This window comes from Streptomyces piniterrae, from assembly GCF_005048155.1.
In the GTDB taxonomy this organism is placed as follows: domain Bacteria; phylum Actinomycetota; class Actinomycetes; order Streptomycetales; family Streptomycetaceae; genus Streptomyces; species Streptomyces piniterrae.
In genome coordinates this window covers 113,881-171,551 of record NZ_SUMB01000012.1, presented here as the reverse complement: position 1 = coordinate 171,551, position 57,671 = coordinate 113,881, and the positions used below count along the sequence as shown (strand labels likewise).

Below are 57,671 nucleotides of genomic sequence, written 5' to 3'. Positions count from 1 at the left end.
CGCGTCCCGTTCGTGCTGCCGCTGCGCACCTTGGCGCGCAAGAACGCCGACCTGCCCATGCCCGAGGACTTCCTGCGCTGGATCGGCTGCCCGCTGGTGGGCACCCAGCCCGAAGGGTGGGCGGCGCGGGTGCTGCAACACGGGCGCGGTGTGCTGCTGATCGACGGGGCCGACGAGATCCCGAAGGACGACCGGGTCCGCGCCCGGGCCTGGCTCAAGAAGCTGCTGGCCGTCTTCCCCGGCAATCTGTGGCTGCTCACCACCCGCCCCTCGGCCCTTGAGCGGGGCTGGCTGGGGCGCGAGGGCTTCCAGGAGTTCGCGCTCACCGCGATGCGGCCGGCCGACATGAAGCAGTTCATCCGGCGCTGGCACACGGCGGCCGGCGCCTCGGAAGAGCTCGGTGAGTCGCTGACGCTGTCCCTGCGCAGCAGCCCCGAGCTGAGCCGGCTCGCGACCAACCCGCTGATGTGCGGGCTGATCTGCGCCCTGCACCGGGAACGCCGCGGCTTTCTGCCGCAGGGCCGGGCCGCCCTCTACGAGGCCGCGCTCTCCATGCTCCTGGAACGCCGTGACCTGGAACGCGAGGTGTACGGCCGCGGCGGCAGGCCGGCGCTGGACGAGAAGGCGGCCACCGAGCCGCTGCAGAAACTCGCGTACTGGCTGATCCGCAACGAGCGGACGCAGCTGGACTGGCCGGACGCGGTGGACGTGGTGCGGCGGCTGCAGCCCTCGGTGCCCCGCCTCGAAGCGGTCGGGTCGCCGGAGGAGGCACTGCAGCACCTCCTGGAGCGCTCCGGTCTGCTGCGCGAACCCGCCACCGGGGCCGTGGACTTCATCCACCGCACCTTCCAGGACTTCCTGGGCGCCAAGGCCGTGCTGGAGGAGCGCGATATGGGCATGCTCGTGAACAACGCACACTTGGACCATTGGGAGGACGTGGTTCAGATGGCCGTCGCACAGGCCCGCCACCAAGAGCGCGCCGACCTGCTGACCCGGCTGCGGGAACGGGGGGACCGCGAGAAGGACGCCGCGGTGCAGGCGAGGCTGCGGCTCCTCGCGCTCGCCTCCCTCGAACAGGCCACCCGGCTGGAGCCGACGGTGCGCGAGGCCATCGAGGACCGGGCCGCGCGGATGGTCCCGCCGCGCAGTCTGCGCGAGGCCAGGTCGCTGGCGCGTACCGGCCCGCTGCTGCTCGGGCTGCTGCCGCGGGCGAAGGACCTGGCGGGCGACGAGGAGTTGGCCACCGTCCACGCGATCTGCCAGATCGGCGGGGACGCCGCGATTCCCAGGCTGCGGGAGTTCCTGCGGACCGGCCAGGCGGCCGTGCGCGCCCAGCTCCTCGACCACTGGGACCGCTTCGACACCGATGTGTACGCCGAGGAAATCGTGCGTCCGCTCCTCGAAGCCGCCCCCGACGAGACCGTCACGGTGCGCTCACGCGCCGAGCTGGACGCGCTGCGCACCATGTCGGGCTACCAACGCGTGGGCCTGCACGGCGACTTCAGCCCCGAGGAGATCCGCACCTCGCTCGATCCGCGCCGGCTGCGGGAGCTGCGGCTGCGCAACATCCTCCAGCTGGAGGATCTCGAACTGCTCTCCGCCTACCCCGAGCTCGAAACGCTCATCCTCCAGGGATGCCGGAACGTGAAGGACCCCACGCCGCTGACCCGGCTGCCGCGCCTGCAGCGACTGGCGCTGCGGGACCTCCCCCAGTTCGAGCCCCTGCTGAAGCTGGCGGACTGCCCGCGGCTCGAAGGGCTCCTCGTGGGCCCGGAGGTGCCCTGGCGCGGCCTGCCCGACCTCCCTCGCGCAGCCGAGCTGCGGCTGCTGTCGCTGCCGCCGGCCGCCGCCCAGCTCGCCGGCATCGTGGACTGCCGGGGGCTGGAGGAGCTGCGTCTGCAGGAAGCCAGCGAGCGTCTGACGCCGGACGAATGGGGTTCGCTCATCGCCCGGTTGCCGAATCTGCGCCGGCTGACCCTCTCCCCGCAGCAGCTGAGCATGCTGCTGTTCGCCCCGAGGACCGAGATTCCGCAGGTCACCCATCTCGCGGTGCCGGCCAGGGCCGGTTCCACGGTGCCGCTGCGGCGAATCGCCCGGCGCCTCCCGGGGCTTGAGGAGATCCATCTGTCGCAGGTCGCGGAGATCGATCTCGCCTCCCTCGCCGGACTGCGCCGGCTGCGCCGGGTTCGGCTCGCCTACCCCGGGGAGATCCGCGGAGCGGACTCGCTGCCCGAGAGCGTCGAACTCGACATCTACCCGCACCCCTGACGGCCGGCCCGCCAGCGTTCCCGCATCGCCGTACAGCCGCCTGCTCCCGACGGTCACAACCGGATGACGCAGTGTCGCATTCTCCTGGCGAGAGGTTTACGGGACGGGTAAGTTTTAGGCCTGTCCGATGGGTCACACGCCCTAGGACTCCAGGGCGTAGTGGGTACGGATGTCAGCGGCTGAGGTCTCGGGGGAACGGTGCCGCCCGCCTCCGAGGTTGTGGCTGCCGGGCGGCGACGGACGACGGAGGCGGGACTCAGCCAGATGCGCATATGGGAAGGGTCACCGCTCTACGGCCGGGACCCGCTGCTGCGCTCGCTCATCCCCAGGCTCACGGGCCTGGGGTACGACGAGCGGTCCCGGGTGCCCCGGGAGCACCAGGGCGACCTGCCCGTGGTGCTGGTGACGGGACACCACGGCATGGGGCGCAGCGCGCTCCTCGAGGAGCTGGCGGCGCGCTACGCGGACCGGCTGCCCCTCGCCCACGTCCGTGCCGTGGCGGCCGAGTCCGGGACGTTTCCGCTCGCCCCGGCCGACGGTGCGGCCGTCGCCTCGACGCTCGTCGAGATCCTGGCGGAGCTGGTGTGCGGACTCGCACCCGAACTCCGCCGGCGCTTTCCGGTGCTGGTGCCGGGCCTGTTCGCGGTCTCGGGCTGGCGCCGGGGCAATGGCGAGCTGCGGGACGCGGCCTGCCTGCGGTTCGCCCGGCTGCTGCTCGCCTGCCGCCTAGAAGACGGGGACGAGAACGCGCTGCGGCACGCCTGGGCGACCGCCGTCGACAGCCGTCTGGAGACCGTCGACGTGGCGCAGGAGGAGCGCGACGCGGTCACTGTCGCCGTGGTGGAGGAGTTCGCCGAGCGGTACCAGCCGGCCGCGGCTCTGCAGTGGTACCGGCGCCGCTTCCCGAAGGCCACGGAGGGCCAGGATCCGCTGGTGGTGCTCGGGGAGTGGTTCCAGCAGGGCGGCGACTACCGGCACGCCGCCGAGCAGCATCTGATGGCCGCGTTCCTGCACGATGTCGCGGCCTCCTACGGCAGGTTGCACCGGTGGAACCGTGAGCCCTGGCCGCTCGTCCTGCTCGATGACGCGCACTGCGCTGCGGGGCAGGACTTCCTCGGTCTGCTCCTCGAGCACCGCGCGATGCCGGTACGCCCCGACCGCGAGCAGCTTGTCGTCGTGGCCACCCGGCTCGGCGACTTACCGCAGGAGGACGCGCCCGCCGCGATCCGCCGCGGTCTGCCCGACCTGGTGAAGTCCGCCGGCTGGGAGCGCCGGGGCCTCGACCCGTCCGCCGGGCTGCTCACCGTTCCGCTCACCCCGCTGAGCAGGGACGACATTCTGCCGATGCTGGTGCCGGACCGGCCCGCCCGGCCGCTCCACCCGTATCTGGCGTCCGCCGTGCACTCCCTGACCGGCGGGCATCCCACGGCGACCACCATGCTGTGCGCGGCGGTGCTGGACGCCACGGGGAAGGGCGGCAGCGTGGGCCCGCGCGATCTTCTCGAACTGTCCGCGCAGGACGGCCGCCCGGTCACCGAGGTGCTCCTTGAGCGGCTGCTGCCGGACCGGCGCCAGCGCGACCGGCTGACGCTGCTCTCGCTCGCCCGTGACAGCACGGCGGCGGAGGCGCTGGCCGGTCATCTGCGCCTCCAGGGCCCCGATCAGCTGCCCGCCAACTCCGCCACCGACTACCTCGAAGAGCAGCAGTGGCAGCAACTCACCCGCCCGGACCGGCCGTTGGTCGGCGACGCGCTGCTCCAGACGCTGCTCGTCCACGAAGCGCGCCGCACCTCGCGGGGCGACGACGACGGCCGCGGCTGGCAGGAGATCCACCGCTTTCTGCGGATGCACCACGCCCAGCGCGGCGAGAGCGGGGAGGCGGACGCGCTGCGGCATACGCTCGCGGCCGGGAACGCCGAGACGGTGGTGGCCACGCTGGCGGAGGAGTTCCAGTCGGAGCAGGACGAACAGGCCGCCGCGCACTGGCTGCGGTGTCTGCAGTACGCCGCCACCGCGCCCACTCCGCCCACGCCGCCCGCGGGCGAGTGGACCGACGTACGGATGCAGGTCGCGCTGGGTGCGCACGACGGGCGGCACGCGGAACTGCACGAGGTCGAGCGCTGTGTGAACCGGCTGCTGCACGCCCTGTGGCATGTGTCCGAGCCGCACGCCGAGCCGGACCCCGACATGTGCAAGGCGGTCGGCGAAGAGCTGGCGTACCTCTCACCGCGGCACCCGTCCTGGCACGCCGTCCTCGGCCAGGCCGCCCGCAGCTGGCCTGCGGCGGCACGGAAGAAGCGCCCCTTCCCCATCCCCGGTGAGTGAGGAAGCATGCTGGTCCGTCTGTTCCGTCGTCATCCCCGCGAGTGGGGCCCGGTCGAGTGGCTGGCCGTCTTCGGACTCGGCGCTCTGACCGCCATCCTGATCATCTTCGTCGTCGGCGTCCTGCGGGGCCCCGGCAGGTGCGGTAACGATCTGCAGGAGATCGGCGGTGACTGCGTCGGTGTCACCGCGGGCGCCTTCGAGGCCGACCCGGGCATCCGGAGTCTCATCGAGGCGGTCGCGGACGAGAACGCCAAGGTACGGCGGGACTGGGAGTCCCCCGGCAACGGTCCCAGGATTCCGTATGTGCGTATCGCGCTCATGATGCCGTTCACCGCGGACGACCACAGCGCGATGACCACGGACATGATCCGCCGTGGACTCGCCGGTTCGCTGGCGGCGCAGCGGCAGGCCAACCGCTTCGGCGGGCCGCACTACCAGCTGCTGCTCGCCCCCGACGGCCGGAACCTCGACGCCTGGCGGCCGGTCGTCGAGCGGCTTGCCGAGCTGGCCGGGGAGACCCGGACTCCGCTGGTCGGCGTGACCGGCATCCCGAGCAGTACGCCGGAGACCCGGCAGACGATCGCCGCGCTCAGCAAGCACCGCATCCCGACCATCGGCCCGGTCATCACCGCGGCCAACATGAACTCCCCGTACTTCTTCAAGACCTCACCGAACAACGACCAGTTCGGCCGCGCTCTCAAGCTCTATCTGGACAAGCGTCCCGAGCAGCACAAGGGGTTCCTGGTCTGGGACAACCGCAAGGAGGACGTCTACTCGCAGAATCTGCGCAGCGTCTTCGAGAAGCACTTCGGCAAGGCCTACGACCTGCCCGGCCACAACTCGAACTTCACCGGCTCGTCCGGCACCGACAAGGGCATCCCGCAGCGGTTCACCGATGCCGTGACGAAGATCTGCAACGAGAAGTCCGACACCGCGTTCTTCGCCGGCCGCGACCAGGACCTGCCCGCCTTCATAGAGCGCCTGGCCCAGGAGGGCGACTGCGGGCGTCCCACGAAACTGCGCATCCTGAAGGTCGGTATCGGTCTGGAACCCACCCTCACCGCGGACGCGCCCACCCGGTGGCTGAACGAGGCGCGGGCCACCATCGTCGACGCGTCGTCCGTCGATCCGGCCTGGTGGAGCGGGCCCAGCAAGCCCGAGAAGGCGCTCGGGCGTTTCCTCGACCGTTTCGAGGAACTGCAGAAGCGCCACAAGCTGGGCACCAAGCCGCTCGACGACGGCTATGCCGTCATGTACCACGACGCCTTCGCGCTGCTCGCCGACGCCGTGGACCGCACCTTCACCGAAGTCAACGAGGGCGGCAAACAGACCCCGGAGGCCGTGCACATCCCCACGAAGGACGACGTCTACAACACCCTCGTCATTCCGACCATCGCCGGTGAGAACTGCAGCTCGTGCCTGGTCGGCGCGGGCGGAACCTACGGTTTCGAGGGTCCGGGAAAGAACGACCAGTGGGCGGTCTGCAAGCCCGTGCCGGTGGTCGAGTACCCGGCGGGCAGCCGTACGGGAAACCAGAGCCCGCTCCCCCTCTACCGGACCTACCGCGATGGCGCCAAGAACACCTGCCCGGTCTTCTGACGGCCTGTCAAGAATGGTGGACGACGGCCACCGCCGGACGGCGGACGAGGTGCCGGGCGTAGGCGTCGGGGGTGAAGAACGCCGGCAGCTCCCCCGACAGGGCGGTGCGTACGAAGATGTCGCGGGCCGCTGCCGTCAGTGCCCGCGGCTGCTCGTGCGCCAGTGCGGTGCTCTCCGCGTCGAGGAGACCGGCCACGCGGTCGCGGTCGATCATCCCGTGCCGTAGCCACTGCCAGACCTGGACGCGGGCGATCTCGGCGGTCGCCGCGTCCTCCATCAGGCCGTCGAGGGCGACCGCTCCGTGGCCGCGCAGCCAGGCGTCGAAGTAGCGCAGTGCGACGGCGATGTTGGCGCGGACTCCCTCTTCGGTGGGCGGGCCGCTGGTGCGGTGCACCGCCAGCAGGTCGGCGGCGGTGACGTGGACATCGTCCCGGGTGCGTTCGAGCTGGTGCGGGCGCTCGCCCAGCACACTGTCGAAGACCTCGCGGCAGAGCGGGACGAGGCCGGGGTGGGCGGCCCAGGAGCCGTCGAAGCCGTCCTCGGCCTCGCGCTCCTTGTCGAGTCGCACCTTGGCCAGCGCCGCCTGGTTGGCCGGTGCGTCGCGGCTGGGCAGGTGGGCGGCCATGCCGCCGATGGCATGGGCTCCCCGCTTGTGGCAGGTGCGGACCAGCAGTTCGCTGTAGGCGCGCATGAAGGGTGCGGTCATGGTGACCTTGGCCCGGTCGGGCAGGACGTAGTCCGGGCGGTGGGCGAAGGTCTTGATCAGGCTGAAGAGGTAGTCCCAGCGGCCCGCGTTGAGTCCCGCGCTGTGCTCGCGCAGTTCGTGGAGGATCTCCTCCATCTCGAACGCGGCGGTGATGGTCTCGATGAGGACCGTGGCGCGGACCGTGCCGCGAGGGATTCCGAGCAGGTCCTGGGCGAGGACGAACACCTCGTTCCACAGCCGGGCTTCGAGGTGGTTCTCCAGCTTGGGGAGGTAGAAGTACGGACCGGAGCCGGCGTCGATCTGCCGTTGGGCGCAGTGGAAGAAGTACAGGCCGAAGTCCACGAGGGAGGCGGGGACCGGGCGGCCGTCGACCAGCAGATGCTTTTCGGTCAGATGCCAGCCCCGGGGGCGTACCACGATCGTCGCGGTCCGGTCGCCCAGCCGGTACTCCTTGCCCCGCGCGGTGGTGAAGTCGATGCGCCGCTCGATCGCGTCCAGCAGGTTCAGCTGGCCGCCGATGATGTTGTCCCAGGTGGGCGAGGTGGCGTCCTCGAAGTCGGCCATCCACACCTGGGCGCCGGAGTTGAGGGCGTTGACGGTCATCCGCCGCTCGGGCGGGCCGGTGATCTCCACACGGCGGTCGAGGAGACCGGGCGCGGGCGGGGCGACCCGCCAGTCCGGGTCGTTGCGGACGGCGGAGGTGGCGGGCACGAAGTCGAGGGGGCCGCCGGCCGCGATGAGTTCCGCGCGGTGCCGGCGCTCGGCTAGCAGTTCCAGACGTCGTCCGGCGAAGGCCGCGTCCAGGCGGCCGATGAAGTCGAGAGCGGCCGGGGTGAGGATCTCGTCGTGACGGTCACCCGGTGCGCCGAGGACCTGGACACGGCTGGTGAGAGCGGTGGTGGACATACGGGCCTCCTCAGCGGAGCGATACGGTGCGGGCCGGACGCGGACGCCGGAGACGGTCGTCCGGCCCGCACCTGGTTACGGGGCGGCGGGCGCTTCTGCCGGCCGCTTCCTAGTGGAACTGCTCCTCTTCGGTGGAGCCGGTCAGCGCGGTGGTCGAGGACGACGGGTTGACGGCGGTGGAGACCAGGTCGAAGTAGCCGGTGCCGACCTCGCGCTGGTGCTTGACCGCGGTGAAGCCGTGCTGCTGGGCGGCGAACTCCTTCTCCTGGAGGTCGACGTAGGCGGTCATGCCCTGGTCGGCGTAGCCGCGTGCCAGGTCGAACATGGCGTGGTTGAGGGAGTGGAATCCGGCCAGCGTGATGAACTGGAAGCGGTATCCCATGGCTCCCAACTCGCGCTGGAACTTGGCGATCTGGTCGTCGTCCAGGGCGGCCCGCCAGTTGAAGGAGGGCGAGCAGTTGTAGGCGAGCATCTGGTCCGGGTACCGCGCGTGGATCGCCTCGGCGAATTCCCTGGCCTGGGCGAGGTCCGGGGTCCCGGTCTCCATCCACAGCAGATCGGCGTACGGGGCGTAGGCCAGGCCGCGGGCGATGACCGGGGCCATGCCGTTCTCGACCCGGTAGAAGCCCTCGGCGGTGCGCTCACCGGTGCAGAAGCGGGCGTCGCGCTCGTCGACGTCACTGGTGAGGAGGTTGGCGGCGAGCGCGTCCGTGCGGGCAACGATGACGGTCGGGACGTCGGCGATGTCGGCGGCGAGGCGGGCGGCGTTGAGGGTGCGGATGTGCTGGGCGGTGGGCACGAGAACCTTGCCGCCGAGGTGGCCGCACTTCTTCTCGGACGCCAACTGGTCCTCGTAGTGGATGCCCGCGGCACCCGCCTCGATCATCGCCTTGGTGAGCTCGAAGGCGTTGAGCGGGCCGCCGAATCCGGCCTCGGCGTCCGCGACGATCGGCGCCAGCCAGTCGGTGCCCTCCTCTGCAGAGCCCGTGCCGCCGCCTTCCGCGGTGGCGATCTGGTCGGCGCGGAGCAGGGCGTTGTTGATCCTGCGGACCACCTGCGGGACGGAGTTGGCGGGGTAGAGGCTCTGGTCGGGGTAGGTGTGCCCGGCCTGGTTGGCGTCCGCGGCCACCTGCCAGCCGGAGAGGTAGATCGCCTGGAGTCCGGCCTTGACCTGCTGCACGGCCTGACCGCCGGTCAGCGCGCCCAGCGCATGGATGTAGTCCTGCTCGTGCAGCTGCCGCCACAGCCGCTCGGCACCGCGCCGGGCCAGGGTGTGCTCCTCCCGGACGCTGCCCGACAGTCGCACCACCTCCTCGGCGCCGTATGTCCGCTCGACGCCCTTCCAGCGCGGGTCCGCCGCCCACCGCTGTGCCAGCTCCTCGGCCGCCGTCGTCCCTGCCTGCGCCATGGCCATCTCCCGAAGTCGCTTGAACTGTTCTGCCTCGTGAACTGCGCGAAGAGCGTGACACCGAGTGCCGCACCTTCTGCACCGCGGCCCGCAGAACCCTGACGAGAGCAAACGTGAGCAATGTTGCCGAGCTGCCGGGGCCCGGCGGGCCGCACTAAGACTCTGACAGTGGCACTGAGTGCCAACAAGCGTGGAAGCGCGCCAACTTCTGCGTATCTTTCGACGCCGTTTTGCCAATCTTGCGAATACCCGTCTTTCGGTCGCTGCGGTCAACCTCACGGCCGCTGCGCCGCCCCGGGCGAGTACGGTGTCGAGAAGATCGTCCGGGACCTGCGCGTCCACCGCTGCTGAAAGGAACCAGGGAGATCATGCGTCTGATCGTGGCCCGCGGGCTGACCGAGGTGGTCCGGTGACCGGGCACGAGAACTCCGTACTGCCGGAGGTATCCGTACTGCCGGAGGAATCCGTGCTGCTGGGCGTCGAGGGCCGCACCGGCCGCGTCACGCTGAACCGTCCCAGGGCGATCAATGCCCTCACCCACGAGATGGTGACCCGGATCTCCGGGGCCCTCGACGCATGGGAACAGGATCCGCGCATCACGGCTGTGGTGATCACGGGGGCCGGTGAGCGCGGCCTGTGTGCCGGTGGCGATATCCGCGCCATCCGTGAGGACGTGCGCACGGGCGGCGGCGACGCCTCGACCGCGTTCTGGCGCGACGAGTACCGGCTCAATGCCCGTATCGCCCGCTGCTCCAAGCCGTATGTGGCCCTCATGGACGGCATCGTGATGGGCGGCGGTGTCGGCGTCTCCGCACACGGCAGCGTCCGTATCGTCACCGAGCGGTCCCGGGTCGCGATGCCCGAGACCGGTATCGGCTTCGTCCCCGATGTGGGCGGTACGTATCTACTGGCCCTGGCTCCCGGGCAGTTGGGCACGCACCTTGCGCTGACCGGGGCGGCGGTCGGCCCGGCGGACGCGCTGCTGTGCGGGCTCGCGGACCACTTCGTTCCGGCGGACCGGCTGCCGGCGCTGCTCAGCGACCTCTCCCGAGCGGACGTTGCGGACGTGCTCCCGTCGTATGTGCGGGACGCACCGCCCGGCGAACTGGGCGCGAACCGGGAGTGGATCGACCACTGTTATGCCGCCGACACGGTCGAGGAGATCGTGGACCGGCTCCTCGACAGCGGTGTCACGGCGGCGAAGGAGACGGCCGGGACGCTCCTCGGCAAGTCGCCCACGGCGCTGAAGGTGACGCTGGCCGCGCTGCGGCGGGCCCGGCGGCTGGGCTCCCTGGAGGCGGTGCTGGCACAGGAGTACCGCGTCTCGTGTGCGGCCCTGCACCACCCGGACTTCGCGGAGGGCGTCCGCGCGCAGGTGATCGACAAGGACCGTGCTCCGCGCTGGACACCGGCCTCCCTCGGCGAGGTGACGGACGACGAGGTGGCCGGTTTCTTCGCCCCGCTCGGCGACCGGGAACTCTCGTGGCCCGTCGGTGACTCTGCCCGGGAGGCGCCCCGGTGAGGCGGGGTGTCGCCGCGGGCGCGAGCGCGGTCTCTCGGTGAACACCCGGCCGTACGGGCCGCTTTGCGGCTACCGGCTCTACGCGAACCGGCACACTCCCCCGATGCCCTGTTTCGGAGCGTGCGGCGTGTCCGTCGGCAGCGCGCGCACCTCCGCACCGGTGAGCAGCGCCGCCCGTACGGCGACATCGGCGAGACGTCCGCGTACGACGGCGCCGCCGTTCGGCTGGAGCACCCCCCGCCGGTCGGACACATCCGTCGGTGCCGGTCCCGACCAGGCCGTACGGCGGTCCTGCGGATCGTCCGTCACCGCGAGGGTGCGCAACCTGCCCCGGGCCAGGGCGTCCAGGGTGGCGTGTACGCCCTCCACGGCCCGGCCGCCCGGGGAGCGTTCCTCGGCCAGCAGCCGCAGCAGGGCCGCCGTCTCCTCCTGCCCCGCGCGGCGCGTCTCGGCCTCCACTTGGGCCATACGTTCCTGGACCGCCCCGTCGTGGCTGCGGCTGCCGCTCACCGACCTGATCGTCACCTCGCGACGGACCCACTCCGGCAGGTGCTTCATCAGGAACTGGCGAGCCCGTACGTCTCCCGCGAGCAGGAGGAGACGGGCGGAGTGCTGGGAGAGCGTCTCGCCGATGGCGTCCGCGACCTCGGCGGCGTTGTGGTCCCACGAGTCCTCGGCCCGGTGCTGGAAGCGCAGCTGAGCGCCGTTCCCCCGGATCTCGTCGTCGGGCCCCGTCACCGTCCGCCGCGCGGTGGCCTTCGTGGCGCCCGTCGGATACACCTCGAGGTCGGCGCCGATGCGGTCCACGATGGCGAGCACATGGGCGGGATGCTCCTGCTGCCACTCCAGCAGGGGGAGCAGATGCGGCAGGGGACCGTGCACCGCCATGTCCTCGTGATGGAAATCGGGCATCTCGACGACGAGCGGCACGTCCCCGCGTACGGCGAACGCCGCGAGCGCGCCGGATCCCGGCAGCGCCGGGAGAACGCGGTCCGTCAGCGCGGTGAGGGAGGCGGCGTCGGCCCCCTGGCGGGCGAGCCGGTCGGTGAGCTTGTGCCAGCGCAGGGTGGCGTTCTCCTCCTGCTGCGGGAGCGTTTCAAGGTTGAAGTAGACCGAGTCCACGGGGCCCGGCGTGCGGTGGAACTCTCGCAGGACATCCGTATCGATCTTGGTGCTACTGATCATGGAAGCTCCTCCTCGCTCGGGGCGAAGCTCGGCAAGTGGCGGAAGGTGACCACAGGTGTCCACACGTGCCCGCTGTGTCGCTGCACCTCGCGGCCACGCGAACGGGGCGCTGTGCCGACCATAAGTCCGCAGGGGCGTGCTCGCGAGGTGACCCGAATGGCCCTGCCGCCGCATCACGTAGCGTGATCGCAAGTCGCGGGGTCCGGCCGCCGCCCGCCGTTACCCGGTGGACGCCGTGGCCATCCTCTTCACGTCCTCGAACGCGCCCGACAAGGCGCTCATCCCCTGGACGATGTCGTCGAGGGACATGCTGAAGAGCTGCTCGCGTTCCGCGTTCGTCCGGTGCGGCTCGCCCTTGCCCGGCTCCATCGACTGGCGGCAGCCCCGGGCCCCGCGGCCGAGGCGGCTCAGCGCTCCCGACCATGTTCTCCCCAGGTCCCGGCCGGGGGCGGGGAAGTAGTCCTGGGCGGCGTCGACCCGCTTGCCCAAGGTGCCGCAGACGCGGCCGAACGTCTTCTCGTCCAGGGAGACCTGTCCGTCCTTGTTCCGCTTCTGGCCGGCGGCCTTCACGATCTGGGTGTTGAGCGCCTGCACGGCGTCGGTGATCCGCTGGCCATGCAGCGTTCCGCCCTTGTCGAGCCAGGACGAGGCCTGCCACTGACGGGTCTTGGGCCCGCGCGCCACCGGCGGGGGATCGATCGCCCCGGCCATGTCGCGCAGCCGCCCTGCGGGTGCGACATGCGAGGCGAAGTCCTCGTTGAACGTCAGGGCGGTCAGCAGCAGAGCGGGCAGCCCCAGCGCGAGGACCGTTCCCGTTTTCCATAGCCCTGGACGTCGACGGGCGGGCGCGGTCGGCACCGGTGTCTCTGGCGCCTTCGCCGCCGGCAGCCCGCGCGACCGGCGCACGGCCCATGCCGCGCCCGCGCCCACGAGGGCCGCGCACGCCGAGCCGAGGACGGCGTTGACGAGCGTGAGGCCGGTGACCACTCTGACGATTGTCAGGCCCTGCTCGGGCCGCCAGTCGCAGTCGCCGCCGATGATGTTCAGCGGGCCCAGGCAGCCGTCGGCCGAGGTGAGCCAGAACACCCCGACGTACGCCAGCAGTTGGACCAGCTGTGCGGCGATGAGCGCCCGCAGCAGCCAGTGCCGCCGGGAGAGGGCGGCGACGAGTGCGGCCGTGACCAGGCAGGCCGCCAGCACCGCCACGACCAGCCACCACACCTGGACCTGGAGCACCTGTAGGACGGCCGGACGCCCCTTCAGGGTGGGCGGCCGCAGCGTGTTCAGCGCGTACACCGCCACGGCCAGGCCCGCCCAGGACATCAGGCCACCCGCAAGGCCGGCGCAGAGCGTCCGGCGTATGCGGAAACCCCCGTCGGCGGCGCGCCGCAGAAACAGCAGAAGCAGCGGTACGAGCCACATCAGAAGCGTCGCGGCCGCGAGGAGGCCCTTCCTGTGCAGCGGCGCGAGAAGGGGGAGGAGGGTGGAGCCGGCGGACAGGCCGTAGTCCCGCCAGGGGCCCGGGGACCCGTCGAAGGAGAACTCGGTCAGTGCCACGTCCAGATCGCCGCCGTCCCATGCGAGGATCTGGCCCCCGAGCTGCCACCAGAGCACCCCGCCCCACAGCACGGTCGCCGTCACCGACGCGCAGACCAGCGCCGCCGCCCTGCGCTGGCCGCGCTTCGGAAAGCGCAGGGCGAGTCGCACCGTCTGTGACCACCACACCGCCGGCACGGCCGCGATGAGCAGGAAGGCCAGCAGATACTCGGGCCGCGGCAGCAGCCAGTCGACCCGGTAGCGCCCGCCGTCCACGAACTCGCCCACCAGCATGCCGCAACCGAGCCACAGGCCCGCGAGCGCGCCGGACTCCACATGCCCCCCGGCCACGCGCGACGTCCGTACGACCGAGAGACCCAGGGCGATACAGAGCACCGGAGCCACGAACAGGGTCGTGAGCCAGACGGAGTCCGAGTCCCCGGACAGGCCGGGAATCGTTCCCAGCGCGTGGAACAGGAGCCATGCCGAGGCTCCGGTCAGGAGCATCTCCAGCGGGCTGGCCCGGAAGAGGCCGGTGGAATCAGCGAGTACGCGGCTGCGTTCCGCCCAGCCGGGGTGCGTCCGCAGCAGCGCCGTGAGCCGGTGCAGCAGGGGCGCCACGGCGCCCGACGGGTCGGGCCGCTGCCAGCTTGCGGGGTGCGCGCCCCACGCCACCGCCTGTAGGTCGGCGTGCAGTTCACGTCGGCGCAGGAGATCGGCACGGGCCAGATGGACCAGACCGACGAGGAGGAGTCCGGAGAGGACGGGGTACACCAGGACGGTGGCGGCGCCGGGCCAGAACGGTGAATCGACGTCGCCGAACAGGGCGATGGCGAGGACCCTGCCCGTCATCACGAAGTTCGGCAGCAGGGCGAAGAGGACGAACACCCGCCAGAGCGCCGTGCTCGCGTAGGCGTAGTCGACGTCGCGGTTGTGCACATGGGCGAGTTCATGGAGGACGACGGCGCGGAAGCCCTCGGGGTCGGTTCCGCGCCGGGCGAGCAGGCCGGCGTGCAGGCAGACGGTGTAGACGCCGGTGCGGCCGTAGACGCCGGCACCGGAGGTCATCCGTTTCGGGTCGACGCGGAAGCGGAGGTCCGAGCGGATTCCGGTGCGGTCGCGCAGCGCGGCCAGTTCTTCTCGTAACGCTCCGTCGGCGTCGACCTCCTCGATCGGTAACGTCCTGCGCCAACGGTCGCGCACCTTCGGCAGCCACCAGTACACGAGCCCGGCGACGGCGAGCAGCACAAGGGTCGCGATCATGCCCTTCGAGTACGGCACGTCCGTCACACCGGCGAGACAGTTCTGCATGGCCTTCGGACGGCCGGCATTCGCCAGGAGATTGGCCCGATCGCTGCCTTCGGGGTCGAATCCGGCGGCGAGCAGACAGCCGAACGCGCCTCGCCAGGCGTCCTGGGGATTCGAGACCAGGAGGTCGAGCAGGGGGATGCTCGACGCGGTCACGACGGCGATCAGGAGTGCGAAGCGGGGGCCGGTCCCCGTGACACCGGAGACCGTGTCGACGGGCCTCATGAGGCGGGAGCTGATGAGACGCGAGCTGAGGGGGCGGGACCCGATGAGCCGGCGCGTGGTCAGCAGCGGCCTCATGAGCCGGGACCTCGTCGGAGGGGGCCTCATGAGACGGTGTCGGGCGCGTCGGGTTCCTCTTGGTGGGCCGCCGTCGCGATCCGCGCCACGACGCTGTCCGCCAGGGCCTCGGCCTCCCGGCGGTCGATGCCCCGCTCGACGGCGCGCTCCAGGATGTGCGTACGGACGAGCGCCAGCTCTTCGGCTTGCAGCGTGATCAGTACGCGCTCGGGGGCGGCGGGGGCACGGCGCAGCAATCTGCGCAGTCGCGCCCGCCCTCGTGTGGCCAGGCTGTCCGTGGCCATGTCGACCCCGCGGCGGGCCGCTTGGTCGAGCACGAGCCATATGACGGGCGTGATGAGAGCGGCCACCTCGGCGTAGCCGAATCCGAGCGGTTCTCTGCGGTGTCCCTGACGGGTGAGGGTGCGGATGACACGGTCGTCGTCGAACCGGCGCAGACTGTCGACGAGCGGCAGCTCATGCTTAGCGTGCTCCGCCACCACGTCGCGCACCACGTCGCGTACCTTCAACATCAGCAACCCCCGTGAGTGCCAAGCGTGTTGAGAGTATTGCAGCATGCTGTGACAGAAGAGGAAGCGAGGAAAACTCGTCACTACCGCGCGGGGATCGGGGTGTCTGTCAGCTGCGGCGAATGTGTCGGTAGGCTCTCCTGATCATGGACGCGAGTGCAGCAGACGAGTTGGTCGCCATCCCGCCGGGGCGGGTGACGTTGTCGGACCGGCGGACGCAGCGCAGTTGGTCGGTCGAGCTGGCTCCCTACCTGCTCGCGGCGTTCCCGGTCACCCGCCTATCGACTCGATCCCGATGGCGAAGGCATCGAGTGGGAGGCGTCCGCCGACGGGTACCGGTTGCCGACCGAGGCCGAGTGGGAGCACGCCTGCCGTGCCGGCACGACCGGACCGCGTTACGGGCCGCTCGACGAGATCGCCTGGTACCGCGGCAACTCGCAGGAGCGCATCCACGAGGTGGGCGGCAGACGGCCCAACGCGTGGGGGCTTCACGACATGCTCGGCAACGTCTGGGACTGGTGCTGGGACGTCTACGACGCCGAGGTCTACGGCACCTACCGGGTGCTGCGCGGCGGTGGCTGGTTCGACGAGCACTGGAGCTGCCGGGCCTCCGCACGGCGCCGCAGCCACCCGACGTTCCGGGTCGACGACGTGGGCTTCCGCATTGCGCGGTCCCTCCCGCCGACCGTCGGGCCTGGCCTCGTGCGCTGATCCGTGTGGTGTGCGTACGCCCGCAGCCGGCCGTCGGGGTCGGCGCTCTCACCACCGTCCCGGGTCATGCCGCCGCCCCGGATCAGGCCGCCGACCCGGATCATGCCGCAGCATGGGACGACCCCGCGTCGCCGCTTCCCCGCCCGTCCGCGTCATGGTGAATCGGTATGCGTGAGCCGGTCAGCGGCAGGCCCGTGCCGCCCTGCCGGGCCGCGACGATCTCGGCCGCTATGGACAGTGCGGTCTCCTCGGGCGTGCGGGCTCCGAGATCGAGGCCGATCGGCGAGCGAAGCCGGGCCAGTTCGCGTTCGGTGACGCCGGCCTCGCGGAGCCTGCGGTTGCGGTCCTCGTGGGTACGGCGTGAGCCCATCGCGCCGACGAACCCGACCGGCAGCCGCAAGGCCACCTCCAGCAGGGGGATGTCGAATTTGGCGTCGTGGGTGAGCACGCACAGGACCGTCCGGTGGTCGGTCTCGGTGCGCTGGAGGTAGCGGTGCGGCCAGTCGACCACGATCTCATCGGCCTCGGGAAAGCGCGCCCGGGTGGCGAAGACGGGACGGGCGTCGCACACGGTGACGTGGTAGCCGAGGAATGTGCCCGTGCGCACCAGCGCCGCGGCGAAGTCGATGGCACCGAAGACGATCATGCGGGGCGGCGGTACGCTCGACTCGACGAACAGCGTCAGGGCGGACCCGCAGCGCGATCCGCTCTCCGAGATGTCGAACGTGCCGGTACGGCCCGCGTCCAGCATGGCGCGGGCCTCCCCCACCGCCGTGCGGTCCAGCTCCGGATGCCCACCGAGCCCGCCTTCGTGCGATCCGTCGGGGCGTACGAGCAGCGGTCTGCCGAGGACTTCGGCCGGCCCCCGGGCCACGCGGGCGAGCGCCGCCGCCTCTCCCCGGGCGGCGGCCGACAGCGCCGCCGCCCAGATCCTCCTGCCCGGCCCGTCCGCACCCACCGGAGTGACCAGGACCTCGATGACGCCGCCGCAGGTCAGTCCCGCCGCGAAGGCGTCCTCGTCGCTGTAGCCGAACCGTTCGAGCACCGTCGCGCCGTCCTGGAGCGCCTGGGCGCACAGGTCGTACACCGCCGCTTCGACGCAGCCGCCGGAGACCGAACCGATGGCCGTGCCCTGGCTGTCGACGGCCAGGGCGGCACCGGGCCGGCGCGGCGCGCTGCCGGCGACGGCCACCACGGTGGCGACGGCGAAGTCCCGCCCTTCTTCCACCCATCGGTTCAGCTCACCGGCGATGTCAAGCATCCCGGTCTCCCCCTGACGCCCCCTCTGCTCCAGGTGCCCCCTCTACTCCGGACGCCCCCTCGACTCCGGGTGTCTCCACTTCTCCATATGCCGGCTCTGCTCCCGCCGTGGTCCCCGCCAGCAGGACGCGGTCGGGGCGGATCGGCAGGTCCCGGTGGCGTACACCGGTCGCATGCCAGACCGCGTTGGCGATCGCCGCAGCGGCTCCCACGATCCCGATCTCGCCGATCCCCTTGATGCCCACCGGGTCGTCGGCGTCCGGGTCGTCCACCCAGTCCGCCTCGATGAGCGGTACGTCGGCGTTCGCGGCGATGTGGTAGCCCGCGAGATCGGCACCGACGAGGCCGCCGGACGCCTCGTCCCGGACCGCCTCCTCGTGCAGCGCCATCGAAAGACCCCAGATCATGCCGCCGATGAGCTGGCTGCGCGCGGTCAGCGGGTTGATGATCCGGCCCGCGGCGAAGACGCCGAGCATCCGCCGTACGCGGACCTCGCCGCTGGTGACATCCACGGCAACCTCGGCGAACTGCGCCCCGAACGAGTACCGTTCCTTGGCCGTCAGCGTGGCGAGGTCCTTGGTGGTGTCCGACCGGACCGTGATCCCTTGGGGCGGGATGGCGCCGCCCAGGGCCAGTTGCTCGCGCAGCTCACACGCCGCGGCGGTGACCGCCCAGCCCCACGAGCGGGTGCCCATCGAGCCTCCGGCGATCATCGCCGGACCGAAGTCGCTGTCGGCGATCTTCATACGGATGCGCTCGGGTGCCACCTCCAGCGCGTCGGCGGCGATCTGGGTCAGCGCGGTCCGCGCTCCGGTCCCGACATCCGCTGCGGTGATCCGTACCGTGAAGGTGCCGTCCGCCTCGGCCGTCACGGCGGCGGTGGACGGGGCGACCAGTACGGGGAAGGTGGCCGACGCCGTGCCGGTCCCGACCAGCCAGCGGCCCTCGCGGCGCAGGCCGGGGCGCGGGTCGCGGTCCGCCCAGCCGAACCTGCGGGCGCCCTCCTCGAAGCAGGCGAGCAGATTGCGGCTGCTGAACGGCAGTCCGGAGACGGGCCCCGCGTCCGGTTCGTTGCGGGCGCGCAGCGCGATCGGGTCGATGCCGCACTTCTCGGCGAGTTCGTCGAGCGCTGACTCCAGCGCGAAGGAGCCCGGCGCCTCGCCCGGGGCGCGCATCCAGGTCGGGGTCGGCACGTCGAGCGGTACGACACGGTTGACGGTGTGGTGCGCGTCGGCGTCGTACATCGAGCGCCCGTAGTCGGCGCTGCGCTCGATGAATTCGTACACGGTCGAGGTGCGGCAGTCCGCCGCGTGGTCGAGCGCGCGGAGCCGTCCGTCGGCGTCGGCGCCGAGGCGGACACGCTGCGCGGTGGGGCTGCGGTAGCCGATGAGCGAAAACATCTGACGGCGTGTCATGACGACCCGGACCGGCCGGTGGAGGGCGGTGGCTGCCATCACGGCGAGGACCTGGTGCGGGCGGGTCCCCTTGGCCCCGAAAGCGCCGCCCACGTGCTCGGACCGCACCCGTACCGAGGCGGGGTCGAGTGAGAAGAGTTTGGCGAGTTCGTCCGCGACGAATTTGCTGCCCTGGTTGGTGTCGACGACTTCGAGCCGGCCGCTGTCCCAGCGCGCCATCGCGGCATGCGGCTCCATCGGGTTGTGGTGCTCTTCCGGGGTGGTGTATTCCGCGTCCACCGCTACGGCGGACGCGGCGAGTTCGGCGTCCAGGTCGCCCTTGGATGTCTCCGCCTGGGGTCCCTCCGGTGTGTACGAGCGGGGGTTTCCGGCGTGGAACGCGACGTCGTGCGGCTCCTCGTCGTAGTGGACCACCAGCGCTTCGGCGGCCTCCCTGGCCTGCTCGGGCGTTTCGGCGACGACCAGCGCCACCGGCCATCCCGCGAACGGCACCCGGTCGTGCTGGAAGACCTGGAGGATCGGGTCGGGCGGGCCCAGCGGGCCGGTGTAGTCCCCGTCGACGCGCGGGGCGTTCCCGTGGTGGAGCACCGCGAGGACGCCCGGCATCGCCAGCACGGGAGCCGACTCCACGGACCCGATACGGCCGCGGGCGATGGTGGACAACACCAGCCAGCCGTGGGCGAGTTCGGTGTAGGGGATGTCGCCGGCGTAGCGGGCCGCGCCGGTGACCTTTGCCAGGCCTTCCACGCGGGTGTGCGCGGCGCCGACGGCTCCCGTCGGCGCGGTGGTGCCCGTGGCCGTGGTCATCGGGCGGCCTCCTCGGTGAGCTCGGTCAGCGTGGCCACGACGAGATTGCGCATCAGTGTCACCTTGAATCCGTTGTGGGGCAGCACCCGGGCGGCTGCCAGTTCGGCGTCCGCCGCGGCGGCGAACGCCTCGGCGCTCGCCGGTCCCCCGGCCAGCACCCGCTCGGCCTCCCGGGCCCGCCACGGCCGGGACGCGACCGCTCCGAAAGCGAGGCGCACTTCGCGTATGACTCCGTCCTGGACGTCGAGGGCGGCGGCGAGGGAGCCGATTGCGAAGGCGTATGACGCGCGCTCGCGCACCTTGCGGTAGCGGGAGAGGGCGGCGACCGGGGCCGGCGGCAGGGTGATGCCGGTGATCAGAGCACCGGGTGGCAGCGCGGTCTCCAGGTGCGGTGTGTCGCCCACCGGCAGATAGAACTCCGTGAGCGGCAACTCGCCTGGCCCGTGCGCCGTTTCGTACGAGACGACGGCGTCGAAAGCGGCCAGCGCCACTCCCATGTCCGAGGGATGCACGGCGGCGCAGTGCTCGGAGGCGCCCAGGATCGCATGGTTGCGGTGCTCGCCCTTGATGGCGGGGCAGCCACTGCCGGGGACGCGTTTGTTGCAGGGCTTGGTGAGGTCGGTGAAGTAGCCACAGCGGGTGCGCTGGAGCAGGTTTCCGCCGACCGTTGCCATATTGCGCAGTTGGCCCGAGGCGCCGGCCAGAACGGCCTGCGCCAACGCCGGGTAACGGCGCCGGACTTCGGGGTCGGCGGCGAGATCGCTGTTGGTGACGGTGGCGCCGATACGCAGACCGCCGTCGTCCGTGGCCTCGATCCGGTCGAGGGGGAGCTCACGTACGTCGATGAGCAGCCCCGGCCGCTCCACCCCGGCCTTCATCAGGTCGACGAGGTTGGTGCCGCCGCCGAGAAAGCGCGCATCTGGTTCGGCGCCGAGCAGGGCGACCGCGCCGGAGACGTCGGACACGCGGCGATAACCGAACTCTTTCATGCCCCCACCTCCGTGTTCGCCGTGTCAACCCGGTCAACCGGCCCGGAAAAGGGGGCCTGTTCGGCCTCGGCGGCCTGCGCGACCGCCTGGACGATCGACACATACGCACCGCAGCGGCAGAGGTTGCCGCTCATCCGCTCCCGGATCTCGTCGGCGGTGAGCGGCGGCACTCCCGCCTCGGGCCGCACATCGGTGGTGGCGGCGCTCGGCCAGCCCGCCGCATGTTCCTCGATCACCGCGATGGCCGAACAGATCTGGCCCGGTGTGCAGTAGCCGCACTGATAGCCGTCGAGGTCGAGAAACGCCTGCTGCACCGGATGCAGCCGCTCGCCGTCCGCGACGCCCTCGATGGTGGTGATCGCACGCCCCTCGGCGGCGACCGCGAGTTGCAGGCAGGCGACGGCCCGCCGTCCGTCGAGCAGCACCGTACAAGCACCGCACTGGCCCTGGTCGCAGCCCTTCTTCGTGCCTGTCAGATCGAGGTGCTCGCGCAGCGCGTCGAGCAGGGTGGTGCGGTGGTCGACGGGCAGCGTGCGCTTCTCGCCGTTGACGTTCAGGGTGATGGCACTGGACGTCGATAGGGCCATGAGCAGCCTTCTTTCGCATATGTGGTGCGCGGCGGCGTCAGGCGCGGGCCTGACGCCGGCGTGGTCGACCGGAGAGTCGGACGATCCCTGCCATGCGGGATCGAGAGGTCGAGCCGGAGAAGCCGGAGAAGAGGTGGCGCTGTGCGTAGGGCGTCAGCCTGGGCGCCGTGGCGCGGCGCGGCATCCGCGACAGACCGAAAGCCGGTCGCAGTGGCCACGGCCGTCCACACCGGCCGTATCTAACGCTATGGTGGACCCAAGCGGACAGCTGTCCGTTAGTTTCAAATCTACCGGACAGCTGTCCGGTTAGCAAGGCCGGCCCAGTCGTGATTTCCGGAAGCCGGGAGGAGGACGAGTGCAGCAGAGGAACGACCCGCCACTGCGCTCGGACGCGCAACGGAATCGCGAGCGCATCCTGGAAGTGGCCCTGGCGGAGCTGACCCGCTCGGCCGATGCCCCGCTGAGCTCGATCGCGAAGAAGGCGGGCGTCGGACAGGGCACGTTCTACCGCCACTTCCCCAATCGCGAGTCCCTCGTCCTGGAGGTCTACCGGCACGAGGTCCAGCAGGTCTCCGACACCGCCTGCCAACTTCTCAAGACCCGCACACCCGACGAGGCCCTGCGGGAGTGGATGGACCGCCTCGCCCAGTACGCCATGGCCAAGGCCGGCCTGGCCGACGCGATGCGCAAGGCCACCAGCGCGCACGGCAGCCTGGCCGGACTGGGACACGGCCCGGTGACCTCGGCCGTCGAACTCCTGCTGAAGGCGAACGAGGAGGCCGGCACCATCCGCCCCGGCGTGACCCCGGACGACTTCGTGCTCGCCATCGCCGGCCTCTGGCAGATCGATCCGCACGGGGACTGGCACACCCGCGCCGGACGGCTCCTCGACCTGGTCATGGACGGCCTTCGCGCCGGCGCTCCCGGGGCATGAGCGGCACGGCGCGCACCACACCATGGGGCCGGCACCCGTCCTGAGGCCCGTCCGATGGGCCGGCACCGGATGACCGCTGCGCCTCGGGCACTATCGGATACCGGCCACGGCGATCACGAATCCGCGCCCGGAGACCGATCCGACATGTGGAGGCAGGAGTTGGCTGGATCCCCGCGCGAGACCGCCCGCCCTGGGCCTTTGCCCAGCGGCCGGCACCACCTCAGCCGTGCGCAGGTGGTGGCGTCGCAGCGGCTTCGCATGCTGACCGCCACTGCCGAGGCGATGAAGGACAAGGGGTACGCGGGGACCTCGGTCGCCGAGATCATCCGGCGTGCCGGGGTGTCGCGGGAGACGTTCTACCAGCAGTTCCGTTCCAAGGAGGACTGCTTCATCCAAGCGCTGGACGCCGCCACGCACCAGTTGGCGGGCCTGCTCGGCGATGCGTGGCAGCCGGCGCCCGACTCCGCCGGGACGACTTCGCCGGTCGCCCCGGAGGAGGTCTTCCGCCGGCTGCTGCGCCTCTATCTGCGGACCCTCGCCGAACGGCCCGCCTTTGCCCGGCTGTTCCTCGTCGAGGTGTACGCCGCCGGGCCGGAGGCGATGGCCCGCCGCATGGAGTGGCAGCGTTGGTTCGCGGACGCCATCGCCGAGATCTTCCAGGTGGGAGCCGGGGGCGGTGCGGACGAGCCGCGCTTCGCCTGTGAGGCCCTGGTCGCGGCCGCCGCGCAGCTGGTGACGGCGCACCTGGCCGCGGACGACCTGCGGGGCCTGCGCGGCCTGGAGGATCCGCTCGTCCGTCTCGCGGTACGGCTCCTCGGCTGAGCGGTCAGCCGGCCGCGGGGAGCCAGGGGAAGTACGCCAGCCGGCCCCGTACGTCGGCGGGCAGCAGCGGCGTGATCATGGAGCGGTAGTCGGCCACTTGGTGCCTGCCCTCGGCGGGGTCGCTCTTGAACACTTGGTGGGGCGTCAACAGTTGGTGGGGCGTCCCGCTCGGGATCGGCAGCCCCGGGCCGCAGAGCGGGATCTTCGGCGGCTGGCGGTTGAGCTGGTCGCCGCCGCCGGAGACGGCATGCGGGTTGATGTCGTAGGCGTGGTCGCCGGTGAAGTATCCGACGACGCCGTTGGCGAAGCAGGCCAGATTCGTGAGCACGTTCTCGGAATAGCAGATGCCGTCGTTGGTGTTGCAGATCTCCTTGACCGTCAGATCGCCGAAACCGCGCGGCCCCTTCATGGTCATGCCCGGCAGGATCGTCGGCAGGTTCGTCTCGATGCCGCCGGGGCCGCCGTCCGCACCGGGGCGCCGGGGATCGCCGTAGAGCACACCGTTGATCCGGTCGTGCGGGACGGCGTCGCTTTCGGAAAGGACGGCCAGTTCATCGCCGGCGACGATCGCGCCCTGCGAGTAGCCGGCGATGGTGATGTGGCTGGCGGAGCACATGCCGTGGAAGTCCTTGACCGCCGCGTCGAGTTTGCCGATGCCCTCGGCCACGGAGTCGTCCAGTGAAACGGTGTCGCCGGGGTACGGGGCGATGGACGCCGAGTAGTGGATCTTCGTGAACGAAACACCTTCGGGGAGGGCGGCGTTGCTGCGGTCGTAGACCGTGGCGTCGCCGTCGAGGTGGCCGCCGACCTCGAAGATCATCGTGTTCGGGCAGTCGGCCCGGGTCTGCACCTGTGCGTGCGTGCGCGTCTGCGTCTGCGTCTGCGGGGAGGCGGCGACGGCCTGCGGCGCGCTCAGCCCCAGGGCGGGCAGCGCGACGACCAGCGCGAGTAACGATCGTGCCTTTCGCATGTGCACCTCGTCTCGAATCGGCTTGGGAGGAAGCTGAGTTCCGGCCCAGTGCGACGCCAAAGGTAGCGCTGGGAGAGGTTCTGCGAACAGAGGTGTTCGTGAAAGTGTGGTGTGCGTGGCGGGCGTCGTGGGGCGCATCGCGGCGAGCGGGCGTGCGGGGAGGTGTTGCCGTCCACGGCGCGACGCACCAGCGGGGCCCGGAGGTTCCCCAACTCGCCCTGCACATACGGTGATTCGAGCCGACCCGGCTCAGCGATGTCGGTCGTGGTGAGTAAGGTCCATGCCATGGAACTACGGGGACGCACTGTCGTGCTGTACGGGGACTTTGACTCCATCGGAAGAGACGAGGCGATACGCCGGCTGGAGGCGCTCGGCGCCCGGGTGGCGGACACCGTGACCGCTGGGACGGACCTGGTTTTTCTCGCCTTCGGTGAGCGGGGTCCCCTACCCCGCTCGGACGAGATGCTCCGCACACCGCAATTCGACGAGGAGGCGCTGCTGGGCATGCTGGAACGTGCGGAGGGCGGCGGCTCCTCCCCCACGTACGACCCGCCGCCGTTCCTCGCACCGACCGCCCTCGCCGCCGCGGCCGGCTCCGATGAGCTGCGCGCCCTCTTGGACGGTGCCGACTGGTCCGCCTTCACCCCGCACCGGGACCTGCCGCCGCTGCGCGCCCGCCTCGCGGAGCTGGAGCGCAGCGAGGGCGTCACCGACGCCCATCGACTGGCCACCCGCCGGCTGTGCGACTCCGGTGAGGCCAGGCTGCTGCACCCGTATGGCCATGAAGTGGAGATCGTGGGCCATGCGCTGAGCCCCGACGGCCGCTATCTCGCCACCGGCAGCTGGGTGGGCGACGACTACGACGCGGGCGGCGTCCTGCAGATCTGGGAGGTCGCCTCCGGACGGTGCGTCAACGCCGTCCCGGGCATCATCGGTGGCATCGGATGGCCCGATTACGGGCGCACGATGCAGTGGTCCGCCGACTCCACCCGCCTCGCCATGGCCTACTGCACCAACATGGTGGGCGTGTGGAGCCCTACCGGGGGGTCCATGGACCCGATCGCCGCGATCTCCGTGTCGGACGGCAATTCCCGCCCGTCGGAGTTCGCGCTCTCCCCCGACGGGCGGAGCGTCTACTTCCACTGCGGCACGAACGGCGACGGCGGGCTGCAGGGCTGCCTCGTCCCGCTGGACCGCGGTGAACTGGACTGGCTGCCCAACCATGTGGAGGCCGAGCACCCGTACGCCATGGCGCGGCGGCTCCCTGAGGCGGTGCGGAAGGAGTTCGACCGGCTCGGCGCGCGGCCCGACGAGGACGGCTTCCGGGTCGGGCAGTGGATCGAGCGCCCGGTGTGGTCGCCCGACGGCACTCGTCTCTTCGGGGCCAACGCCCTCTGTGTGGACGCCGGGACCCGCCAGGTGCTCTGGTACGCGCAGGCCAACCTCTCCTGCCCCAGCCCGGACGGCCGTCTCGTCGCCGCCGTCACCGACCGCGGTCTGTTCTTCCGCGACGCGGCCGACGGCCGGACACGCTGCGGTCCCTTCGCCCTCGGCAAGCCCTGTTCGCTGCGCTGGGCCGGCGGGCGCACCGATCCGCAGACCAACCGGCTCGCCGTCCTGACGCCCGGCTCGGGCACGGCCGCGCCCGCGGTCCACATCTTCGACGACGAGCGCCATGTCGGCAGCGTCTCGATCGCGCACCCGGAGTGGCGGGACGACGACAAGTGGGGCGGCGACGTCAACGCCTGGGCCTGGGCGCCCGGTGGGGAGCGCGCGGCCTGCCTGACCTCCGAGGACACCGTCGAGGTCTGGTCCCTCGCCGATCCGGCCCGCGCCCGGCGGCTGAGGGTACTGGCCGCGGGTGGCGCCGACGCCGTCCACTGGGGCGCGGACGACACCCTGGTGCTGGTCGGCGCCGCTTGCGTCCGGTTCGTCCGTGCCGACACCGGCGAGGCCGTCGGGGACTTCCCCTTCCTGCGGGTGCCGGAGGGGCCGCGCCCCGTGGAGGGCGACGCGGCCGAAGAGTTCGCCAGGCAGATCTTCGCCCTCGACGACCGTACCTGGGCGATGACGCTGGAACCCGGCGCCGTCATCGCTCCGCACGGGCGCGAGGACGCGCTGGACTCCGTGCTCACCTGGGCGGTGGGGCGCCGCCTCGCCTGGCCCGTGCGGTGGGGTGGGCTCCAGGTGCTGCCGGACGCCCTGACCGCGGCCGATCTGCTCGACTCCGAGGACGGCGAGATCCTCCGGGAATACCGCGAGGACCTGGCGGAGCGGGCGGATTCCGGCGAGCCGTCCGCATGGCCGCCGCCGAACACCGCCGGTGTCGACGAGTTGTACGAGGCGGTGCGGCGCTCCCTCGCCCACCTCGATCACGACCGGTGGGGCTTCGCCATCGGCCCGTATCTGCGGGCCGCCGCCCGGCTGCGCGTCCGGCACGGCGCACCGGAGGCCGCGCTGGCGCTGATCGACGACGTGCCCGATGTGACGGACCGGATCGCCGCGGCGTCGGACGTCGCCGTGCTCCTGGCCCGCGCCGGGCGGGCGCACGCCGCCCGTACCGCGTTCGACTGTGCCGAGTCCCTCGTCGCCGAGGTCGTCGGGAAGGAGATGAACGCCGACATCGCCGCCTCGTTCGGGGCCGCGTGTCACGCACTGGGCGACCCTGGACGCGCCGAGGACTGGTTCCGGCGCGCCCGCGCGGCCATCAGCGTCGAACCCAACCCGTGGGAGGACCATCTGGCGGTCCTGCACGCGGTGCTGGAGTGCGGGCGGGAGGACCTGGCCCGCGAGATTCTGGCGGACCGGAGCAGCCACCCGCGGGCCGGCTACACCTCGGAGCCGGAGTGGCTGGTGTATCTGGTGCGCGGCGGCCGGATCGACCTGGCCCGCGAGTTCCAGCGGCTGCCCGGCTGGGAGGTGCCGTACGAGGTGCTGACGGCGCTCGCCGAGGCCGGCCGGCCGGACCTGCTGGAGGGGTGGGGAGAACACAACTGGTCGGTCGACGAGGAGTTGGTCGAGCGGGCCCACCTGGCCGCCGCTGCCGGCACCCCGCCGGTCCGGCCGCTGACGCCGACCGACCTCGACGTCGAGGAGTTGGCCAAGGACTATGCCGAGATCCAGCAGACGCCGCACGCCCGGCGACAGCGGCCCATCGAGTTACTGATCCAGAGTGCCGCCGAGTGCGGTCATCTCTCCGCCGTGCTCGACCTGCTGGAACTGGTTCCGCTCAGCGACGACTTCAACGACCGCCCGAGCGCCGCGTTCGGTGCCCTGTGGCTCGCCCTCACGGGGTTCAACCGCCCGCCCTGGTGACCCGTCGCACTGCCGCCGACGCGCCCGTCCGGGGCGGGCGCGTCGGCGTCGCGGGCAGGCACGGCACCACCGGCAGGGGTGAGTGGTCGTGACCCGGTTGTCGCCGGTCGTCACCGACGACGGCCGCGGCGACCTCCCCTCGCGGAAGGTCGAACTCGCCGTCGTCGGGGCTTTGTCCGGGCCGCCCGGCCCCTCACCGGGAACACACGTGACCGCGCTCGATGCCGTCCGGACCCCGGAGACGACGCCGGTGATCCGCACTCTCCCGCGCGCAGGATCGACCCCCGGGCACGCCGACCCCGGGCGGCGCGGGCCGTGAGGTGGTGGGAGCTCGGTGCGCTCAGTTCTGTGTCACGACCCGTGAGGTGAGGGCGGCTGCAAGGGTGGCGGCGGTGGCCGAGCAGGCGACGACCGTCCAGGCGAACGGGCCGAGCGGGGTGCAGCCGAAGAACTGGCTGACCAGCGGGGTCTCGACGAGGGTGAGGAGGGCGAGGGCCGAGACGGCGCTGGTGCCGAGGACGAGGGGGCTGTGCCAGCGGGTGAGCAGGGTCTGGCCGAGCTGGGTGCCGACGAGTGCGGCCAGGCCCATGGTGGAGGCGCGGCGGGTGCCGCCGGGGACGAGCCGGGTGAGTCGGCCGATCTGCCAGGCGGTCAGTGCGGCGAGCGCGGTGGCGCCGCCGCGTACGGCCAGTGCGCGGGCCATGTCCGTGCCGACGAAGCCGCGTGCCGGGCCGGCGCCGAGCGGGCGGACGTCCTGGTTCCCTGTCCGTTCGCCCCGTTTGGCCGGGGTGAGGGCGACGGCCAGCGACGGGAGCATGTCGGTGAGCATGTTCACGACCAGGAGTTGACGGGTGCTCAGCGGTGTCCGGCCGCTGAGGGCGGTGGCCAGTACGGTGAAGGCGACCTCGCCCGCGTTGCCGCCGACGAGGATGGCGACGGCGTCCCGCACGCTGTCCCACAGGGCCCGGCCCTCGCGCAGCGCGTCCAGGATGAGCCCGGTGTGGGCCGCGGTGAGCACCAGGCCGGCGGCGGTCCTGGCGGAGCCGGTGCCGCGCCCGGCGACGGCGATGCCCACGTCGGCGCGGCGGATCGCGGCGGCGTCGTTCGCGCCGTCGCCGGCCATCGCGACCACGCGGCCGGCCTTGCGCAGGTCCTTGATGATCCGCACCTTCTGCGCGGGTGACACCCGGGCGAAGACGGCGGCCTCGCCGACCGCGGCGATGCGGTCGGGGGCGGGCAGCACGTCCAGCTCGGCGCCGGTCAGGACCTGCTGGGCGTCCGGAATGCCGAGTTCGGCGGCGACCGCCGTGGCGGTGTCCGGGTGGTCACCGGTGATCATGACGACCCGGATACCGGCCTCGCCCAGCCGGCGCACGGTGTCGTCGGCGGCCGGCCGCGGGGTGTCGGAGATGCCGACGAAACCGAGCAGCGTCAGTTCGTCGACGTGCTCGGCGAGCCGGCCGCGTACCAACTCCGCGTCGGGCACCGTCCGTTGGGCCACGGCCAGCACCCGCAGGCCCTGGGCGGCCAGCCGGCCCACGGTGTGCTTGGCGGCCCTGCGCCGGACGTCGGTGATCGGCCGGTCCTCCTGCCCGGGGCGTGGCACCCGGGTGCAGCGGGCGAGTACGACCTCGGGAGCGCCCTTCACCGCGAGCACCGCCGTGTCCCCGTCCCGTCCGAGCGAGGCGGCGTATCCGCGGCCGGTCTCGAACGGCAGCTCTTCGACGAGCGTCCAGGCGGTGTCGTCCTCCGCGGCGTGGGCGGCCGCCACCACGGCCCGGTCGGTGGCGTGCGAAAGCGGAAGGGCCGTGCCCTCGGTCGGCGGGCAGGCCCGTGCGGCGGTGCGCAGCACCTGCCGGCCGACCGGCCCGCCGGGCGGCAGGGGGCCGGACGGCCCGGCCAGCCGGGTGACCCGCAGCCGGCCCTCGGTGAGCGTGCCCGTCTTGTCGAAGCACAGGGTGTCGACCCGGCCGAGGGCCTCCAGCGCCCGGGTGGACCGGACCAGCACGCCGATACGGGACAGCCGGCGGGCGGCGGCCAGTTGGGAGACGGTGGCGACCAGCGGAAGCCCCTCGGGAACGGCGGCCACCGCCACCGCCACGCCGGACTCCAGTGCCCGGCGCAACGGCAGCCCGCGCAACAGGCCGAGACCGGTCACCACGGCACCGCCGACGCCGGTGGCGGGCAGCGCGATCCGGGTGAGTTCGGCGAGCCGGGCCTGCATGCCCAAGGCCGCGTCGACGTGCCCCGCGACGGTGGCGGCTCGCCCGGCCTCGGTGGCCGCGCCGGTGGCCACGACGATGGCGATGCCGCTTCCGGCCAGCACGGTGGTGCCCTCGTAGACGATGCAGGAGCGATCGGCCGGTTCGGCGCCCGGGACCGGCTCGGCGGTCTTCTCCACCGGCACCGGCTCACCGGTCAGGGCCGCCTCGTCGACTTCCAGGGCGTCGGTGAGCAGCAGCCTGGCGTCGGCCGGAACGACGTCGTTGGCGCGCAGCGCGATCAGGTCGCCGGCCCGCAGGGACTCACCGGGGACCCGTTCGCTCGGCGCGTGCCGGAGCCGGGCGAGCGGCAGGGGTACGGACCGCTGCTCGTCGGCGCGCAGCCGGCGTGCCGTCGTCTGCTGACCGACCATCAGCTCGCCGAGCGCCCGCTCGGCCCGCATGCGCTGCGCTCCGCTGATCACGGCGTTGCCGGCCATGACGCCGACGACCAGCAGCGCGTCCACGCTGGATCCGACGATGGCCGAGGCGGCGGCGCCGAGGGCGAGTACCGGAGTCAGCGGGTCGTCCAGCTCGTGCTGTGCGGCGGCGGCCAGCCGCAGCGCGCCACGGACGGGGGTGATCACGGCACGGTCGAGCAGCGGATCGGACCCGTACCGCCGCACGATGCGGTGGGCGAGCCGGTGTACGGGGCCGTGTGGGGCGGCCGTCGTGGCCCCCGGGCCGTCGGACTCCGCCTCGGTGGTGCGGCCGTGGTGCAACCGGCGGTAGACCTCGTGCGCGCCGAGGGCGTGCCAGGCGTCGCGGACGACGGGCGGCGGCAGCGGCCGGTGGTCCAGCCGGCGGGCGGTGAGCGCGTTGGCCAGCATGGCGGTCAGGCAGGCGGCGTGCACCGGCGGGAGGTCGTGCCAGGCGGACACCGCCCGCATCGGTCCCCTGACACGGCGGCGTCTTCGGCTGGCGACGAGCAGCGCGCCGAGCGCCGAGCCGCTGAGTGAGAGCTGGGCCGCCCGTGCGGCGGCCCGGCGCGCGGCGGGCACCGCGCTCAGCAGCCGCCACACCTCGGCGAGGCCCGGTCCGCACACCAGGTCGGCACACCAGTCGGTGGCCCCGAGGCGGCGCAGCACGTTCACGCCGACGTCGGCGGCGTCCAGTGCCCGCTGTCCGTCGTGTGCGATGGCCAGGACGCCGTGGCCGTCCCGCTGCAGGGCCTGGACCTGCTCGGTGAGCCGGTCGGCCTCGGGCGCGGACTCATCGCCCCAGGCGAGCAGTTCGGCCACGCTGGCGTGCTGGGTGAGGACCACCGTGGGCGCGGCTTCGTGTGCCGCGGCGAGCACCGCTTCCGCCAGCGGATCGAGCGAGGTGCCCACCCGGACCCTGCCGGCCCGGTGACCGTCGTGGTCCACCAGGTCCAGGGTCATTCCGGTGGGATGGGACGGGCCGCTGCCTGACAGTGCGTCATGCGCCCGTACGAGCCGCCAGCCGCTGCTCGTACCGACGCCGGGACCGCTGCCACGGCTCCCTTCGGACTCCCCGTCGGGCACCTGGTCCTGCCGCTGGTCCCGCCGCGGCCATGGGCCGTCGCCGCGCAGGCCGGCCGTGCCGCAGTCCGCCAGCAGCCCGCTCGCGGTCCGCCACACATGGGCGTCGTCGAGCGCGTCGCTCGTGGAGACGGCGGAGAGCAGCCGAAGTTCCCCGTTGCACAGCACGGAGGAGTCGATGACCACCGCGTCGATCCGGTCCAGGCGACGCAACGCGGCCGGATCGAGCGCCACCACGCCGCGCCGGGCGAGGTCATGGCCCAGCACGGTGGCGAACGCCTCGCGGCCCAGCCCGGCCGCTTTGGGCACGGTGGCCAGAACCGCGTCCCCGGCCGCGACGGGGTCACCGGTTCTGAGCAGGACCGCGGCACCGCCGAGCAGCTGCCCGAGCGCGGTACGGTCGGCGGCCTTCTCCACCGGTCCCGGCGGCAGCGGGCAGGGCCGCCGGGCACGCCCCGGGCACTCCTGCGGCTGCGCCGCACCGCCCCGCACCACCAACTCCCGCTCGCGCAGGTTCCAGGCCCGCCGGCGCGCCAGGATCTCGTAGAGCTGGAAGCCCCGGTACGCGGCGTCCACGGCGAGCGGCGTGGCGCCGGAGGACGTCCCGTGCACGGCCGCGTTGACGACCGCGAAGAGCACGTCCGTACGTGTCCGCCCGATCCGCCGCTCCCACTGCTGCCGGGCCTGCGGCAGCGCGTCCGCCAGGGCCACCAGGGCTCGCACCGGGCTGGGCACGGCCGGCAGCGCGGTCAGCCGGCCGAGCAGCGCGGTGCCCACTCCCAGACAGTCCGCGGCCAGCGCCACCGCGGCGGCCGAGACGGCCAGATCGTCATCCGGATGCCGTCCGTCCGCGCTCTCGGCGACGCGGTGCGCACCATGTGCCTCCTCCACCGCCTCCACGGTCGCCACCAGGCTCTCCAGGCCGACGGAGCCCTCGGCGTAGGCGATGAGCACATGCCCGGTGACCGCGTTCACCTCGGCCCAGCGGACACCCTCGATCCGGTGCAGTGCTCTGGTGAGCGCGCGCACATAGCGGTGGTGCCGATCGCCGTTTCCGGACAGGCCGTGCGCCTGGATGTGCGCACGGCCGGACCGGGCCCACACCCGCCGCGGACGCTCGCCGTGTGCGAGGTCGCGCAGCGCTCCCGCGGCCCGCTCGGCCGCCTGCACCTGGCCCTCGACCACCCCGCGCACCGCGGACCAGCCGGTACGCGGCAGCGCGGCGCCCGCCGCGCGAGCGGTTCCCGACGCGACCTCGAGCGCCTGCCCACCGGCCCGAGCAGCGATCCGCACCGAGGCGGTGGCGCCGGTCACCGCACCCCCTACGACCAGCGTCGACGCCACACGGGCCACGGCTATCGGAAGCCCCAGCACCGCGCCCCACGCGCCCGCAGCCGGAACTCTCACGCCGCCTCACCCCTCTCAAGCCGTCGCCACGGTGCGCGCGGGCCCCGGCGGGCACACCACACACCGCCTTGACACGTACCGCGACGGGCCGGTTGCCAAGGCCGCCGAACGGGTCGGGCGGCGTCCTGGCTCAGACAAGCCCGGCCGACGATGCCTCGGGGCGGCCCGGCCGAGGTCGCCGCCACCCGCCCGCGTCGCCCGTCCTGCGGGCGCGGCGCATGGCGAGCGCCATGACGAGGACCCACGCGTCCAAGGCGAACGCCGCTATCCGTTCCATGCCGCCCAGCCCGATGCCGGGGTCGTGCTGACCGAAGAACAACCACGCCGAAACCACTGCGACGGCGGCTATGGGGAGAGTTATGGGACGCAGTCTCCCGACAAGAGAATTGCGCGGGGCGAATCCGGCGCAGATGAGCCCGATATTTCCGAGCCCCATGATGAGGAACGCGCCCAATACATGGACGTTCTCGTCGACGTCGGCGGGGACGAAGCCGACCAGAATCCACCCACCGGCGGTGAGGGCAAACAGAGTTCGGGCACTTCCCGATATCCAGCCGCGGCCCCAGCAGCCGCTGCTGAGCAGGGTGCCGGCGAGCAGCAGTACGCCATGGATGACGAAGGAGGTGTTCATGGCGTCGTGCAGCGGTGAGCAGACATAGCGGGGGCGGGAGACGTCCGCGATCTGGCATCGGACGTTGCCGAGATCGCTGATGTTGTAGCTCGCCCAGCTGTAGGGCGTGCGCCAGGCTGCCTGCACGACGAGTTGGGTGACGAGGAGCTGCACGGTGGCGACGACCCAGGCGGCCGCGGCGAACTTTGCGGCCATGGCGGTGCGGTTTTCGGAGTGCGACGCGGTTTTCGGTTTCACAACTGCCTTTCCGGCCCTGAATTGAATGGTTTTCGCTCGGCTCACGTTGTCAGCCGGCCCGGTCCTCTGACATCGCTGCGCCGGGGGAATTCGGTATCCCCCGGAAGCGGCAGTCCCGTACTGGCTCTTTCGGGGGAGGTGCGCCGCGGGGCCCGGCGGTACTGTGCGGGCCGTGAGCACAATGATTCGGTCGCTCTGCGGCCGCGCCCTATACCGGAGTTGGACCTACGCGTTTATCGGCGCGGTGCTGAGCCCGCCGCCGCTGATCGTGGCACTCGTCGCGGCTTCGCCTAAGTGGCCGGCGGCGCTTCGTATCGTCGGATTCTGCTGTGCGCTGAGCGCGGTGCTCATCGCCATGAGCGCTCCTCGTGCGGCGCGCAGTGGGTGTGTGCGGCTGGCCAACCGGCTGCTGGATACCGGCCTTCCGGCCCCGCTGGATTCGTCGGCGTCGCCCTGGGTGAACCGCGTGCGGACGTCGGCGTACCTGGCCGCGCACATGGTGGTCGGCGGTGCGGTGACCGCGGTGACCTGCCTGGCGTTCTTCGCGGCCGTCGTGTTGCCCTCGGTCTGGCTGAGCGGTGGCGGCCCGGTGGCGAGTTTCGGCTGGACCGTCCCTGTGGGGCAGGGCTGGCAGGGGCTGTGGACGGTGGTCGTCTCCGCCGGATGTCTGGCGCTGGTCGGATTCGTCGCCGTCGGCGGTGCGGCGGTCCTGCGGCTGCTCGCCCCGGTCCTCCTCGGGCACCGGCCCGCCGAGCGGCTGGCCGCGGCGGAGCAGCGGATGAACATGCTGGCCCAACGCAACCGACTGGCACAGGAGTTGCACGACTCCATCGGACACACCCTGACGGCGTCCACCATCCAGGCCGCCGTCGCGGGGGAACTGATGGACCGTGACCCGGCGGCCGCCCGGCGTGCCCTCAGCAGCATCGAGGAGACCTCCCGCGCCGCGATGGACGACCTCGACCACGTCCTCGGCGTCCTCCGGGAGGGCCGGTCGCCCACCGCCCCGCAGCACACCCTCGCCGACCTCGGCGCCCTGACGGAGTCGGTCAGGCGGGCGGGCGCCGGACTTCGCGTCGAGACCACCGGAGATCTGACCCGCCTCCCGGCCACCGTGTCCCGTGAGGCGTACCGGATCGTCCAGGAGGGCCTGACCAACGCCCTGCGGCACAGCGAGAGGGCCGGCATCAGCCTGCGGGTCGCCATACGGGACGGCTGGCTGGAGGTGGAGCTCAGCAACCCCGTCGACGTCGGGAGACGCTTCCGCCCCGGCCGGGAGCAGGGCCATGGGCTGACCGGGATCGCCGATCGAGTGCGGCTGCTGCGCGGCGAGGTGTCGGCAGGGCGTACGGACGACGACGGCGGCACCCACTGGCGACTGGCCGCGCGGATACCGCTACGGTCGGCGCCATGACCGCGTACAGCCCGTCAACACCCGACGTCGACCCGCCGGTCAGCGTCCTCGTCGTCGACGACGAGGAGCTCACGCGTACCGGGCTGCGGGCCCTGCTGTCGGCCAAACCCGACCTGGACGTCGTCGGCGAGGCCGCAGACGGCGCGGAGGTGCTTCCGCTGGTCGAGCGGCTGCGCCCGGACGTCGTGCTGATGGATGTGCGGATGCCCCGGGTGGACGGCATCGAGGCGACCCGGCGGCTGCGGGCCGCGCTGCCCGACCCGCCGAAGGTCATAGTGATCACCACGTTCGAGAACGACGAGCATGTCTATGACGCGCTGCGGGTGGGCGCCAGCGGGTTCATCCGCAAGCGGGCACCGTCCCGGCAGATCGCGCACGCCATCCGGCTGGTCGCCACCGGTGACTCCGTGCTGTTCCCGGACGACATCCGCCGGCTGGCCGCCGGCCGGCCCCTACCACGGGATGCCGCCACCGGCAGGGCCGCCGCGCTCACGGGCCGCGAGACCGAGATTCTGCGGCTGATGGCGAAGGGCCAGTCCAACCAAGAGGCCGCCACACAGCTGCGGTTGAGCCTGGAGACGGTCAAGACACACGTGGGCAATGTGCTGGCGAAGCTGGGCGCGAACAACCGCACCCAGGCGGTCGTGCTGGCCTACGAGGCGGGCCTGGTCGGCTCCGGCACCAGCGATCACTGACCGGCCGCCCGGCAGCGTCGGACGGCCGGGCGCACGACGGGTCGCCCCCTCCCCCTCACGCACACGGCCCCCACCGCACACGGATCCCTCGGTCGCCGGGGCGCCGCCGCGCCGGCCACGGTCACCGACGGCCCGGACGCGGGGCATGTCCGTGAATCCCGCCGCCGCGCCCGGAGATGTCGTTCGCGATGACCGGGAGTGCGGGAAAATCATCACATGCGCACGTTCAGTCGGTTTTCGGCACTGGGGCGCACGCTCCGGCCCCCATGGCGCCGCCCATGGGCCGACAGACGCCGAGGCCGTCGGCGGGGTCGTGCGGACTCCGGCCATGGGCGTGCCGCAGCGGCAGGGCGCGCACCGCGGCGCGCCGGCGGCCGGTCCTGGAAGGCGCGTCTGACCTCGCTCTTCAGCCTGCGGAGCGTCGCCGGGCAAGCGTTCGTGTGGCAGCTGACCGTGCTCGTCCTGCTGGCGGCCACCGCGATGGCGACCCTGGTGCTCAAGACCACCCACGACGCCCAGACCGATGCCCGCCACCGGTCCCTCGCCGTGGCGGAGGGCTTCGCGCACTCCCCCGGCGTCGCGCAGGCGCTGCGATCGCCCGACCCCACGGCGGTACTCCAACCGCTCGCGGAAGCGGCCCGAAAAGGTTCCGGCGTGGGTTTCCTGTCCGTGCTCAGCAAGAACGGGATCCGTTACACCGACCCCGTACCAGGTCTGATCGGTCGCCGCGCCGAGGGCGACATCGGCCGGGCGGCGGCCGGCCAGTCCTTCACCGAGGTCTTCAAGGGCAGGCCGCAGAGCGCGGTGCGTGCCCTGGTGCCCGTCACCGACGCGCAGGGCACGGTGATCGGAATCGTCTCGGCGGGCGTGCAGACAGTGGATGTCGGCGCCACGGTGAACCGCCAGCTGCCGGTCCTCTTCGGTGTCGCGGCGGGCTCGCTGGCCCTCGCCGCGGGCGGGGCGGCGCTGGTCAGCAGGCGGCTGCGACGCCAGACGCACGGCCTGGGGCCCGTCGAGATGACCCGGATGTACGAGCACCATGACGCCGTACTGCACTCGGTCCGTGAAGGTGTGCTGATCCTGGACGCGGACCGGCGGCTGGTGCTGGCCAACGACGAGGCCAGGCAGCTGCTCGGCATGCGGGCGAGCGCGGAGGGGCTGCGTCTGGACGAATTGGGCCTGGTCCCGGAAATGGCCGCCCTGCTGGGATCCGGGCGCACCGTCACCGACGAGGTGCATCCGTCCGGGAGCCGTCTGCTGGCCGTCAACCTGCGGCCCACGGCCGTCCAGGGTGGGCCCGCCGGGTGGGTCGCGACGCTGCGGGACACCACCGAGCTGCGTGCGCTGGCCGGCCGGGCCGAGGAGGCCAGGGAACGCCTGAAGCTGCTGAACGAGGGCAGCACGCGCATCGGCAGCACACTCGACCTCGATCGGACGGCGCAGGAACTGGCCGAGGTGGCGGTGCCCCGGCTCGCCGATTTCGTCAGCGTCAACCTGCTGGAGACCCTGCTGAGCGGAGACGAGCCGCCCCCGGGACCGATCACCGGCGCCGTGCTGCGCCGGGTGACGCACCGGTCCGTTCTGGAGGGCACGCCGGAGGCGGTCGTCGGGGTGGGCGATGTCGCCGTCTACCCCGAGAACTCGCCGCAGGCCCGCTGCCTGGAGACGGGGCGGTCGGAGCTGCACCGGGTGGCGGACCCGGTCATCAGCTCGTGGCTGGCGACGGACCCCGTGCGTCTCGCCAGGAGCCGCACGTACGGGTTCCACTCGTGGATCACGGTGCCGCTGATCGCACGGGGTACGACGCTCGGAGTGGTGGACTTCGTCCGGTCCCGGCACCCCGAGCCGTTCGAGACCGATGATCTGGCCCTGGCCGAGGAGCTGGTCGCCCGCACGGCCGTCTGTCTGGACAACGCCCGGCGCTTCAACCGCGAGCGCACGGCGGCTCTCACGTTGCAGCACAGCCTGCTGCCGCGGCGGCTGCCGGCGCAGTCCGCGGTGGCGGCGGCCTTCCGGTACCTGCCGGCCGATCCCCGGCTGGGAGTGGGCGGCGACTGGTTCGACGTGATTCCGCTGTCCGGCGCCCGGGTGGCGCTCGTCGTCGGCGACGTCGTCGGACACGGCATCCACGCCTCCGCGACCATGGGCCGGCTGCGCTCCGCCGTACTGACCCTCGCCGATGTCGACCTCGCGCCCGACGAGTTGCTCACACAGCTCGACGATCTGGTGATCCGGCTGGCCGCCGAATCCGGGTCGAACGGGGAGGCCGGGACGGACGCCGAGTCCGCCGCGCCGGGTGACGTCGGCGCCACCTGCCTGTACGCCGTCTACGACCCGGTGTCGGGCCGCTGCTGCCTGGCCCGTGCCGGCCACCCGGCACCCGCCGTGGCCCATCCGGACGGCACCGCCACCATCCTGGACCTGCCCGCCGGGCCCCCGCTCGGCCTGGGCGGGCTGCCCTTCGAAGCGGTGGAGACGGTACTGCCCGAGGGGAGCCTGCTCGCTCTGTACACCGATGGCCTGGTCGAGTCCCGGCAGCGGGGCATGGACGCGGGGCTCGACATGTTGCAGCGGGCGCTGGCGGCGGCCCCCGGCCTGTCGCTGGACGCGCTGTGCGACGAGGTCGTCGGGACCCTGCTGCCCGATCACCCCGCCGATGACGCCGCCCTGCTGCTGGCCCGTGTCCAGCGTCTCGACACCGGTCAGGTCGCGACCTGGGACGTGCCCGCCGATCCCGCGGCGGTGGCCGGGGTCCGTGCGGACGCCGTCCGTCAGCTGACGGCATGGGGCCTGGAGGAGGCCGCCTTCGTCACCGAACTGGTCGTCAGCGAGCTCGTCACCAACGCCGTCCGGTACGGCAGCGCTCCGATCCGGCTGCGGCTGATCCGTGACCGCACGCTGATCTGCGAGGTGACCGACGGCAGCAGCACCGCACCGCACCTGCGCCGGGCCCGTGTGTTCGACGAGGGCGGCCGGGGCCTGCTGCTCGTCGCCCAGCTCACGCAGCGCTGGGGTGCGCGGCAGGCCACCAGCGGCAAGGTCATCTGGTGCGAGCAGACGCTCCCCGCGGGCGCGCCGGAACCGGCCTGATCCGGCCACCGGCCGCCCTGGGGCGCGCCCGCACCTTGTCGCCTACTCCTTGACGTCCGCGCCTCGCCGGCTACGCCCGACGGAGCCGGGCGACGATCCCGTTGATGTCGTCGATGGCCCGCTGCGGGCGGACCCAGTGTCCACCGCTCTCCTCGTACCCCTCGTGCGGGATGTCGGCGCCCCCGAGGGCGGCGCGGAACTCCCGCTGACCGGCGAGCACCTCCGGCTCGTTGATCATGCTGAACGGGTCGAGCGGGCTGGGGCTGTCACCGGCTACCAGGAAGATCCGCTTCCCCCGGTAGCTCTCGATGTGCTCCATGGGGTTGTCGGCGCTGACCCTGGCCTCGTCCCACGGCTCTCCGTAGATCGTGCCGCCGGCCAGGTCCAGGGCCGCGGAGGTGACGTTGGCCCAGTGGGTGACCGCGCCGAAGTCGCGGCGCAGGCTGGGCGGGCCGGAGTGGGCGCTCACCGAGGCGAAGTGGCCGGGGTACTTGGCCGCGTACTTCAGCGCGCCGAAGCCGCCCATCGAGAACCCGCCGACCGCGCGGCCGTCCTGCTCGGCGTACGTCCTGAAGTTCGCCTCGACCCACGGGATCAACTGGTCGATGTGGAAGGTCTCCCAGTTCCGGGGGCCGACGTTGGAGCTGACGGGGTTGGAGTACCAGCCCGCGTGTCCGCCGTCGGGCATCACGACGATGAGCGGCTTGCCTGCGGTCCAGGCGCGGATGCCGCCCTCCGGCAGCTGGTCCCAGGACCTGAAGTCCTGGTCGGAACCGCCGCCGTGGAACAGGTAGAGGACGGGGTAGGTGAGTCCGCTGGTGTGGTAGTCGTCCGGGAGCAGGACGTTGACGGCCGGCTCCCAGCCGATCGCGTCGGTCGCGAACTTGTAGTACCACATGCGGGGGTCTTCCTCGTTGTGCTGCACGATGCGCAGTCCGGAACCGTCCTCGGCCGCACCGGCCGGCGACGCCGCCGCGAGGATGCCTGCGCCGCCCAGAGCCATCCCCGCGGAAATTCCGCCGACGGCTTTCAGGACATTTCTGCGGGTCGGGCGGTGCTCGCTCAACATGACCTCCTGGTCGGGAAGTGGAAGTGGCGGTGTCCGTGGCAGTGACAGGGGCAGCGGCGGTGGAACAGTGGCACGAGCCGTTGGCAGACCCCCCGCTTGCTGAAATCCCTTGCGGGGGTACCTTGGAGCCGGCCGCGCCCGGTACCCGCTGAGGGGCGCGGCGACCTCCTTCGACGAAACAGTGTGATGACGGTGCGGCATGGGGTGGGGCATGGGCCACAAGACGCACATCGCGCCCCATGGCGTCCATGTCTCACCGCTCCCCTGCGTCCCAGCGGTTCTTCGGTGGTGACTTGCAAACCATTGCGGGAGACGCTGAAATGCGGATGAAATCTCGATGATGCCGAGATCGGTGTGGGGCGGGGGCTTCGGGGTGCACGGGGGATCTTCTGAAGGGCTGCGGATCGCGGTCCTCGGGCCGCTGCGGGTCTGGCGTGACGGGACTCCGCTGGATCCGGGGCCGGTTCGGCGGCAGGCGGTGCTGGCCGCGCTGGTGCTGCGTCCCGGCATCTTGGTCAGCCAGGAGCAACTGCTCGTCGACGTATGGGACGCAGAGCCGCCCGGGTCCGGCCGCCGGGTGCTGCCGAGCTATGTGTACTCGCTGCGGAAGGCGCTCGACGCGGCGGGCACCGCGCGTACCGGGTCGGTGATCCGCGGTGACCGGGGCGGGTACCGCTTCGTCAACGACGGAATGCGGCTCGATGCGGCGGAGTTGACCGAGCGGGCCGGCGAGGCGCGACGCGCGAGCGCGTCCGGTGACCCGGCAACGGCAATGGACCGGCTCTCCGAGGCGCTCGACCTGTTCGGGGGCGAGCCACTGGCCGGGCTGCCGGGGCCGTACGCGCAGGGCGAGCGGCAGCGGCTGACGCAGTTGCAGCGCACTCTTCAGCAGGAGCGGCTGGAGTGTCTGGTTCTTCTCGGGCGGTCGGCCGACGCCCTGGACGACCTCGCCGCCCTCGCCACGTCCGACCCGTACGACGAGTCGCTGACCGCGCTGCGGATGCGTGCCCTGTACGGCAGCGGACGCCAGGTCGCCGCGCTGAACTCCTATCAGGACATGCGTGCGCGGCTGCGCGACGAGCTCGGGGTCGATCCCGGTGAGGAACTCCGCCGGGTGCACCAGGCGGTGCTGCGCCGCGACGACGAACAGCTCCTGGGTCCGACGGCGGCAGGCTCTGCCACTGCTCCTTCCCCGTCCCCCTCCCGGCCCCCGGCCCCCGCTGGGACCCCGGATCAGCCCCGCCGCCCGGTCAATGAACTCCCGGGCGACATCGGCCGCCTCGTCGGGCGGGAGCGCGAACTGGCGCTGCTGACCGAGCCCTCGGCGCACGAATCCGTGTCGGTCGTGGCGGTGGACGGCCCTGCCGGCGTCGGCAAGACCGCGCTCGTCGTCCACGCGGCCAGTGTGCTCCGCGTCCACCACCCGGACGGCTGTCTGTTCGTGGACCTGCGCGCGCACAGCACGGAGCAGCAGCGACTGTCGCCGCAGCGGGTGCTGCGGCGGCTGCTGCGCTCGGTCGGTGCCGCCGACAGCGAGGTGCCGGACGACCTCGACGAACTCACCGCGGCCTGGCGGGCCGCGACCAGTTCCCTGCGGCTGCTCCTGGTGCTGGACGATGTGCTGAGCGCGCAGCAGATACGTCCGCTGCTGCCCGCCGGTCCCGGCAGCACGGTCATGGTGGCCGGCCGGCGGCGGCTCGCCGGTCTTGACACCGATCGCCGGGTCACGCTGGAGCCCCTGGAGACCGGCGAGGGGCTGTCCCTGCTCCGGCACATCGTGGGCGAGGAGCGCGCGGACCGGGAGCCGGAGGCGACATGTGAGCTGGTCCGGCTGTGCGACGGGCTGCCGCTGGCCCTGCGTATCGCCGGGGCACGGCTGCAGACCCGGCCCGCCTGGACGCTGGCGTACCTGGTGGACCGGATGGCGGGCGACGAGAGCCGTCTCGGCGAGCTGAGCGCCGGTGATCGCAGCGTGGAGGCGGCCTTCCGCCTGTCGTACGACCAGCTCGGGCAGGAGCAGCAGCTCGGATTCCGTGTGCTGGGTCTGTCGCCGACGGTCGAGTTCGACCCGCTGACCTCGGCGGCCATGCTGGGTTGGCCGGCCCGCGAGTCCGAGGAGATCCTGGAAAGCCTGGTCGACGCGAGTCTGGTGCAGCAACCCCGGCCGGGTCGCTACCGGTTGCACGACCTGGTCCGGGTGCATGCGCGGCGGCTCGCGGAGGCCGCGCCCGCCGAAGCCGGCGTGGCCCGCACCGCCGCTCTCCGCCTCTATCTGGACGCGGGCCGGATCACCAGCGACTTGGGCCCGAACGGCTTCGCCACCGGTCCCGAGCCCGCCAAGTCGCCGTTCGCGGACTGGAAGGAAGCGGACAGCTGGCTGGACGCGGCCGGCGGAGAGCTCGTCGACGTCGTCGGACACGCGGCGGCGCTCGGCGAATTCGACTACGCGTGCTGGATCGCCGAGGCACTGATCGACTACTTCACCCGCCAGGGCCGCTATCACGAGTGCCGCACCGCGCTGGAGATCGCGCTCGGGCACGCGGACCAGGCCACCGACCGGCGGATGGCTCCCGCACTGCGGAACTGCCTGGGCATCACCGACATCTACCAGAACCGCGTTGAGGAGGGGCGCGCCTGGTTCACCGAGGCACTCCGCCTGAGCCGCGCCCGCGCGGACCGGCACGAGGAGGCCAGGGCCCGGTGCGGTCTCGGCACCGCCGAACTGACTTCGGGCCGGCTCGAGGAAGCGATCGCCCATCTCACGACGGCGGTGGAGCTGGCTCAGCAGCTCGACGACAACTGGCTCGCCTCGATGGGGCTCTGCGTCCTCGGCGCCCTCCACCACATCCAGGGGCGCTCCGAAGAGGCGCTGGACTTCTTCTCCACCGGCCTCGCGCACGCCGAGAAGAACGGCCGGCCCCGCATGCTCAGCAGGGCCTTGACCACCACCGCCGACGTCCACCTCGACCTCGGCCATTACGGTGAGGCCAAGCATCTCTACCGGCGGGCGTCCGACCTCGCCCAGCAGGTCGGGGACGTGCTCCTCCAGGCGCTCATCCTGACCCGGCTGGGCTCGGCGGAGCAGGGCGAGGGAAATCTGGGCGTCGCCGTGGACCTCCACCACCAGGCGCTCTCCCGGCACCAGACGCTGTCCCCCCTCACCGAACCCCAACGCGACCGGCTGGAGATGCACATCCGCGCCCGGCTGGGCCACACCTACTCCGCGGCGGGCCGCGCCGCCGAGGCCCGGGAGCAGTTCCGGACCGCGCTCGCCCTGCCCGGAGCCGGTGAGCACCTGGAAGAGCGCGCGCTGGCGCTCTCGGGACTGGAGGAGTGCACGCCCCGCGAAGACGGCTGAGCGGCTGCCGTGTCGGGTCGCGGTCCCCCGACACATGAAACAGGATGAAATTCCATCCTGAGGAGGTCAGCCAGTGTCTGCTCCACACATCCCGTCCAAGGCGGCCGCGGCCGCCGTTCTCCCGGAGCGTGGCCCCGACCCGGTGAAGATCACGCTGTCGGTCAACGGCACCGAGCGGACCCTCGAAGTCGAACCCAGGGTCAGTCTTCTGGACGCGTTGCGTGAACGTCTGGACATGACGGGTGCGAAGAAGGGATGTGACCAGGGGACGTGCGGCGCCTGCACCGTGTGGGTCGACGGACGCCGGGTGCTGTCCTGCCTCACCCTGGCGATCGCCTGCGAGGAGCACGAGGTGACCACCATCGAGGGGCTGGCCGAGGGCGACGAGCTGCATGCCATGCAGAGTGCCTTCATCGAGCAGGACGCGTTCCAGTGCGGTTACTGCACTCCCGGCCAGATCATGTCCGCGGTGGCGCTGCTCAAGGAGGGCCATGCCTCCGACGACGCCGAAATCCGGGAGTGGATGAGCGGCAACATCTGCCGCTGCGCCGCCTACCCCCACATCCGGGCCGCCGTCCGTACGGTCCGCGACCAGACCTGAGGAGACCGTTGTGCGGCCCATCAGTTACTCCCGCGCCACTGCCGTGGCCGACGCGGTCGCCACCGTCGTCGCCGACCCCACCAGCGACTTTCTGGCCGGCGGGACCACCGAGGTCGATCTGCTGCGGCAGAACGTCCTGCTGCCGCGCCGGCTCGTGGACATCAACGACCTGCCCCTCACCCAGATCGAGGACCGGCCCGATGGCGGCCTGTACATCGGTGCGCTGGCCCGTATGAGCGAGGTGGCCGACGCCGCCGGCGTACAGGAGCGCTTTCCGATGGTCGCCCAGGCGCTTGTCCTCGGCGCCTCCGCGCAGCTCCGCCACATGGCCAGCATGGGTGGCAACATGATGCAGCGGGTGCGCTGCGGCTATTTCCGTGACGCGACGTCACCCTGCAACAAGCGTGATCCGGGCAGTGGCTGCAGTGCCCTGGAGGGCTTCAACCGCGGTCATGCGGTCCTCGGCGTCAGCGAGCACTGCATCGCCACCCATCCGTCGGACGTCGCCGTACCCCTGATGGCTCTGGACGCCCGCGTCCATACGGAGGGACCGCACGGCCGGCAGGTCTACCCGATCGACGACTTCTTCCTGCTGCCCGGCGAGACCCCACATCTGGAGCATCCGCTCGAGCACGGTGAGCTGGTGGTGGGCATCGAGGTCCCGGGCCTGCCCATGGCCCGCACCTCGATGTACATGAAGGTCCGCGACCGCGAGTCGTACGAGTTCGCGCTGGCCTCCGTCGCCGCCGCGGTGACCGTGGAGGACGGTGCCATCAGCGACGTACGGCTCGCGCTGGGCGGAGTGGCCACCAAGCCCTGGCGGGCCCGTCGTGCGGAGGAGATGTTGCACGGTGCCCCCGCCGACACCGAGTCCTTCCGACGGGCCGCCCGCGAGGAACTCGCCGCTGCCCGCACCACACCGCTCAACGCCTTCAAGGCCGAGCTGGCCCAGCGGACCATGGTCCGAGTCCTGGAGACCCTCACCCACCCGGAGCGTCAGTCATGACCGCGACGACCCTCGCCATCGGACAGCCCACGGACCGGGTCGACGGCCGTCACAAGGTCACCGGCGGCGCCCACTACTCCGCCGACGTTCTCCTCGTCGGCATGACCTACGCCGTCATGGTCGGTGCGCGAGTGCCGAGCGGCCGGATCACCCACATCGACACCGACGAGGCGATGCAGGCCGGCGGGGTGCTCGCCGTCCTCACTCACGAGAACCTGCCCGGGGCCGCCGCCCAGCCCCCGCTGATTCCCTCGCTCGCCGGTATGCCCGCCCCGGGCCAGACCTTCTTCCCCCTCCAGGACGAGGTCGTGCACTACACGGGACAGCCGGTCGCCCTCGTCGTCGCCGACAGCCTGGAACGCGCCCAGCACGCGGCCGCCCTGATCCGCGTCTCCTACCAGGAGATGCCCGCCGTCACCACGCTCGACCAGGGGCGTGACGACGCGTACGAGCCCGAGGCGATCTTCGCCGGCTTCGTCCCCGGCCGGACCGAGCGCGGCGACGTCGAGGCCGGGCTCGCGGAGGCCGACGTACTCGTCGACGCCACCTACTCCTTCGCCGCCAACAACCACAACCCCATCGAGCCCTCCGCCACCACCGCGGCCTGGGACGGGGACCAGCTCACCCTGTACGACGCCACGCAGGGGGTGACGGCCACTCAGCTGACCGTCGCGGCACTGCTCGGTCTGACCCCCTCGAAGGTGCGCGTCATCTCGCACTACGTCGGCGGCAGCTTCGGCTGCAAGGCCATGATCTGGGCGCATCCCGCCCTGGCCGCGCTCGCCGCCCGCCACGTCGGACGCCCCGTCAAACTCAGCCTCACCCGTGAGCAGATGTTCACCTCGGTCGGCCACCGGGAGGAGCAGGAACAGCGCGTCACGCTGGGCGCGGACAAAAAGGGCCGGCTCCTCGCGCTGCGGCATCACAAACTCTCGCCCACCTCGCACTTTGACGACTGGGCCGAGCCCTCCCTCGGCGTCGCCTCCCAGATCTACGCCTGCCCGAACTACGAGGGCGTCTACCGCCTCATCCGGGCCAACACCATGACGCCCACCTTCATGCGGGCCCCCGGTGAGGCGTCCGGCATGTTCGCGCTCGAAAGCACGATGGACGACCTCGCCCACGAACTGGGCATCGATCCCATCGAACTGCGTCTGCGCAACTACACCGACACCGATCCCACCACCGGCAATCCCTGGTCCAGTACGGGGCTCAGGGTGTGCTACGAACGCGGCGCCGAGCGCTTCGGCTGGCATCGGCGCGACCCCGAGCCCCGGTCCCACCGCGACGGCAACTGGCTCATCGGCTACGGCATGGCCACCGCCGGATATCCCGTCTACGGCCCGAACAACCCGCAACGGGCGCGGGCCCGCCTGTACTCCGACGGCACCGCCGTCGTGCAGGCCGCGACGCCCGACTTCGGCACCGGGGTCGCCACCGTGATGACCCAGGTGGCCGCCGACGCCCTCGGCCTCCCCTTCGAGCGCTGCCGCTTCGAGGGCGGTGACACCACGCTGCCCACCATCGCCGCCGCGGTCGGTTCCTCGGGAGCCGGCATGATCAGCGCGGCCGTCCACACCGCCGCGACGAATCTGCGCGACCAGCTCATCGCCCAGGCCACCGCGGACTCCCAGTCCCCCCTCCACGGCGCCGACCCCGGCACCGTCACCGTACGAGACGGCCGCATGATGCTGCGCGACGCCCCCGAGACCGGGGAGAGCTACGGCGATCTGCTGCACCGCAACTTCCTGCCCGACGTCGAGGCGGCCGGCTCCTGGTCCCCGTCGGCAGAGAGCACCCGTTACGGGATGACGACGTTCGGTGCCCAGTTCGCCGAGGTCGCAGTCGACCCCGATCTCGGGCTCGCCCGCGTCCGCCGTATGGTCGGCGCCTTCGCCCCCGGGCGGGTCCTCAACCCCAAGACGGCCCGCAGCCAGCTGATGGGCGGAATGCTCTGGGGGCTGGGCCAGGCGCTGCTCGAAGCCAACTACATGGACCCCCGCCGCGGCCGGTGGGTCGCCTCCAGCCTGGGCGACTACCTGGTACCGGTCAACGCCGACGCCCCCGAGGTGGACATCGAACTCATCGACGTGGAGGACGCGTTCGTCAATCCTCTCGGGGTCAAGGGCGTCGGAGAGGTCGGCCAGGTCGGCGCCGCCGCGGCCATCGCCAACGCCATCCACCACGCCACCGGGCGCCGCATCCGCAAGCTGCCCATCACCATCGAGGATCTGCTGTGAGATGACGACGCCGGGCAGGGGGGCGGGACCGGTGGGTGCCGGCATTCCGGTGTGCCGGCACCCACCGGTCCGACCGTCACCTGAGGCACGCCTGCCGCAGAAGCCCCCACTTCGACATGTGTCAACATAGATATATGTCGAATGCCGCGCCGAATGCCCTGTCGGATCCCGCGACGGATGCCACGGCATTGCCGCTGATCGGGGCGGAGGCCGAGCCGTGCTGCCCGCCGCTGACCGAGCGCCCGCTCACGGCGGAAGAGGCGGTGCGTACGGCGGCGATGTTCAAGGCCCTGGGCGATCCGGTACGGCTGCGGCTCTTCTCGCTCGTCGCTTCCCATGAGGGCGGCGAGGCCTGCGTATGCGACATCTCCGACGTGGGTGTCTCACAGCCGACGGTCTCCCATCACCTCAAGAAGCTGAAGGACGCGGGGCTGCTCACCTCCGAGCGGCGCGGGACCTGGGTGTACTACCGGGTCGCGCCGACGGTGGTGGCCGCGATGGGGAAGATGCTGGGGCAGCACGCCGTCTGAGCGGCCACCCTCGTACGGCGTGAGCTACTCGCGGCCGTCGCCCCCCACAGCAGACCCGTCCCGGGCCGCGATCGCGGCCACGAACTCGTGAGCGGCCCTGCGCGCCCAGATCATCACCAGCGGCACTTTTCCTCCTCCAGGCCGGCCCTCCTTCAGGACGGTCCGTCGACACCGGAGGCTAGATGAAAATCGTTTTCACGTCCACTCGTGATCCGGTTCTGCTCGTGATCCGGTCCGCCGCCCGAGGCCGAGGTGTGCAGGGGCGCCACGAGCGGTATCCCCGCTGCACACTTCGGCCCCCCTGCACACCTCGGCGACCTCAGCGGAGGTATTCCTCGATCACATCCGCGCCGCGGACCGCTCCGCCGCTCTCCCTGACGACCTTGCGCATCCGGTTGAGGTTGTCACGTACCGCGGTGTCGGAGGCGACTCGGGCAACGGCGGCACGCAACGAATCGGCGGTCACCGTGGCGGCGTCCAGTTGCTCACCGAGCCCCAGTTCCCGCACCCGCCCGGCGTTGGCGGCCTGCTCGGGCATCTGCGGCACGGTGATCAGTCCGACCCCGTAATACAGGGACTCCATCGTGGAGTTCATTCCGGCGTGGGAGACGAAGGCGGCGGCTTTCTGCAGCACGGCCGGCTGCGGAAAGCGCGGTCGGACGTCGATGGTCGGCGGAATCTCGCCCAGCTCGGCGAGGTCCAAATCGCCCACCGTCATGGCCACCTGGTACTGCCCGTCGCCGAAGGCCTCTATGCAGGTGCGGTAGAACTCGGGCCGGTCCGTGAAGACCGTGCCCAGCGAGATGAAGAGCACGGGGGCTTCGGGGTCGGACGGCGACCACGCCTCGTCGTGCTCCCGGCTGCCCAACGAGGGGCCGATGAAATGGAAGCGTTCATCGAAGGTGTCACCCGCGGGCTGGAACTCCCTGGGCAGGAACACCAGGTTCAGCTTCTCGTTCTCGTCCATGACGCTCGCCGGGTCGAGCGCCACGCCGTGTTCGGCGGTGAATTCCGCGCAGCCGGCGACGACCGCGGCCGCCGCGGGATTGTCGACGTCGTGTCCGTCCATGAAGTTGGCGAACAGCGAATAGTGCTCATTCGAGGCGAAGTTCGGAATGCACCGCACCGCGGGAAGACCCAGCTGCTCGGCGACGACCCGGGCCTGCCAGTTCATCGAGTCGTAGCAGATCGCGTCCGGCTTCTCGTCGAGACAGTGCTGGCGCAGCGCCGGGTAGGTCGCGCTCAGTCCCTTGAACATATGGCGCAGAAACATGGCGAGGGATTCGGGCCCGAACTCCGCTGGAGGCGTCATCGGTTCGAGCGACTCCACCTCCACCCAGCGCGCGCCGGCCCTGGTCACCGCGTCGGAGTGCTCCACGCCGGTCGCGTAGTCCACTCGATGCCCTCGTCGTACGAGTTCCTCGACCAGCGGCAGCGTGGGATTGACGTGCCCGTGCCCGGCCAGAGCCACGAATAACAGGTGTTTTGGCATACCTCAGATCCTACCGAGCCGGGATTTCCGTTCCCCGGCGCCCCTGCCGGAAGGCGGGGAAGGAGCCGGCAATGGACACGGGGCCGTGGACGACGACCGCGGATCGGGTCGTCGCCCATCTGCCCTCCCCCACAAAGAGGTTGACGGGTACAGGCCGTCGCCCCACGCCCCTACGGCACCAGGTCCGACGTTCCACGCTGCTGCGGTATCACGACTCCGTCGGTCTGCTGCAATGCCACGGTCCGCGCCGGGGCGGGAATCCTGATGCCCTCATCCCGGTACCGCTGGTGCAGGCGCTTGATGAACTCGTGCTTGATCCGGTACTGGTCGCTGAATTCGCCGACCCCGAGGATCACCGTGAAGCCGATTCGGGAATCCCCGAATGTATGGAAACGGACGGCGGGTTCATGCTCCGGAAGCGCACCGGTGACGTCCTTCATCACGCTTGCGACGACCTCGGTGGTGACCCGTTCGACATGGTCGAGATCGCTGTCGTAGCCGACTCCCACCTGCACCAGGATCGACAGCTGCTGTTCCGGCCGGGTGAAGTTGGTCATATTGGTGCCGGCCAGTTGGGCATTGGGGATGATGACCAGGTTGTTGGAAAGCTGGCGCACAACGGTATTCCGCCAGTTGATGTCGACGACATATCCTTCCTCGCCGCTGCTGAGCCGGATGTAGTCACCCGGCTGCACGGTCTTCGAGGCGAGGACGTGCACCCCAGCGAAGAGGTTGGCGAGGGTGTCCTGCAACGCCAGGGCCACCGCGAGACCACCCACACCCAACGCGGTGAGCAGCGGGGCTATCGAGACGCCCAGGGTTTGCAGCACGACGAGGACGCCCATCGCCAGCACCACTATGCGGGTGATGTTGGCGAAGATGGTGGCCGAACCGGCCACTCCGGATCGGGACTGGGCCAGGGACTTCACCAGACCGGTGATCACCCGGGCCGCGGTGAGCGTGACGACCAGGATGAGCAGCACGGCCAGGGCCCGGTTGACGTTCTGTCCGACCGTCGGCGTCAGCGGGAGCGCCGCGCCGGCCGCCGCCAGGCCGCCGCATATCGCCGCCCAGGGCACCACGGAGCGCAACGCGTCCACAATCACGTCGTCGCCGCTCCACCGTGTTCTGCCGGCGTGTCTGGCGAGCCATCGCATCGTCGCCCGCAGAAACAGGCCGGCCACGATTCCGGCGGCCAGCGCGGCCCCGGCGACGATGAAGTCATGCAGTGTCAGAGCACGGTTCACCGGCCGGCTCCCACTGCCCGGAGAAACAGCTCTGCCGAGCACCGGATGTAACGTTTCGTCACCTTGCCACCTGCTTGTCTCTAGAACTGTGAGTGCGCCGGGACATCCGCGGAAGCCCCGACACAAGCTGCCATCCTGCCGCACCCGGGGCAGCAGGCAGCGGGTGCCCCGGGGCGAACTTCGGCCAGATCATCTTGGAGAGCGAGGCCCACTCTTGAAAGCCCGTCGGCCGGCGGCACATGGCTCTCAGTGGGCCATGTGCTCTCAGTGGGTCAAGTGCTCCACAAGCAGGTCCACGATGGCGGCGTGCCCCGTCCCCTTCTCCCAATACGCCCCACCCGAACCCGACGAGCCGGCACTGAGCACGATCAGCTCGGTGCCGTCGGGCCGAGTACTGCGGGAGACCTCGCAGGTGTCGTCCGGCCCGACCATCGCCTGCTTGCGCAGTTCCGCCGCGACATCCTTGCCGCACCAGGCGCGTGCCAGGTCCAGCGCCGTACGACCCTGAGCGTCGGCGCGGCGGGCGTCGGCGCCGTGGCACAGCAGGCTCCGCACAACGCCGGTCGCTCCGAATTCGGCCGCGGCCATCAGCGGAGTGCGGTCGCGGATGCCGGCATCGGGATCGGCGTCCGCCTCCAACAGGAGCTGGACGGTCTCGTGGTGACCTCCGGTGGCCGCCCACAGCAGAGCGGTGAAGCCGGTGCCGTCGTCTTCCCTGAGATCGGGATTCGCGCCGTGGGAGAGCAGTTCCCGCACCGCCGCGCTGTGGCCCCAGCAGGCCGCGGCGCAGAGCGGCAGCCCTTGGCTCCCGTCGCCCCGGCTCTCCTCATCGGGTGAGGCGCCCGCTTCCAGGAGCAGACGCACGATGTCCGCCGCTCCCGACACCGCGGCCAGATACACCGGGGTCTCGCCGTCGGCACTCGCCGCGGAAGGGGAGGCCCCTGTACGCAGGAGCTTCTCCACCCGGTCCGCTCTCTCTTCGTATATGGCGCCGATGAGCCGCTCAGTCAGCGTTTTGGCCACGCCGGCCCCCCTCTTCTTGTGCACGCCGCCCGGTACTGGGCGATGTCCCCGCTGCCGGCGATGCACGTTGCATGTGTCTCGCTGCGCGCATCGCTCTGTGTATGAATCTCTCTGCACCCGCACGAATCTCTATGAATCTCTTCAGTCTGACAGCGCTCTGGCGCCCGTCTGTCAGACCGAAGGACCACCCGCATGCGACTCAGGGTGTACGGGACGATCTTGTTGGCGGCGGACCAGCAGTGCCCTAGACCCTCAGCCGCGGCGGCTGACGTCGGGCGGCTGCGGGCGCACCATGGAGATGCGGGCGCACCACGGCACGGAGTGGCGACAACTACAGGGAGCGGCAACGGCAACACAGGAGTGGCACATGAGACTCTCCTTCCTCGAACCCCTCTACAAGGAGTCCGGCCCGTTCGCCTCGGTCTATCTGGACACCTCGCGTGACAGCGCCATCGCGGATCCTGACACCGCCATCGCGGTGCGCTGGCGGCGGCTGCGGGAGACCTTGGTGGCCGAAGGCGCCGACCCGGATTCGATAGGCGCTGTCGCCGGCACCGTGGGCAGTGACGCGGATGTGCCCGGCATGCACGGGCAAGCCCTGTTCACCGCGCACGGGGAGCTCGCCCTGCAAGGCGAACTGCCCAGCCCTCCGGCGCACGACACGGCCCACTTCGGGTCGCTCCCGGACACCATGCCGCTCGTGGCCCAGCACGCGCCCGAGATCCCCTACCAGGCCGTGCGGGTCCACTACTCTGGACGGCACTCCACCGATGCGCCCCGCACCGTACGCTTCGACTCCGAGGCGGGGACCTGGCCACTGACCAAGGTGACGCCCGGAGAGCGGGTTCACGAGAAGGTCCCCGTGGCCGCATGGCCGCGCGCGGCCGAGCAGCTCGCCAAACAGCTGGAGACCCAGGCTCGGCGGCTCGGTACCGAAATACTGGTGCTCGCGGGAGAAACCTGGGCACGGGGCATCCTGGCCCGCCGCCTCCCCGGGTACCTGCGCGCCCGGCTCACCACCGCCGAGCGAGGCGCCGCCACCGAACGAGGCGCCGAACCACCGCCGGGGCGCGCACTCCTGGAGGAACAACTCGACCACCTGCTCAGCGGGCGGATGGCCGCCCACGACCGCGCGCTCCTCGGGGCGTTCCTCTCGCAGCGGGCACATGACGGAGCAATTGCCGAAGGCCTGGCGGCCACCGTCTCGGCTCTGCAGCGAGGCCAGGTCAGAGCGCTCTTCCTCAACAACCATCCCGAGTCGCCGGTGCGCCTGTGGGTGGGCCCGGAGCCCAGTCAACTCGCCGTCACAGAGGACGAGTTGCGGTCCTACGGCGTGCGAACCGTCCGCCGGGAGCGCGCTGACGCGGCACTGACCCGGGCGCTGGTGGGGACGGGGGCGGAACTGATCCTCGTCCCCGAGGATCAGTTGCGGCTTCACGAGGGCGTGGGAGTACTTCTTCGGTACACCGATCCCACACCACAGCCCTGACCGTCCCCACCCGCAACAGAGCCACCCCAGCTCGCCGTCCGTATCGACGCAATCACCCACCGCACGGACCGGCTGCGGCAGGACAGCAACGACCCACGCGCACGGCTCCTCGCAGGGGTGTGACGCGAGGGGAGGGGGTGGATGTGACCTGGGTCATTGGTGCACAGGGCGGGGCGTGCACACCATGGCGACGAATGCCCACCAACGGGGCGGTCCCACCGAGGACCCGCCCGTAACGGAGAGCACCCCATGAGCCCCGCCATGAGTCAGCATGCACACGTCCATGTGAACCACGGGGTGGCCATCTCGGACGCCGGTGAACTGCTCGAACAGTTCACCTGCCGATGCGGAGCCACCTGGACGAAGACCTACCAGGTCATCGCCCCCGAGTGGGACTGAGGGCCGGGCCCACGGGCCAGGCCCGGAGCCTCACCTTGTGCCTGCCCGAATGCACTCCGTCACGCGGGGGCGCACTCGCCGGCCATTCCCTCACCGAGGTCTGACAGGCGGTGCCGCTGCGACGGGCCGCCTCCCTCGTTCGTCAGCGTGGCACGGAGGGTGTCCATACACGGTGCGCAGTAGCGATCGGTCGCGGTGTCCTCATCGGCGGACGGTCGCAGACTGGTGGTGAGCCGGCGTCCGCACAATGTAGTTCCGACGCTGTCGCTCTCCGTCATGCTGCCGCTCTTCGTCATGACGTGCCACGTCAGCCCGGTGGTTCCGGTTGTCGCGGCGCCGGCGCGCATCTCGTACATGGCGGTCTCCTTGCTCGGGCACCCTTGGGACGCGGGCGGGGGCTGCCGGACTGCTCGTCCGGCAAATCCGGTTCGCTTGGTTCATTCGGCCCCACCCGCTCATCCATGCGACCATCGCGCCACCCGGCCGGACCAGTCGGACTGAGCCGCTTGAGTGACGCCTGAGGCCCCGACCAGCGCTCTCGCGGCGCCGGTCATCTGCGCGGCCCGTCCGTGCCCCAGAGCGTCTGCGGTTCCGCCGTCGGGGCGGCGAGATCACGCTGCGTGTGCGGCTGGACGGCCGGGGCCGCAGAACGCCTGTGTTCCGCCGCCATCCCGCCTTCGCCACAGGCCGCCCCGCCAAGCCCCGCACGGTCTTCTCAGGATCCCCTCACGGCCCCGACGCTGCCACGCGGAGACGTCCGGGACGTCCGGGCCGAGCGCGGCGGGGCGCTCCGCTCCCACCTCAGAAGGGAACATCCAGCCCGGCTTCTCGCAGTCGATGCAGTGCCCTGCCCATGCACTGGGCAACTGAGGCCCCATCAGCTCTCAGCCCGCCGGCCAACGGTCCACCACCGGCGGCGAACGTCCAAGCCGGCCGGCCTTCCCGCATGCGCTCCGCATCGACCCGGATCATGGCCCCTACGCCCTGCTCGCCGAGCCATTCCAGGATGAGCAACGTCACGTCCTCGACGCCGCTGTCGGGGTCCAGCTTGGGCCACCGCCGTCGTGCCTCTGTCACGGGCCACCACCCTACGCAGAGCCCCGTCGGCCCCACCCGCCTACCCATCCACCCCAACTAACGTACACACATGTACGGATGTTACGTTGAGTCGACGATGCCGCAACTCGGGCTCGCCCTAAGGCAGTTAGGAGATGCAGGTGCGAACTGGAACCAGCCGTCGCCTCCACCGAGACGGGTCGAACGGGGCCGATCGCCTACCGATCGGTCGCCAAGAGCACGACATTCCCCAGGCGATCCGCGCTCTCAGCCCCATGACCGACCCCGACTACATCGACCTCTTCACACTCACCACGCAGGACGCCTCACACAGGTCACCGGAGCAGTGGGCCCGTGCGGCGTTCGACGACGTCGCGGGCCTACGAGGCCAACTGACCTGGCGGGTACTTCTTGGCCTGCGTTTGAAGGGGCGGGGATCATCAGCGGATCACGTGGCCGGATGGCAGATCATCGACCGCGGTGACAGAACGATCGTGCTCAAGGCCCACTCCTGGATGCTGACGGGCGGTCTCGCCGTCCGGGTCGACGACGGGCAGGTGTCGTTGGCCACGTTCGTCCGCTACGACCGCCCGATAGCGACACGCGTGTGGTCACTGCTGTCCGCGGTACACCGCCGAGCGGTTCCCGGCCTGCTGCGCGACGCGTACAGGATTCAGCGGCGGCCAACGCCGCGCCGTTGATTCCCCGTTCGACGCTGGAAGTCGGCGAGTTCCTTGCAGGGGTTCGCCGCCACAAGAGCCGCGCCCCAGGGAGTACGGCAGCCGCCCGGCCGACAACCCGCGGCCGGGCAGCTGCGCAGGGTCACGACGCGAGCACCCCCTCCAGGTAGTCGAAAAGCCGGGCGGTGTCCGCCAGGCCGCCCAGGACGATGACTTTCAACCGGGCTCCCTCCTCGTCGTAGGCCGTCTCGATCCGCAGGGGCGGCCCGTCACCCGGGCCGCGGTTGGCGGCCGAGGTCATCAGGAGGGTGGTCAGGCGGTTGGCCGTCTCGGCGCCGATCGCGTCGATTTCCACAATGCTCGACACCTCGGTATGCCGCTGCCGCCCGGCCTTCTCGCTCGGCGGCTCGGGCACCGTACGACCGGTGAGCGATTCCAGATCCCGGTGCGCGATCCGGTACTGCTTGCCGATGCGGACCGCGGCCAGGCGCCCGTCCCGTACGTAATTGCGGATGGTGCGGGGATGCAGACCCAGCAGTCCGGCGACCTGTTCCACGGAGTAGAAACGATCGTTCACGAAAGCACCCTAACTTCCCCGCGGAAGGCAGCAACAGGGAAGTTGGGGGGAAATGGGGAACGGTGGAAAGTGAGGAACGGTTGAGCTGACGAGCCATCACATGCCGTTCCTTCACCCCCGGTTCGTCGAGCCGGGTGCGTCAGATGCCGTTCACGACCGCCACCGTGAACGGCGTCTGCGGCACTCCGGGCCCCATGGGCCCGCCCTTGTCGAACTGGGACCGCACGACGAGGGTGCGCCCGTGACTGCGGACCAGAGTGGTGGGGATCTGCAACGCCTTGTCGGTGACCTTGCGCTCCACACGCGCGGACGCGCCATCGTCGAAGAGGCGCCAGCGGCTGATCGTGTTGGTGACGTTGTGGGCGACCCACAAGGTGTCGCCGCGCAGTTCGAGGCCGTCGCCGTGCCGGACGTCCCCGCCGTGCAGCGCGACCCGGCGCACCGCCCCCGAGCCCAGGTCGACGCGGTAGAGGGTGCCGGCGGTCATGTCGGCGGTCAGCAGATAGCGGCCCGAGCGGTCGGCCACGATGCCGTTCAGCGTGGCGGCGTCGGCCGGGTGCGGGCCGATCGGGCCGGTCAGGTCGTACGCGGTGGTCAGCTCGGCCCGTCGGCCGTGCGCCGCGGCCCACGCCAACTGCCGCGGCGTGACCCGGTAGAGGACGGACCGGTAGCTGTCCGTCAGATACGCCGTTCCGTCCGGAGTGATCGCCAGGTCGTTCACAAAGGACTTGGCCGATCCCGTCACATCGAACCGCGCGATCAGCGCGCGACTGCGCAGGTCGTACACGGCGACGCCGGCCGTCGAATCGGTGACCCAGAGGCGCCCGGAGCGGTCGACCTTCAGGCCGTTCGCGGTGGTGCGTCCGTCGGTGCCGGCCGGCAGGAACACCTCGGCGGTGCGCCGGCCGGGCGTCGCCTTGTAGACGGCGCCGGTCGTGTACGAGCCGATGTAGAGGTCTCCGCTCACGGGGTCGGCGGCGATGCCCTCGGGATAGACGCGGTCGCCCGGCAGGTCGTACGCGGGTGAGACCCGGGCGCGGCCCTCGTGCTGGGCGGCGGCGCGCGCGGCGGCCGGATGCGAGGCGGCTGCGTCCGCCTGCGCGGTGACGACGAAGGGGATGGCGGAGGCGGCGGTCAGGGCCACGGCGGCCGCGGTCAGAGCGCGACGCCGGTGCCGGATCGTGCGGGACATGGTGGATGCCTCTCGGTGAAATGAAGAACCACGACAAACGAGCAGAAAGGGCGAGTAGGGAGAACGAGTAGGGAGAACCGGCTAGAAGAACGAGCACGAAGGTAGATTAGAACTCTAATGTTCGTCAAGGTTCACATCTCCATGCGAGTGCTTACGCATGGGCAAGGGTCTTCCTCCCCATACGGCCGTTACGATGCGGGGATGACGTCCATGCCCGTGTCCGAGCGCCTCGGCGCCTCCATCAAGCTCGCCGAACGGGCGCTCAACGGCGCCAAGCACGCGGCGCTCAAGCCGGCCGGTCTGACGGTTCCGCAGTACGCCGCGCTGCTCTATCTCGCCGAGAAGCCCGGCATCTCCGCGGCGGCGCTGGCGCGGGCCTGCGGGGTGACGCCGCCGACGATGAACACGGTGCTGAAGAATCTCCAGGAGCACGGCCTCATCGAGCGCACCCCGCACGAGTGGCACAAGAACGTCCTGGAGACCCGGCTGACCGAACAGGGCCAGGCCGTCATGGACGACGCGGACGCCCGTGCCGTGCGCGTCGAGCGCGCGCTGTCCGACGAGTTCACGGACGAGGAGCGGGCCACGCTGGTCGCTCTGCTCGGCCGGTGCGCCACCCTGCTGGATTCCGTACGGCCGGACTGATGGATGCGTGGCGGGAGGGCGCTTTCCGGCGGCGCCGCCCGCCCTGTGCGAGCATGAGCGGGACATGATCGAGACAGTGAAGTGTGCCTCCAGGACCCGCTCGGGACGAGGCGTCCGAGCCGCGGTGCTCCTGGCAGCCCTGACACTGCTGAGCGCGTGCGGGAACTCCGCGGGGGACGGCAGCCATCCCTGTACCTTGATCGGCTCGCTCGAGGGCATCGGGGTGAAGGTCGCCCCGAAACTCGCGAACAGGGTCGCCGACGCCACCCTGACCGTCTGTTGGGACGGCACGTGCCAAAAGCGCGTCCTGCGGCTTCGGGAGGAGTCACCGGAGGCACCTCGGAGCCCGGGGGACCCCGTCATGACCACGGGAACCCCGACCGCACCGCGCACTCCGGCGACGGAGACGCCGCGCACCCCCCAGCCCGTCGGCCCCCCCGGGTTCGCT

The 57,671-nt window shown here is 71.5% G+C and carries 41 protein-coding genes and 1 pseudogene (2 of these 42 only partly in view); 22 read left to right on the top strand and 20 right to left on the bottom strand.

Annotated elements, in window-relative coordinates; all coding sequences use genetic code 11:
• From FCH28_RS29855 to FCH28_RS29845, 3 genes are all read left to right on the top strand, one after another.
• On the top strand, positions 1 to 2,268 hold the 3' portion of the coding sequence (locus tag FCH28_RS29855) for an NACHT domain-containing protein (RefSeq protein ID WP_136743302.1). The gene continues 954 nt to the left of window position 1, outside the view; the window shows 2,268 of its 3,222 coding nt (coding positions 955-3,222); its start codon lies off the left edge, out of view; it ends in the stop codon at positions 2,266 to 2,268.
• Positions 2,269 to 2,532: 264 nt separating this feature from the next.
• The gene (locus tag FCH28_RS29850) at positions 2,533 to 4,593 is read left to right on the top strand and encodes an ATP-binding protein (protein ID WP_136743301.1); all 2,061 of its coding nucleotides are present in this window, start codon (positions 2,533 to 2,535) and stop codon (positions 4,591 to 4,593) included.
• 6 nt (positions 4,594 to 4,599) lie between these two features.
• Positions 4,600 to 6,192: an ABC transporter substrate-binding protein gene (locus FCH28_RS29845; RefSeq protein ID WP_136743300.1), complete on the top strand. Its 1,593-nt coding sequence runs from the start codon at positions 4,600 to 4,602 to the stop codon at positions 6,190 to 6,192.
• Positions 6,193 to 6,199: 7 nt separating this feature from the next.
• Here the strand turns inward: FCH28_RS29845 and aceB are convergent, their stop codons facing one another.
• Both aceB and aceA read right to left on the bottom strand, forming a co-directional pair.
• On the bottom strand, positions 6,200 to 7,804 hold the full coding sequence (gene aceB, locus FCH28_RS29840) for a malate synthase A (RefSeq protein WP_136743299.1): 1,605 nt from the start codon (positions 7,802 to 7,804) through the stop codon (positions 6,200 to 6,202).
• A 109-nt stretch (positions 7,805 to 7,913) separates the two neighbouring features.
• Entirely contained in the window at positions 7,914 to 9,212 is a 1,299-nt protein-coding gene (gene aceA / locus FCH28_RS29835; protein WP_136743298.1) for an isocitrate lyase, read from the bottom strand.
• A gap of 451 nt (positions 9,213 to 9,663) precedes the next feature.
• On the opposite strand from aceA, the gene FCH28_RS29830 reads away from it, so the two are divergent.
• Positions 9,664 to 10,734 (top strand): enoyl-CoA hydratase/isomerase family protein, encoded by a 1,071-nt coding sequence (locus FCH28_RS29830; protein WP_136743429.1) that lies wholly within the window; start codon positions 9,664 to 9,666, stop codon positions 10,732 to 10,734.
• 78 nt (positions 10,735 to 10,812) lie between these two features.
• Here the strand turns inward: FCH28_RS29830 and FCH28_RS29825 are convergent, their stop codons facing one another.
• The 3 genes from FCH28_RS29825 to FCH28_RS29815 all read right to left on the bottom strand — a co-directional run bounded on the left by FCH28_RS29825 (position 10,813) and on the right by FCH28_RS29815 (position 15,575).
• Complete coding sequence (locus FCH28_RS29825) at positions 10,813 to 11,919, bottom strand: baeRF2 domain-containing protein (RefSeq protein WP_136743297.1); 1,107 nt, start codon at positions 11,917 to 11,919, stop codon at positions 10,813 to 10,815.
• A 219-nt stretch (positions 11,920 to 12,138) separates the two neighbouring features.
• The gene (locus FCH28_RS29820; RefSeq protein ID WP_136743296.1) at positions 12,139 to 14,988 is read right to left on the bottom strand and encodes a M48 family metalloprotease; all 2,850 of its coding nucleotides are present in this window, start codon (positions 14,986 to 14,988) and stop codon (positions 12,139 to 12,141) included.
• A 101-nt stretch (positions 14,989 to 15,089) separates the two neighbouring features.
• On the bottom strand, positions 15,090 to 15,575 hold the full coding sequence (locus FCH28_RS29815) for a hypothetical protein (protein WP_136743295.1): 486 nt from the start codon (positions 15,573 to 15,575) through the stop codon (positions 15,090 to 15,092).
• A gap of 143 nt (positions 15,576 to 15,718) precedes the next feature.
• Here FCH28_RS29815 and FCH28_RS29810 point away from each other — a divergent pair.
• A pseudogene (locus FCH28_RS29810) lies at positions 15,719 to 16,283 on the top strand (formylglycine-generating enzyme family protein).
• Between the two features lie 100 nt (positions 16,284 to 16,383).
• Here FCH28_RS29810 and FCH28_RS29805 read toward each other — a convergent pair.
• Genes FCH28_RS29805 through FCH28_RS29790 form a run of 4 tightly spaced genes read right to left on the bottom strand, consistent with a single transcriptional unit; the run spans position 16,384 to position 21,341 of the window.
• Entirely contained in the window at positions 16,384 to 17,544 is a 1,161-nt protein-coding gene (locus tag FCH28_RS29805) for an XdhC family protein (RefSeq protein WP_136743294.1), read from the bottom strand.
• On the bottom strand, positions 17,537 to 19,765 hold the full coding sequence (locus FCH28_RS29800; RefSeq protein ID WP_136743293.1) for a xanthine dehydrogenase family protein molybdopterin-binding subunit: 2,229 nt from the start codon (positions 19,763 to 19,765) through the stop codon (positions 17,537 to 17,539). Before FCH28_RS29800 ends, FCH28_RS29805 begins: the two co-directional genes overlap by 8 nt.
• Entirely contained in the window at positions 19,762 to 20,754 is a 993-nt protein-coding gene (locus tag FCH28_RS29795) for an FAD binding domain-containing protein (protein WP_136743292.1), read from the bottom strand. Before FCH28_RS29795 ends, FCH28_RS29800 begins: the two co-directional genes overlap by 4 nt.
• Positions 20,751 to 21,341, bottom strand: coding sequence for a 2Fe-2S iron-sulfur cluster-binding protein (locus FCH28_RS29790; protein ID WP_246103350.1), 591 nt, complete (start codon positions 21,339 to 21,341; stop codon positions 20,751 to 20,753). Before FCH28_RS29790 ends, FCH28_RS29795 begins: the two co-directional genes overlap by 4 nt.
• 355 nt (positions 21,342 to 21,696) lie before the next feature.
• Here FCH28_RS29790 and FCH28_RS29785 point away from each other — a divergent pair, with 355 nt between their 5' ends.
• Positions 21,697 to 22,275, top strand: a complete 579-nt coding sequence (locus FCH28_RS29785) for a TetR/AcrR family transcriptional regulator (RefSeq protein ID WP_136743291.1) — start codon at positions 21,697 to 21,699, stop codon at positions 22,273 to 22,275.
• Between the two features lie 258 nt (positions 22,276 to 22,533).
• Complete coding sequence (locus FCH28_RS29780) at positions 22,534 to 23,097, top strand: TetR/AcrR family transcriptional regulator (RefSeq protein ID WP_222852460.1); 564 nt, start codon at positions 22,534 to 22,536, stop codon at positions 23,095 to 23,097.
• Between the two features lie 4 nt (positions 23,098 to 23,101).
• Here FCH28_RS29780 and FCH28_RS29775 read toward each other — a convergent pair whose 3' ends face one another.
• Positions 23,102 to 24,067, bottom strand: coding sequence for a cutinase family protein (locus FCH28_RS29775; RefSeq protein WP_136743289.1), 966 nt, complete (start codon positions 24,065 to 24,067; stop codon positions 23,102 to 23,104).
• Between the two features lie 285 nt (positions 24,068 to 24,352).
• Between FCH28_RS29775 and FCH28_RS29770 the strand changes: the two genes are divergently transcribed.
• Both FCH28_RS29770 and FCH28_RS29765 read left to right on the top strand, forming a co-directional pair.
• Complete coding sequence (locus FCH28_RS29770) at positions 24,353 to 27,382, top strand: hypothetical protein (RefSeq protein ID WP_136743288.1); 3,030 nt, start codon at positions 24,353 to 24,355, stop codon at positions 27,380 to 27,382.
• 88 nt (positions 27,383 to 27,470) lie between these two features.
• Entirely contained in the window at positions 27,471 to 27,701 is a 231-nt protein-coding gene (locus tag FCH28_RS29765; protein WP_136743287.1) for a hypothetical protein, read from the top strand.
• Between the two features lie 21 nt (positions 27,702 to 27,722).
• Here the strand turns inward: FCH28_RS29765 and FCH28_RS29760 are convergent, their stop codons facing one another.
• Positions 27,723 to 32,552 (bottom strand): cation-translocating P-type ATPase, encoded by a 4,830-nt coding sequence (locus FCH28_RS29760; protein ID WP_136743286.1) that lies wholly within the window; start codon positions 32,550 to 32,552, stop codon positions 27,723 to 27,725.
• 130 nt (positions 32,553 to 32,682) lie between these two features.
• Positions 32,683 to 33,378, bottom strand: coding sequence for a DUF998 domain-containing protein (locus FCH28_RS29755; protein ID WP_136743285.1), 696 nt, complete (start codon positions 33,376 to 33,378; stop codon positions 32,683 to 32,685).
• 223 nt (positions 33,379 to 33,601) lie between these two features.
• On the opposite strand from FCH28_RS29755, the gene FCH28_RS29750 reads away from it, so the two are divergent.
• From FCH28_RS29750 to FCH28_RS29740, 3 genes are all read left to right on the top strand, one after another.
• Positions 33,602 to 34,834 carry a sensor histidine kinase gene (locus FCH28_RS29750; RefSeq protein ID WP_136743428.1) on the top strand — a complete coding sequence of 411 codons (1,233 nt, stop codon included), beginning with the start codon at positions 33,602 to 33,604 and terminating at the stop codon, positions 34,832 to 34,834.
• Positions 34,831 to 35,529, top strand: coding sequence for a response regulator transcription factor (locus FCH28_RS29745; RefSeq protein ID WP_136743284.1), 699 nt, complete (start codon positions 34,831 to 34,833; stop codon positions 35,527 to 35,529). Before FCH28_RS29750 ends, FCH28_RS29745 begins: the two co-directional genes overlap by 4 nt.
• Before the next feature lie 216 nt (positions 35,530 to 35,745).
• Entirely contained in the window at positions 35,746 to 38,619 is a 2,874-nt protein-coding gene (locus FCH28_RS29740; RefSeq protein ID WP_425472028.1) for a SpoIIE family protein phosphatase, read from the top strand.
• A gap of 70 nt (positions 38,620 to 38,689) precedes the next feature.
• On the opposite strand, the gene FCH28_RS29735 is transcribed toward FCH28_RS29740, so the two are convergent.
• Positions 38,690 to 39,688, bottom strand: coding sequence for an alpha/beta hydrolase (locus tag FCH28_RS29735; RefSeq protein ID WP_136743283.1), 999 nt, complete (start codon positions 39,686 to 39,688; stop codon positions 38,690 to 38,692).
• Positions 39,689 to 40,025: 337 nt separating this feature from the next.
• Here FCH28_RS29735 and FCH28_RS29730 point away from each other — a divergent pair, with 337 nt between their 5' ends.
• The 5 genes from FCH28_RS29730 (at position 40,026) to FCH28_RS29710 (ending at position 47,423) form a co-directional block, all read left to right on the top strand.
• On the top strand, positions 40,026 to 43,046 hold the full coding sequence (locus FCH28_RS29730) for an AfsR/SARP family transcriptional regulator (protein ID WP_246103348.1): 3,021 nt from the start codon (positions 40,026 to 40,028) through the stop codon (positions 43,044 to 43,046).
• Between the two features lie 73 nt (positions 43,047 to 43,119).
• Complete coding sequence (locus FCH28_RS29725; protein ID WP_136743282.1) at positions 43,120 to 43,647, top strand: (2Fe-2S)-binding protein; 528 nt, start codon at positions 43,120 to 43,122, stop codon at positions 43,645 to 43,647.
• A gap of 10 nt (positions 43,648 to 43,657) precedes the next feature.
• Positions 43,658 to 44,653, top strand: coding sequence for an FAD binding domain-containing protein (locus tag FCH28_RS29720; RefSeq protein WP_136743281.1), 996 nt, complete (start codon positions 43,658 to 43,660; stop codon positions 44,651 to 44,653).
• Positions 44,650 to 46,893 carry a xanthine dehydrogenase family protein molybdopterin-binding subunit gene (locus FCH28_RS29715; protein ID WP_136743280.1) on the top strand — a complete coding sequence of 748 codons (2,244 nt, stop codon included), beginning with the start codon at positions 44,650 to 44,652 and terminating at the stop codon, positions 46,891 to 46,893. The genes FCH28_RS29720 and FCH28_RS29715 overlap by 4 nt, the downstream gene beginning before the upstream one ends.
• Before the next feature lie 134 nt (positions 46,894 to 47,027).
• A complete protein-coding gene (locus FCH28_RS29710) occupies positions 47,028 to 47,423 on the top strand; it encodes an ArsR/SmtB family transcription factor (protein ID WP_246103347.1) in 396 nt (131 codons plus the stop codon).
• A gap of 319 nt (positions 47,424 to 47,742) precedes the next feature.
• On the opposite strand, the gene FCH28_RS29705 is transcribed toward FCH28_RS29710, so the two are convergent.
• The 3 genes from FCH28_RS29705 to FCH28_RS29695 form a co-directional block, all read right to left on the bottom strand.
• On the bottom strand, positions 47,743 to 48,915 hold the full coding sequence (locus FCH28_RS29705; RefSeq protein WP_136743279.1) for a macrolide family glycosyltransferase: 1,173 nt from the start codon (positions 48,913 to 48,915) through the stop codon (positions 47,743 to 47,745).
• A gap of 170 nt (positions 48,916 to 49,085) precedes the next feature.
• Positions 49,086 to 50,162, bottom strand: coding sequence for a mechanosensitive ion channel family protein (locus tag FCH28_RS29700; protein ID WP_136743278.1), 1,077 nt, complete (start codon positions 50,160 to 50,162; stop codon positions 49,086 to 49,088).
• A 264-nt stretch (positions 50,163 to 50,426) separates the two neighbouring features.
• Positions 50,427 to 51,185, bottom strand: a complete 759-nt coding sequence (locus FCH28_RS29695; protein ID WP_169314280.1) for an ankyrin repeat domain-containing protein — start codon at positions 51,183 to 51,185, stop codon at positions 50,427 to 50,429.
• A 367-nt stretch (positions 51,186 to 51,552) separates the two neighbouring features.
• Here FCH28_RS29695 and FCH28_RS29690 point away from each other — a divergent pair, with 367 nt between their 5' ends.
• Positions 51,553 to 52,674 carry a baeRF2 domain-containing protein gene (locus FCH28_RS29690; protein WP_136743276.1) on the top strand — a complete coding sequence of 374 codons (1,122 nt, stop codon included), beginning with the start codon at positions 51,553 to 51,555 and terminating at the stop codon, positions 52,672 to 52,674.
• A 261-nt stretch (positions 52,675 to 52,935) separates the two neighbouring features.
• Complete coding sequence (locus tag FCH28_RS38330; RefSeq protein ID WP_169314279.1) at positions 52,936 to 53,073, top strand: hypothetical protein; 138 nt, start codon at positions 52,936 to 52,938, stop codon at positions 53,071 to 53,073.
• A gap of 59 nt (positions 53,074 to 53,132) precedes the next feature.
• Here FCH28_RS38330 and FCH28_RS29685 read toward each other — a convergent pair whose 3' ends face one another.
• Entirely contained in the window at positions 53,133 to 53,429 is a 297-nt protein-coding gene (locus tag FCH28_RS29685; protein ID WP_136743275.1) for a hypothetical protein, read from the bottom strand.
• A gap of 445 nt (positions 53,430 to 53,874) precedes the next feature.
• On the bottom strand, positions 53,875 to 54,150 hold the full coding sequence (locus FCH28_RS38325) for a hypothetical protein (protein ID WP_169314276.1): 276 nt from the start codon (positions 54,148 to 54,150) through the stop codon (positions 53,875 to 53,877).
• 254 nt (positions 54,151 to 54,404) lie between these two features.
• On the opposite strand from FCH28_RS38325, the gene FCH28_RS29675 reads away from it, so the two are divergent.
• A complete protein-coding gene (locus tag FCH28_RS29675; protein WP_187363957.1) occupies positions 54,405 to 54,830 on the top strand; it encodes a hypothetical protein in 426 nt (141 codons plus the stop codon).
• A gap of 121 nt (positions 54,831 to 54,951) precedes the next feature.
• On the opposite strand, the gene FCH28_RS29670 is transcribed toward FCH28_RS29675, so the two are convergent.
• Both FCH28_RS29670 and FCH28_RS29665 read right to left on the bottom strand, forming a co-directional pair.
• Positions 54,952 to 55,386, bottom strand: coding sequence for a helix-turn-helix domain-containing protein (locus FCH28_RS29670; protein ID WP_136743273.1), 435 nt, complete (start codon positions 55,384 to 55,386; stop codon positions 54,952 to 54,954).
• 139 nt (positions 55,387 to 55,525) lie between these two features.
• Positions 55,526 to 56,578 (bottom strand): SMP-30/gluconolactonase/LRE family protein, encoded by a 1,053-nt coding sequence (locus FCH28_RS29665; protein WP_136743272.1) that lies wholly within the window; start codon positions 56,576 to 56,578, stop codon positions 55,526 to 55,528.
• 201 nt (positions 56,579 to 56,779) lie between these two features.
• On the opposite strand from FCH28_RS29665, the gene FCH28_RS29660 reads away from it, so the two are divergent.
• Both FCH28_RS29660 and FCH28_RS29655 read left to right on the top strand, forming a co-directional pair.
• Positions 56,780 to 57,223 carry a MarR family winged helix-turn-helix transcriptional regulator gene (locus FCH28_RS29660; protein ID WP_222852459.1) on the top strand — a complete coding sequence of 148 codons (444 nt, stop codon included), beginning with the start codon at positions 56,780 to 56,782 and terminating at the stop codon, positions 57,221 to 57,223.
• Positions 57,224 to 57,584: 361 nt separating this feature from the next.
• Positions 57,585 to 57,671: the beginning of a hypothetical protein gene (locus FCH28_RS29655; RefSeq protein WP_136743271.1), read on the top strand. The gene runs 192 nt beyond the window's last position; 87 of the gene's 279 nt are visible here — the first part of the coding sequence; its start codon is at positions 57,585 to 57,587; the stop codon falls past the right edge of the window.

Bases quoted from the DNA above. Each gene is read 5' to 3' on its own strand.
- FCH28_RS29770 (WP_136743288.1), top strand. From the start codon at position 24,353: ATGGAACTACGGGGACGCACTGTCGTGCTGTACGGGGACTTTGACTCC.
- aceA (WP_136743298.1), bottom strand. From the start codon at position 9,212: ATGGCGCAGGCAGGGACGACGGCGGCCGAGGAGCTGGCACAGCGGTGG.
- FCH28_RS29735 (WP_136743283.1), bottom strand. From the start codon at position 39,688: ATGTTGAGCGAGCACCGCCCGACCCGCAGAAATGTCCTGAAAGCCGTC.
- FCH28_RS29660 (WP_222852459.1), top strand. From the start codon at position 56,780: ATGACGTCCATGCCCGTGTCCGAGCGCCTCGGCGCCTCCATCAAGCTC.
- FCH28_RS29675 (WP_187363957.1), top strand. From the start codon at position 54,405: ATGACCGACCCCGACTACATCGACCTCTTCACACTCACCACGCAGGAC.
- FCH28_RS29705 (WP_136743279.1), bottom strand. From the start codon at position 48,915: ATGCCAAAACACCTGTTATTCGTGGCTCTGGCCGGGCACGGGCACGTC.
- FCH28_RS29790 (WP_246103350.1), bottom strand. From the start codon at position 21,341: ATGGCCCTATCGACGTCCAGTGCCATCACCCTGAACGTCAACGGCGAG.
- FCH28_RS29845 (WP_136743300.1), top strand. From the start codon at position 4,600: ATGCTGGTCCGTCTGTTCCGTCGTCATCCCCGCGAGTGGGGCCCGGTC.
- FCH28_RS29745 (WP_136743284.1), top strand. From the start codon at position 34,831: ATGACCGCGTACAGCCCGTCAACACCCGACGTCGACCCGCCGGTCAGC.
- FCH28_RS29780 (WP_222852460.1), top strand. From the start codon at position 22,534: ATGCTGACCGCCACTGCCGAGGCGATGAAGGACAAGGGGTACGCGGGG.
- FCH28_RS29825 (WP_136743297.1), bottom strand. From the start codon at position 11,919: ATGATCAGTAGCACCAAGATCGATACGGATGTCCTGCGAGAGTTCCAC.
- FCH28_RS29775 (WP_136743289.1), bottom strand. From the start codon at position 24,067: ATGCGAAAGGCACGATCGTTACTCGCGCTGGTCGTCGCGCTGCCCGCC.
- FCH28_RS29795 (WP_136743292.1), bottom strand. From the start codon at position 20,754: ATGAAAGAGTTCGGTTATCGCCGCGTGTCCGACGTCTCCGGCGCGGTC.
- aceB (WP_136743299.1), bottom strand. From the start codon at position 7,804: ATGTCCACCACCGCTCTCACCAGCCGTGTCCAGGTCCTCGGCGCACCG.
- FCH28_RS29815 (WP_136743295.1), bottom strand. From the start codon at position 15,575: ATGTTGAAGGTACGCGACGTGGTGCGCGACGTGGTGGCGGAGCACGCT.
- FCH28_RS29740 (WP_425472028.1), top strand. From the start codon at position 35,746: ATGCGCACGTTCAGTCGGTTTTCGGCACTGGGGCGCACGCTCCGGCCC.
- FCH28_RS38330 (WP_169314279.1), top strand. From the start codon at position 52,936: ATGAGTCAGCATGCACACGTCCATGTGAACCACGGGGTGGCCATCTCG.
- FCH28_RS29715 (WP_136743280.1), top strand. From the start codon at position 44,650: ATGACCGCGACGACCCTCGCCATCGGACAGCCCACGGACCGGGTCGAC.
- FCH28_RS29685 (WP_136743275.1), bottom strand. From the start codon at position 53,429: ATGTACGAGATGCGCGCCGGCGCCGCGACAACCGGAACCACCGGGCTG.
- FCH28_RS29820 (WP_136743296.1), bottom strand. From the start codon at position 14,988: ATGAGGCCCGTCGACACGGTCTCCGGTGTCACGGGGACCGGCCCCCGC.
- FCH28_RS29665 (WP_136743272.1), bottom strand. From the start codon at position 56,578: ATGTCCCGCACGATCCGGCACCGGCGTCGCGCTCTGACCGCGGCCGCC.
- FCH28_RS29730 (WP_246103348.1), top strand. From the start codon at position 40,026: ATGATGCCGAGATCGGTGTGGGGCGGGGGCTTCGGGGTGCACGGGGGA.
- FCH28_RS29690 (WP_136743276.1), top strand. From the start codon at position 51,553: ATGAGACTCTCCTTCCTCGAACCCCTCTACAAGGAGTCCGGCCCGTTC.
- FCH28_RS29800 (WP_136743293.1), bottom strand. From the start codon at position 19,765: ATGACCACGGCCACGGGCACCACCGCGCCGACGGGAGCCGTCGGCGCC.
- FCH28_RS29805 (WP_136743294.1), bottom strand. From the start codon at position 17,544: ATGCTTGACATCGCCGGTGAGCTGAACCGATGGGTGGAAGAAGGGCGG.
- FCH28_RS29755 (WP_136743285.1), bottom strand. From the start codon at position 33,378: ATGGCCGCAAAGTTCGCCGCGGCCGCCTGGGTCGTCGCCACCGTGCAG.
- FCH28_RS29710 (WP_246103347.1), top strand. From the start codon at position 47,028: ATGTCGAATGCCGCGCCGAATGCCCTGTCGGATCCCGCGACGGATGCC.
- FCH28_RS29850 (WP_136743301.1), top strand. From the start codon at position 2,533: ATGCGCATATGGGAAGGGTCACCGCTCTACGGCCGGGACCCGCTGCTG.
- FCH28_RS29750 (WP_136743428.1), top strand. From the start codon at position 33,602: ATGATTCGGTCGCTCTGCGGCCGCGCCCTATACCGGAGTTGGACCTAC.